Origin of the sequence: Pseudovibrio sp. Ad26 (assembly GCF_001623285.1) — a bacterium.
Classification (GTDB): domain Bacteria; phylum Pseudomonadota; class Alphaproteobacteria; order Rhizobiales; family Stappiaceae; genus Pseudovibrio; species Pseudovibrio ascidiaceicola.
Map to the genome: position 1 here is coordinate 1 of NZ_LMCE01000004.1, position 45,959 is coordinate 45,959.

The 45,959-nt window shown below is 51.5% G+C and carries 44 protein-coding genes; 19 read left to right on the forward strand and 25 right to left on the reverse strand.

Annotation, left to right across the window (positions count from 1 at the left end):
- Positions 1-668: 668 nt before the first annotated feature.
- The 8 genes from PsAD26_RS00810 to htpX all read right to left on the reverse strand — a co-directional run bounded on the left by PsAD26_RS00810 (position 669) and on the right by htpX (position 10,743).
- Positions 669-1,121, reverse strand: coding sequence for a GNAT family N-acetyltransferase (locus PsAD26_RS00810; RefSeq protein ID WP_063308897.1), 453 nt, complete (start codon positions 1,119-1,121; stop codon positions 669-671).
- 12 nt (positions 1,122-1,133) lie between these two features.
- A complete protein-coding gene (locus tag PsAD26_RS00815) occupies positions 1,134-1,877 on the reverse strand; it encodes a carbonic anhydrase (RefSeq protein WP_244278119.1) in 744 nt (247 codons plus the stop codon).
- 114 nt (positions 1,878-1,991) lie between these two features.
- Positions 1,992-2,459 (reverse strand): GNAT family N-acetyltransferase, encoded by a 468-nt coding sequence (locus PsAD26_RS00820; protein ID WP_208859974.1) that lies wholly within the window; start codon positions 2,457-2,459, stop codon positions 1,992-1,994.
- 96 nt (positions 2,460-2,555) lie between these two features.
- Entirely contained in the window at positions 2,556-4,085 is a 1,530-nt protein-coding gene (locus PsAD26_RS00825; RefSeq protein WP_063308926.1) for a glycosyltransferase family 39 protein, read from the reverse strand.
- 168 nt (positions 4,086-4,253) lie between these two features.
- Complete coding sequence (gene purH / locus PsAD26_RS00830) at positions 4,254-5,870, reverse strand: bifunctional phosphoribosylaminoimidazolecarboxamide formyltransferase/IMP cyclohydrolase (protein WP_063308899.1); 1,617 nt, start codon at positions 5,868-5,870, stop codon at positions 4,254-4,256.
- A gap of 163 nt (positions 5,871-6,033) precedes the next feature.
- Positions 6,034-7,692: a heparinase II/III family protein gene (locus PsAD26_RS00835; RefSeq protein WP_063308900.1), complete on the reverse strand. Its 1,659-nt coding sequence runs from the start codon at positions 7,690-7,692 to the stop codon at positions 6,034-6,036.
- Positions 7,693-7,965: 273 nt separating this feature from the next.
- Complete coding sequence (gene rsmB / locus PsAD26_RS00845; protein WP_084403522.1) at positions 7,966-9,414, reverse strand: 16S rRNA (cytosine(967)-C(5))-methyltransferase RsmB; 1,449 nt, start codon at positions 9,412-9,414, stop codon at positions 7,966-7,968.
- 303 nt (positions 9,415-9,717) lie between these two features.
- Positions 9,718-10,743: a zinc metalloprotease HtpX gene (gene htpX / locus PsAD26_RS00850; protein ID WP_063308902.1), complete on the reverse strand. Its 1,026-nt coding sequence runs from the start codon at positions 10,741-10,743 to the stop codon at positions 9,718-9,720.
- Between the two features lie 212 nt (positions 10,744-10,955).
- Between htpX and PsAD26_RS00855 the strand changes: the two genes are divergently transcribed.
- The gene (locus tag PsAD26_RS00855; protein ID WP_057464666.1) at positions 10,956-11,219 is read left to right on the forward strand and encodes a DUF1674 domain-containing protein; all 264 of its coding nucleotides are present in this window, start codon (positions 10,956-10,958) and stop codon (positions 11,217-11,219) included.
- A 59-nt stretch (positions 11,220-11,278) separates the two neighbouring features.
- Here the strand turns inward: PsAD26_RS00855 and PsAD26_RS00860 are convergent, their stop codons facing one another.
- Positions 11,279-12,283, reverse strand: a complete 1,005-nt coding sequence (locus PsAD26_RS00860; RefSeq protein WP_063308903.1) for a CorA family divalent cation transporter — start codon at positions 12,281-12,283, stop codon at positions 11,279-11,281.
- A gap of 201 nt (positions 12,284-12,484) precedes the next feature.
- Here PsAD26_RS00860 and PsAD26_RS00865 point away from each other — a divergent pair, with 201 nt between their 5' ends.
- The 5 genes from PsAD26_RS00865 to folE all read left to right on the forward strand — a co-directional run bounded on the left by PsAD26_RS00865 (position 12,485) and on the right by folE (position 19,336).
- Positions 12,485-13,681, forward strand: coding sequence for an aminotransferase class I/II-fold pyridoxal phosphate-dependent enzyme (locus PsAD26_RS00865; protein WP_063308904.1), 1,197 nt, complete (start codon positions 12,485-12,487; stop codon positions 13,679-13,681).
- Positions 13,682-13,685: 4 nt separating this feature from the next.
- Entirely contained in the window at positions 13,686-16,583 is a 2,898-nt protein-coding gene (locus PsAD26_RS00870) for a DNA translocase FtsK (protein ID WP_063308905.1), read from the forward strand.
- 254 nt (positions 16,584-16,837) lie between these two features.
- A complete protein-coding gene (locus PsAD26_RS00875) occupies positions 16,838-17,527 on the forward strand; it encodes an outer-membrane lipoprotein carrier protein LolA (RefSeq protein WP_057464662.1) in 690 nt (229 codons plus the stop codon).
- A 72-nt stretch (positions 17,528-17,599) separates the two neighbouring features.
- On the forward strand, positions 17,600-18,652 hold the full coding sequence (locus PsAD26_RS00880) for a cyanophycin synthetase (protein ID WP_063308906.1): 1,053 nt from the start codon (positions 17,600-17,602) through the stop codon (positions 18,650-18,652).
- A gap of 60 nt (positions 18,653-18,712) precedes the next feature.
- Complete coding sequence (gene folE, locus PsAD26_RS00885) at positions 18,713-19,336, forward strand: GTP cyclohydrolase I FolE (RefSeq protein ID WP_063308907.1); 624 nt, start codon at positions 18,713-18,715, stop codon at positions 19,334-19,336.
- Positions 19,337-19,394: 58 nt separating this feature from the next.
- Here the strand turns inward: folE and PsAD26_RS00890 are convergent, their stop codons facing one another.
- Both PsAD26_RS00890 and PsAD26_RS00895 read right to left on the reverse strand, forming a co-directional pair.
- Positions 19,395-19,601 carry a DUF1737 domain-containing protein gene (locus PsAD26_RS00890; RefSeq protein ID WP_057464660.1) on the reverse strand — a complete coding sequence of 69 codons (207 nt, stop codon included), beginning with the start codon at positions 19,599-19,601 and terminating at the stop codon, positions 19,395-19,397.
- A 91-nt stretch (positions 19,602-19,692) separates the two neighbouring features.
- Positions 19,693-20,595 carry a CoA ester lyase gene (locus PsAD26_RS00895; RefSeq protein ID WP_063308908.1) on the reverse strand — a complete coding sequence of 301 codons (903 nt, stop codon included), beginning with the start codon at positions 20,593-20,595 and terminating at the stop codon, positions 19,693-19,695.
- 268 nt (positions 20,596-20,863) lie between these two features.
- Between PsAD26_RS00895 and PsAD26_RS00900 the strand changes: the two genes are divergently transcribed.
- Positions 20,864-21,325 carry a GNAT family N-acetyltransferase gene (locus PsAD26_RS00900; RefSeq protein WP_063308909.1) on the forward strand — a complete coding sequence of 154 codons (462 nt, stop codon included), beginning with the start codon at positions 20,864-20,866 and terminating at the stop codon, positions 21,323-21,325.
- A 14-nt stretch (positions 21,326-21,339) separates the two neighbouring features.
- Here the strand turns inward: PsAD26_RS00900 and PsAD26_RS00905 are convergent, their stop codons facing one another.
- The gene (locus PsAD26_RS00905; RefSeq protein WP_057464657.1) at positions 21,340-22,383 is read right to left on the reverse strand and encodes a DUF2125 domain-containing protein; all 1,044 of its coding nucleotides are present in this window, start codon (positions 22,381-22,383) and stop codon (positions 21,340-21,342) included.
- A 94-nt stretch (positions 22,384-22,477) separates the two neighbouring features.
- Between PsAD26_RS00905 and PsAD26_RS28680 the strand changes: the two genes are divergently transcribed.
- Positions 22,478-23,002: a gamma-glutamylcyclotransferase gene (locus PsAD26_RS28680; RefSeq protein WP_084403524.1), complete on the forward strand. Its 525-nt coding sequence runs from the start codon at positions 22,478-22,480 to the stop codon at positions 23,000-23,002.
- A 13-nt stretch (positions 23,003-23,015) separates the two neighbouring features.
- Here PsAD26_RS28680 and PsAD26_RS00915 read toward each other — a convergent pair whose 3' ends face one another.
- From PsAD26_RS00915 to ftsE, 5 genes are all read right to left on the reverse strand, one after another.
- Positions 23,016-23,387 (reverse strand): hypothetical protein, encoded by a 372-nt coding sequence (locus PsAD26_RS00915; protein WP_208980588.1) that lies wholly within the window; start codon positions 23,385-23,387, stop codon positions 23,016-23,018.
- 158 nt (positions 23,388-23,545) lie between these two features.
- Positions 23,546-24,181 (reverse strand): lysophospholipid acyltransferase family protein, encoded by a 636-nt coding sequence (locus tag PsAD26_RS00920; RefSeq protein WP_208985440.1) that lies wholly within the window; start codon positions 24,179-24,181, stop codon positions 23,546-23,548.
- 209 nt (positions 24,182-24,390) lie between these two features.
- Complete coding sequence (locus tag PsAD26_RS00925) at positions 24,391-25,098, reverse strand: YdcF family protein (protein WP_208985441.1); 708 nt, start codon at positions 25,096-25,098, stop codon at positions 24,391-24,393.
- 102 nt (positions 25,099-25,200) lie between these two features.
- Positions 25,201-26,280, reverse strand: a complete 1,080-nt coding sequence (locus PsAD26_RS00930) for an ABC transporter permease (RefSeq protein ID WP_208985442.1) — start codon at positions 26,278-26,280, stop codon at positions 25,201-25,203.
- Complete coding sequence (gene ftsE / locus PsAD26_RS00935; protein WP_057464653.1) at positions 26,273-26,932, reverse strand: cell division ATP-binding protein FtsE; 660 nt, start codon at positions 26,930-26,932, stop codon at positions 26,273-26,275. The genes PsAD26_RS00930 and ftsE overlap by 8 nt, the downstream gene beginning before the upstream one ends.
- A gap of 423 nt (positions 26,933-27,355) precedes the next feature.
- On the opposite strand from ftsE, the gene PsAD26_RS00940 reads away from it, so the two are divergent.
- The 4 genes from PsAD26_RS00940 (at position 27,356) to PsAD26_RS00955 (ending at position 29,766) form a co-directional block, all read left to right on the forward strand.
- Positions 27,356-28,321, forward strand: a complete 966-nt coding sequence (locus PsAD26_RS00940; protein ID WP_063308913.1) for a zinc-ribbon domain-containing protein — start codon at positions 27,356-27,358, stop codon at positions 28,319-28,321.
- Complete coding sequence (gene hpt / locus PsAD26_RS00945; RefSeq protein ID WP_063291253.1) at positions 28,318-28,863, forward strand: hypoxanthine phosphoribosyltransferase; 546 nt, start codon at positions 28,318-28,320, stop codon at positions 28,861-28,863. Before PsAD26_RS00940 ends, hpt begins: the two co-directional genes overlap by 4 nt.
- A gap of 14 nt (positions 28,864-28,877) precedes the next feature.
- Positions 28,878-29,273 (forward strand): response regulator, encoded by a 396-nt coding sequence (locus tag PsAD26_RS00950; protein ID WP_063308914.1) that lies wholly within the window; start codon positions 28,878-28,880, stop codon positions 29,271-29,273.
- A 115-nt stretch (positions 29,274-29,388) separates the two neighbouring features.
- Complete coding sequence (locus PsAD26_RS00955; protein ID WP_063308915.1) at positions 29,389-29,766, forward strand: S41 family peptidase; 378 nt, start codon at positions 29,389-29,391, stop codon at positions 29,764-29,766.
- Here PsAD26_RS00955 and PsAD26_RS00960 read toward each other — a convergent pair.
- Positions 29,740-30,165: a helix-turn-helix domain-containing protein gene (locus tag PsAD26_RS00960; RefSeq protein WP_084403523.1), complete on the reverse strand. Its 426-nt coding sequence runs from the start codon at positions 30,163-30,165 to the stop codon at positions 29,740-29,742. The genes PsAD26_RS00955 and PsAD26_RS00960 overlap by 27 nt on opposite strands.
- Positions 30,166-30,268: 103 nt before the next feature.
- Between PsAD26_RS00960 and PsAD26_RS00965 the strand changes: the two genes are divergently transcribed.
- The gene (locus tag PsAD26_RS00965; RefSeq protein ID WP_063308916.1) at positions 30,269-30,568 is read left to right on the forward strand and encodes a DUF1330 domain-containing protein; all 300 of its coding nucleotides are present in this window, start codon (positions 30,269-30,271) and stop codon (positions 30,566-30,568) included.
- A 69-nt stretch (positions 30,569-30,637) separates the two neighbouring features.
- Here PsAD26_RS00965 and PsAD26_RS00970 read toward each other — a convergent pair whose 3' ends face one another.
- The 5 genes from PsAD26_RS00970 to argH form a co-directional block, all read right to left on the reverse strand.
- Positions 30,638-31,267, reverse strand: a complete 630-nt coding sequence (locus PsAD26_RS00970; protein WP_063308928.1) for a TetR/AcrR family transcriptional regulator — start codon at positions 31,265-31,267, stop codon at positions 30,638-30,640.
- Between the two features lie 131 nt (positions 31,268-31,398).
- Positions 31,399-34,044: a TIGR02302 family protein gene (locus PsAD26_RS00975; RefSeq protein WP_063308917.1), complete on the reverse strand. Its 2,646-nt coding sequence runs from the start codon at positions 34,042-34,044 to the stop codon at positions 31,399-31,401.
- A 96-nt stretch (positions 34,045-34,140) separates the two neighbouring features.
- Positions 34,141-35,412 carry a diaminopimelate decarboxylase gene (lysA, locus tag PsAD26_RS00980; protein ID WP_063308918.1) on the reverse strand — a complete coding sequence of 424 codons (1,272 nt, stop codon included), beginning with the start codon at positions 35,410-35,412 and terminating at the stop codon, positions 34,141-34,143.
- 48 nt (positions 35,413-35,460) lie between these two features.
- Positions 35,461-35,730 (reverse strand): lipoprotein, encoded by a 270-nt coding sequence (locus tag PsAD26_RS00985; RefSeq protein ID WP_063308919.1) that lies wholly within the window; start codon positions 35,728-35,730, stop codon positions 35,461-35,463.
- A 139-nt stretch (positions 35,731-35,869) separates the two neighbouring features.
- The gene (argH, locus tag PsAD26_RS00990) at positions 35,870-37,270 is read right to left on the reverse strand and encodes an argininosuccinate lyase (RefSeq protein WP_063308920.1); all 1,401 of its coding nucleotides are present in this window, start codon (positions 37,268-37,270) and stop codon (positions 35,870-35,872) included.
- Between the two features lie 29 nt (positions 37,271-37,299).
- Between argH and PsAD26_RS00995 the strand changes: the two genes are divergently transcribed.
- Positions 37,300-37,968, forward strand: a complete 669-nt coding sequence (locus PsAD26_RS00995) for a TlpA disulfide reductase family protein (RefSeq protein ID WP_063308921.1) — start codon at positions 37,300-37,302, stop codon at positions 37,966-37,968.
- Positions 37,969-38,035: 67 nt separating this feature from the next.
- Complete coding sequence (locus PsAD26_RS01000; protein ID WP_063308922.1) at positions 38,036-38,497, forward strand: YccF family protein; 462 nt, start codon at positions 38,036-38,038, stop codon at positions 38,495-38,497.
- 43 nt (positions 38,498-38,540) lie between these two features.
- Here the strand turns inward: PsAD26_RS01000 and tesB are convergent, their stop codons facing one another.
- A complete protein-coding gene (gene tesB / locus PsAD26_RS01005) occupies positions 38,541-39,422 on the reverse strand; it encodes an acyl-CoA thioesterase II (RefSeq protein WP_057464641.1) in 882 nt (293 codons plus the stop codon).
- A gap of 127 nt (positions 39,423-39,549) precedes the next feature.
- Here tesB and PsAD26_RS01010 point away from each other — a divergent pair, with 127 nt between their 5' ends.
- From PsAD26_RS01010 to cls, 4 genes are all read left to right on the forward strand, one after another.
- A complete protein-coding gene (locus PsAD26_RS01010; RefSeq protein WP_063286194.1) occupies positions 39,550-40,791 on the forward strand; it encodes a ubiquinone biosynthesis hydroxylase in 1,242 nt (413 codons plus the stop codon).
- 18 nt (positions 40,792-40,809) lie between these two features.
- Complete coding sequence (locus PsAD26_RS01015; RefSeq protein ID WP_082831022.1) at positions 40,810-41,661, forward strand: SDR family oxidoreductase; 852 nt, start codon at positions 40,810-40,812, stop codon at positions 41,659-41,661.
- Between the two features lie 94 nt (positions 41,662-41,755).
- The gene (locus PsAD26_RS01020; RefSeq protein WP_057464639.1) at positions 41,756-42,067 is read left to right on the forward strand and encodes a YrhK family protein; all 312 of its coding nucleotides are present in this window, start codon (positions 41,756-41,758) and stop codon (positions 42,065-42,067) included.
- 63 nt (positions 42,068-42,130) lie between these two features.
- Complete coding sequence (cls, locus tag PsAD26_RS01025) at positions 42,131-43,561, forward strand: cardiolipin synthase (RefSeq protein WP_063308923.1); 1,431 nt, start codon at positions 42,131-42,133, stop codon at positions 43,559-43,561.
- A gap of 173 nt (positions 43,562-43,734) precedes the next feature.
- Here the strand turns inward: cls and PsAD26_RS01030 are convergent.
- Positions 43,735-45,959 (reverse strand): helicase-related protein (locus PsAD26_RS01030; protein WP_084403526.1); only part of this gene is annotated, 2,225 nt, incomplete at its 5' end.

Here is a 45,959-nt window from a genome sequence, read left to right on the forward strand (position 1 = left end):
TCAGACAAACCTGAGATCTTCAACGTATGTTTTGCAGCAAACACAGTCGCAAAAATCGACTTAACATCATAACATGACCGTCACCCATGTCCCCGAACAAACGTCAACCATCTCTCCGGGACAAACACTCGGGGGCCGGGATGACACCGGCGGGGCTGCAAAAAACTTATCCCCCTTGGTAAAAGATGCCGCCATACTAACTCCCATGCCTACGTAACGGGCTACTGGCGGACCGTCCGTCAGTTTGTCGTAGGCTGGGTGGGGCTTTTGAGAGAGGTAACGCATCTTTCAAAGGTCCGGTGGAACCGATTTTCAGACGTGACTGCATGGTCTGAGAGGAAGGGCCCAAGCTTGAAGGGCATCACGCAGTGGCATTTGCTGGTCAGAGCAGCTGATGTCAGGGATAGAGGACCTGTTTAGGCCGGGAAACTTGCCTGAGCAAAGCCACTGTCCTTTCGGGAAACCGACTATCGTGTCTTTCAGGATAAGAGGCGATGTTGTCCATACCAAAATGCGCGGGCAAGGCGACAGCCAATGCCAAAGACTCGTAACCAATAAAATGCGCAGGCACTGCCTGCTCGCCTTGCCCTCCCCATTTTGGGAGTTTCACGTGAAAACACCGCCGGACATTTCCAGCGGTGCTAAAGCTGTTTGCATAACAGGAAGGCTCACGCCGCCGCCTTCTCCTTGAACATGTGAAGCCGGTCCGTATCTTCCCACTGCAATCTATAGCCAAGCTGCTCAATAAACACCTTCGCAGGGTGGGTCTTGATGGGGTTGAACGTCCACTGGCTAAAGCCCTTGCGCTGAATATCCTCCTCCGTACGCTCAAGCAGATACTTCGCCAAACCATAGCGGCGAAAATCCGGATGCACATACACGTTGAAAATATGAGCACTGTCGTTCTGAAGCCCCCAATAACAATAGCCTTTGATATCATCCGCCATCTCAGCGGCAAAAGTGCGCAGCAAAGCCTCTTCCATCCGCTTGCGGTGCACAGCCTCACACGTCTTCCACCGCTCAAAGTTCTGCGGTTCCAACTCCGCCATATAATGAGCTTCAAGCTCCAGCAAAGCCGGAAGATCCTTCGCTTCAGACACCCTGATTATGGGAACAACCATCTGCCGACCCTCTTATGTCACCATTGTAACTTTGCCCGTATCAAGGTCATACACCCCGCCAACCACCTTCAACGTCCCCGCCTTGAAGTGTTTGTCCAAAATGGGTGATGCCTGCTGCAAAGCCGTCACCCCCCACTGCACATTGGCCTTGATGGCATTGACGAGAACATCCCCCTTCTCACCCTGCGCCTGTTGCACAGGAGGCCGAAGAAGCTCAACAAGCGTCTGAATATGACCGGGAAACTGGTTGCCACTCTGCACCGAAGAAATCGCCGCCTTCACAGCACCGCACTGCTCATGACCCAGCACCATGATGAGCTGCGTGCCCAGCACATCAACACAAAACTCAAGGCTCGCCAGCCCTTCCGGCGTCACAACATTGCCAGCCACACGCACAACGAAGAGATCACCGCGCCCCGTATCAAACGCCAGCTCCGGCGCCACACGGGAATCCGCACAGCCAAGGATCGCAGCAAACGGGTTCTGCCCAGCAGCCAATGCAGCACGGGTGCTCTGGAAATCCGCAGGGGTGATATTCCCCTCAACGTAGCGTTTGTTACCATCAATCAAACGCTTAAGAGCATCACCACCGTCAATCTCATTTTTAGGAATAGGCGGCTCCTGAGCCCCAGCCGAGGAAACAGCACCAACCCCACCCGTCGCCAGGGCAGCACCAAACACACCAGCGGTTTTCAGAAACTTACGGCGTTCAGGTGATCCCACCAACTCCGCTTTGTCATTACACATCCAACACATAGGCTTCTCCTGGCCAAGCAAACAAAAGTTGCCGCCAGCCTAAAAGCCCATTCTGGACATTCTGTTGTTGAATTGGGTGAAACAGCCCTAAACGAAAAGAACTCGCAATCGCGCCTAAATTTCTCTTTCCAGCCGCGGGCCAATTTCTCTGAATTCGTTATTAAGATAAAAACTTAGCGTCGTTTTCCAGGCAGGTTGATGCGGCGCTCCAACTTCCAGATAAGGCCAGTCCATCTCCTGCCCTTTCAGGACCGCATGCTCCAGCAGTATCTTGCCCACCCCCGCACACCGGCCAGATGGCACAACATAGAACTCAACGATTTCACCAAACCGGCCACCAGCATAAATGGCCTTCTTTTCCGCCAGCGTAATAAGCCCGAGGAGCTCACCCTGAGACCGTGCCAGATAAGCCCAATAGCGAGAACCATCATCAGACAGAATATCTTCAGCCGTCATTTTGAACTGCCCGACATCAAGTTCATCTTCCGGCCAGAGTTCGCTTTCCATCGCAAAGACAAGTTCGCCCAAACGATGCGCATCCGCTTCTCTGGCAGGTTCCACTGTAATCTCATCGAATATCACGGACCCATCTCCCTGATCTCAAGTCGCGATCACCAGCCTACCAATTTTCAGAGCATCTACCCATTCTCAAAACTGGGAGAATTTAGCCACAAAACTCTAGTGCCGCGAGACTGCCTGATCACTCCCATCAACAATGATGAAGCTATACTCGAATGGATATTCTGACCAATGATAGTAAGGCGCAGCTTCCTTATGGATCTCACTGTTAGGGATCGGCTTGCCTTTAAGCTTCTGATAAAGGGCAGACATGTTTGCAGGAACCGCCTTGGAGTGGCCCTTCCAAAGGATAGCAACCGGATAGGCGTAGTTGATGTCGATGCCGGAATACTCCGGAATGGTCACCGCCCAACCCGGCTTCAGGTCACCAATGTTACCCGCAATGCTGTGTGATGTAGTCAAAACACTCCGCACGCCATACTGCGCCAGCGTATCAACAATGGCCTGAGAAGGAAGCGCATGCGCACTTGGCTTCTTAAAGCTGCCAAAGGCAAAATTGAAGGGAATGAGCACAACGATCAGCACTGACAGCACACTAGCTGTGCCAAGAATGATCTTGGCCTGTCGCATTGAAACCTCAGCAAACAGCCAAAGGGAAGCAACCAGCGGAGCAAGAAACAGAATAGGCTGAAGCCATCGGTCTTTTACATTGGTCGCCCCACTAACAACAACGGAGACTGCGGTAATAATCAGCCCAAAGATCACCACAAGAGTAAGAAGTTTGCGAATGGTCACCTTCACATATTGGTCGCGCTGTTCAGCATTCTTCCAGTAAAAACTCGTCGCCCAAGCGCAAAAAAACAGGACCACAGCCACAATAACGAACTGTAAAGCTGCGTTTATGAGAGAAAAGAACCCTGTCAGGAAATGCCGTTCAACCTTATCAATCCCAAATTTATGGACACGCGCGTAGATAAGGTCCTGGTTTTCAAACATCCAGAAAGCCGGCGAAACCAAAAGCACGACGGCAACAACAGTCGAACCAAGAATGTATTTTGAACATAGGAACTTACGCCCCTCCTCAATGCAAAAGCCAGCTGCAATCAAAGCGACAAGCAAAAACATGTAGTTGTATTTAGAAAGCGCTCCTGCTGCGATCACAACCCCAAACACAACCGCTCGCCACCAACTTGGTTTTTCGATGCAGGTCAGGAAGAGATAAACCGTCCACGCAGAACACGCGAACATCAAAACTGAATGGCTCAACGCCCGCTGCGACTCCCAAGAGATCTGCGGCAGAAAGATGAGTGAGGCTGTCCCAATAGCAGCTAGCGTCGGATCAGAGGCCTTCCGCGCGGTGAGCCAAACACCCAAATAACCCAGAAAAAGCAGGAAGTTCTTGAGAAGAGCCGTTGCAAACAATCCGTCTCCAAACACCGAGAAGAAAACAATCGTCAGCCACGTATACAGCGGTGGTTGCGGACCATACCCAAACTGAAAACTCTGAGCCGCAATAATTTGCTCCGCTTCATCCAAGCCCAAAACAGGAGACGCAAAATAACGAGTAATGGTCTGAATCATAAAGTATCCAGCAAGAAGCCAGACAAAGCGGTTCGCAATAAACGCAGCCCAGTTATCCGAAGCTATGGCGCGTTGAAGTTTGGGAGGGAAACCTTGATCTTGCAGCATCTGCACCATGCGCAGTTAGCGACGCTTTTGCGCCTTGTTTTCGTTTCCTCCACCATAACAATTACAACTAAGCATTGGCTTTCAGCTTTAATTAAAACCAGCGGCCAATAAAAAAGCCTTCGCAAGCATAACCTGCGAAGGCTCTGAATTTATAAGAGATGCAGTCACCTAGTGGCGGAAGTGGCGCATTCCAGTAACGACCATTGCCAAGCCGGCTTCATCAGCGGCTTTGATCACTTCATCATCACGCATGGAACCACCTGGCTGAATAACGGCAGTAGCACCAGCCTCTGCAGCGGAAAGCAGCCCATCAGCGAACGGGAAGAACGCATCAGAGGCAACCACACAGCCCTTGGTCAGAGGCTCAGCAAGGCCAGCAGCTTCTGCAGCATCCTCAGCTTTGCATGCAGCGATGCGAGCACTATCAACACGGCTCATCTGTCCTGCCCCAATGCCAACAGTTGCGCCGTCTTTAACGTAAACAATTGCATTGGATTTCACATGCTTGCCAACGCGGAAGGCCATTTTCAGATCTGCCAGTTCCTGATCAGACGGTGCACGCTTTGTCACCACCTTCAGATCCAGATCATCAACAACACCGCTGTCACGATCCTGAACCAGAAGACCACCAGAAACAGTCTTCACAAACAGGCCCTTGGCGCGTGGGTCAGAAAGACCATTCGTCAAAAGCAAACGCAGGTTCTTTTTCTTCGCAACCAGCTCAATCGCTTCTTCTGTCGCATCAGGAGCGATAATCACCTCAGTGAAGATCTTGGTAATCTCAGAAGCAGCATCCGCATCCAGAGTACCGTTGAGCGCAACAATGCCACCAAACGCAGAAACCGGATCACACGCCAGCGCTTTCTCGTAGGCTTCCTTCAGCGTAGGCGCCTCAGCAACACCGCATGGGTTCGCATGTTTGATGATAGCTACAGCTGCCGTACGAGCTGGATCAAACTCGGAAACCAGCTCAAACGCTGCATCCGTATCATTGATGTTGTTGTAAGAGAGCTGCTTGCCCTGCACCTGACGCGCCGTCGCAACACCTGGACGCTTCTCACCGGTCACATAAAAGCCAGCTGCCTGATGCGGGTTTTCACCATAGCGCATCACTTCGTTCAGCGTGCCACCAATCGCACGGTAGTCCGGTGCAGCTTCATCAATCTGCTCTGCCATCCAGTTGGAAACAGCAGCATCATAAGCAGCAGTGCGGGCAAAAGCCTTCTGCGCCAGCTTCTTACGAAGAGCAATTGGAGACTGACCTTTATGCGTATCCAGCGCCACAACCACAGCAGCATAGTCAGCAGGGTCAACAACAGTGGTTACGTAGGCATGGTTCTTGGCAGCAGCGCGTGTCATTGCTGGACCGCCAATGTCGATGTTCTCCACACCGTTTGCGTAATCAGCACCAGAAGCTACGGTGTCTTCAAATGGATAAAGGTTCACGCAAAGAAGGTCGATACCAGTGATACCATGCTCATCCATCGCAGCAACATGCTCAGCATCATCACGAATGCTCAGCAATCCACCATGCACCATTGGATGGAGCGTCTTAACACGGCCATCCATGATTTCAGGAAAACCAGTAACCTCAGAAATGTCTTTAACTGGGAGGCCAGCCTCAGCAATCGTTTTACGAGTTCCGCCTGTTGAGATCAGCTCAACTCCACGTTCGGAAAGAGCTTTTGCAAACTCAACAAGACCGGTTTTATCGGAGACAGAAAGAAGCGCACGCTTAACCGATACGAGTTCAGGTATCGGAACGCCTTTGGAGACAACGGCCATGGGTAAAAGCCTACTCTCTTAGAGAAAATGGAAGGGTTTTGACGCCCGCCAAATAACACTTATTCACAGCCGTGGGAACCCATTTAATGGGGATACAGAGCGGTTTGACGGGTAACCTTTAGGAGCAGTTTACATCACCTAAAGGACAAGAGCACAAATGACGTTAGGTCTTCCGCCGTGCCTTGGCAGAGGCAGTCTTTCTCAACATCCAGGTCACGCTCAACGCTTCTTTCACACCAACGGTAAGAACGATCTGCTGTGTCTGTCGATGGCCAAATACGTCTGACAGATAAATTGATTCCTCAACGGAGAACTCAATCCCATCCGCAGAAAACTCCCAAGCCTCACCATCCGCACACTGCAAAACAGCAGCATCACCCAATGGCAACATGGTGCAACTCACTTGCGGATGCAGATGAAACCGGATCGTGACGGTCTCTTCCTCTGCCTTGTCAGATGTTGGCTTGAACCGGTCGATCCCATCCAGAACGGTTCCATCACGCGACAACGTCAGATCACGTTCATGAACAATACCATAGCGCTCTACATAACCGTCATGACTTGCAATCACACGGTCAGAAAGATCGGTATCCTGTCGCTCCGCTTCAACGTCTTTGGGACCAGACAGGACCGGGTTACCCAGCATCTTATCAAAACGGGAAGACGTCAGAAAACGACAAGAAGATGTATCGCCAATTCCGGCTGTCGAATGCGCAGCAGTTGAACGAGCCACCATCTTCCACGCAACCTGCTCTCGCGTAGAGACCCCACAGTTCACCACTATGCGATTGCGCTTTGAGGAGAACTCAAAGGAGAGACAGCCAGCATGCGTACTATTGGAGAAACGCGTTGGCGGCGGCGCTCCCACATCCATCATCACAAGGCTATCACCACCCGTCAGACGTTGATAACCAGAGTGCGGTGCACTGACAGGTGGCGTTCCACGTGCATCATCATAAGCAAGGATAGTCGCGACAACATCACCCGAAGTAGAAGCCATGCCGTTGAAATGAGCAAAGGACCCATCACCGTGACGGAAGAAGCGGATCATCGGCATCATACGGTCAATGGATTCCATCATGACCGGTGACACTGTTTGCCCTTGCATCACAAGCGCTTGGCGAATTGGCAACAGGTCGACGAGGATCTCAATAATCGCACCGGGATGCCGGGAGATATGACCACCATCCGGCAGGATTTGGCGTTTCAGTTCCTGATCAAGGCGTTTCAGAGCTTGTTTGACGTGACGCCCCTGCCCATCCATAGAAACCGTCGCACAGGCATTCGCCATCGCAACTGTCAAGCGTGGCAAGCCATCTGGTGCTTTGTTCATAGTCCGGCGCAGATAACGCACCTGCCGGTACAGAGACCGCATGAAGGCGCGGTAAAAGTCCGCCTCACACCCGGTCAGCAACAACGGAGACTGAGCCATCCAGCTCAATACACGGCGCGCAACAACTTCCTGTTTCCAGCCGATATCATGCCAGCGACCACAGGTTCTGATCCAGTCTTCAACCAGCGCACGAGCATTCTGCTGCGCCATGTTGGTTTCAGCAGCACGCAAATGGCGAAGCCAGGAAAATCCATGCAGCGCTTTCGACCATTGAAGATTCGGAGGCTCAACATCAAACGGGGACTGTCCGCCGACCTCAACCAAATGCCCGGCAAACAAGAACCGGCCAGCATAAATGTCAGCAGCGTTTGTTGCATCTGCAGTGCGCAGATCCTGAGGAGCGATAAGCAGACGCGATGGCGCACTTCCAAACGAGAACAAGCGGAACATAGATCCCCCTCGCGCCCAGTTCAGACTGTTTTGAGCCATGTTTTGTGTCAAAAGACTAAGGATTCTAAGTCTTTCGGACACCGTTGCGCCCGTCATACCCCTTCAGCACTCCATTAGAGCGTATCCCCGAAAAGCAAGTTCGGTTTCAGATAAGGATACGCACAAAAACAAAGATTTAGAGCGTGAGCAAGAAAGCGATTTGCAACGACACGCTCTAAACAAACTTAACAAATGGTTTGCGCCCAAGCTCTTTAAATCTCGTTAACCATGCCCACTTTGCGCAAATCCTTAGTGACATTCCACCAGCTCTTTTTAAGAGAGACGCAAACGAGCCGCGAAAAAGCCATCCAGACCACCAGATGTTTTCCCTGAGGATGGGTTCTGACCTGGCATCGCGCGGAAGTCGCCTTGAGAATTGATCGCCTCAGCAACACCGCCCAGCTCTTCAGCTGTCACAGGCACACGCTGCACCTCAGGATGCTCCAACAACAAACGTTGAATTTGCAGCTCGCCCTCTTCCTGTTCCAGTGAACAGGTGCAGTAAACAAGAGTTCCGCCCGGCTTCAGCCAACCAAGTGCTTTTTCAAGCAATTCGTATTGCAGGTCAGCGAGTTTGAGCACATCATCTTCGCGCTTCAGCCATGCCACATCTGGGTGACGGCGAATGGTACCGGTCGCAGAACAAGGTGCATCCAGAAGAATCGCATCAAACAGATCAACCGGCACAAACTCACGAAGATCAGAAACTTCAGTCTCAGCTTCTAGCCCAACGCGCTTCAGATTCTGTGTCAGGCGCTGCAAACGACGGGCTGAAATATCGACAGCGGTCACATCGGCACCAGTGGCGGCAAGCTGCATGGTCTTACCACCCGGAGCAGCACACAAATCTGCAACCACTTTGCCCTTGATATCACCCAGCAAACGCGCAGGAACGGCAGCAGCTGCATCCTGAACCCACCATTTGCCATCTTCAAAGCCTTCCAGCTTTTCAATCGGCCCATCTGGCTGCAGGCGTACGGAATAACCCAGCTGAACTTCACCACCCAGCTTTTCCGCCCAATCATCACGGTCGGATGGCACGCTCAGGTCCAGATACGGCTCCTGCATATGCGCAGCAGACATCGCACGCGCAGCTTCTTCGCCATAAACCTCACACCAACGGGCGAACATCCAATCAGGAGCATTCAGCTTCGCAGTATCCTGCTCTGCGATGATTGCCGCACCTTCCCGCGTTGCACGGCGCAAAACAGCGTTGACGAGGTTTTTGTACGGCTTGGCACGTGCATCACGACCTGCAAGCGTCACTGCAAGGGAAACTGCTGCATGATCCGGCACGGACATAAAGAACAACTGCGCCATGGCAACATGAAGAATATCCAGAACGCGACCAGTCTTCTCAGGAATAGGACGGTCAAGGAAGCGATCAATCACGTCCTGAATCTGACCACGGCGGCGCAGCGCAGTGCCAATAATTGCCCGCACAAGCGCCCGATCGTTCGGCTCAAGGCGCTTATAACCTGGATGACCATTGTTCAGATCAAGCTCGCCATCCAGTGGCATACGCTTGCTCAAAACTTTACCAATCAGATCAGTGGCAGCCTTACGAGCCGCATAGCCGGGATCTTTAAAGGTACCCTCTACGCTTTCCGTTTCAGAAGCTCTGTCATTGTCTCTTGGAGTCTTCGGTGCTCCAGAACGCTTTCTCCCCTTGAACTTGGAGTTTCTGTCCTGAGAGGATGTATTCTTACGCTCTGCGCTCATCGTTGATCCATGTATTCCAGAATGTGTCGCCAGACCTTCGGCGCCATCTATTCTTTTAAAGATGCATTCTTGTGTGAAGAGCCTCACTCAGAGGCCAACCGGTTTCATCAGGTTCCACTAGAGTTTCGGCGGATTACTGCCAGTTGTAACCAAAGGAGAACTGTCAAATCCTGCTCGGCTAACCACAGAACCTTTAATATTGCAAAGACAATTTGGGAAGCGCGAATAGTTATTCAGGTAAACACGGTACAATCAACAAAGCAAATGCGAGAGTCGTCTCGCATTCGCAGATTTCCCTTGCTTTTAGCCCCATGGCCCTTTGGGCTTCCGCGGCTCATCACGGCTGGGTTGGTCGTTCCCACCACGCTGACCTGATTGGCGGGATGCTCCCCAAGGGCCGCTTGGGCGACGTGTTTCACGCTGCGGCTTAGCTTGCGACGTCTCACGCACACTAAAATGACCACCACCAGAACTACGCGTTTCAGTAAAGCCAGCTTCAGAAGCCATCTGACGAAGCGCTGCGATCCGGTTATCTGTGTTCGGATGTGTCGAGAACAGGTTGTCCATATTCTGACCGGAAAGCGGATTGATGATGAACATATGCGCAGTTGCAGGGTTATGTTCTGCGTCTTCGTTCACAACCCGGGCTGCACCGCCTGCAATCTTATGCAAAGCGGAAGCAAGCCACAGCGGGTTACCACAAATCTGCGCACCCATACGGTCAGCTGCATATTCACGTGTTCTGGAAATCGCCATCTGAACCAAAGCTGCCGCCATTGGTGCAAGGATCATCATCAGGATAGACCCAATCAGACCAAGCGGATTATTGCGGTTTCCGCCAAAGAAAAGCGCAAAGTTCGCCAGCATGGAGATCGCACCAGCGATCGTCGCAGTGATTGTCATGATCAGCGTGTCACGGTTTTTCACGTGCGCCAACTCGTGCGCCATCACACCCGCAACTTCTTCTTTGGAAAGAGAGTTCAGAAGACCAGTCGTCGCTGCAACCGCTGCATTTTCAGGGTTTCGGCCAGTCGCAAACGCATTGGGCTGCGGGTTGTTGATCACATAAACCTTCGGCATCGGCAACTCAGCACGCGCTGCCATGGTACGAACCATGCCATAAAGCTCCGGGGCCTGACGTTCATCCACTTCCTGCGCATGGTGCATGGACAGAACCATGCGATCCGAATTCCAGTAGGAGAAGATGTTCATGCCGCCAGCGATCAGCAGAGCAATCAGCATGCCGGTTTGGCCGCCAAGCATGAAGCCAATACCCATAAACAAAGCGGTCATCGCCGCAAGCAGCATACCGGTCCGTACATAGTTCATGGTTTCAATGCTCCAATCTGTTCTCTTAGTTCACCAATTCCGCTGGTCATCCATCAATGAACACAGTGCCCATTGCAAAACACAGGCTCTCGCGCCTATATCTAAGGCTACGCGATCATTGTGAAACTACCACTACCAGCTTAAGTGGTAGCTCCAAATGGCAAACGCAAGCTTACAACAGTGATAAGCAGCATCAGCCAACGGGGATTGAAATGGAAAAAGACAACAAATCAGCCGTCGAAAACTTTAAAACACAAGAAGTCGATACGACGGAGCAGATTGAAGAAGCGCCGAAAAAACGCCGGTTTGAAGACCTGCCCCCAGCTGCCCAACGTGCTTTAAAAGAAGCTGAAGAGCGCCGCACAGAGATCGACGCAGCCCAGAAAGAAATGCCGAAAGAGCTCAATGGCCGCGGTGGATTGGATCCTGCCCGCTACAGCGATTGGGAAGTCAAAGGCATTACCAGCGATTTCTAAAACACGTTCCCAAATGGTGGTTCCGGCTTTCTGATAGGACTAAGCACGGAGCCAGCCTTCTAAAAAATCCTAAACCATCGGACGATTGCAAACAGTCCCACGCCGAAAATGATCAGAAGTCCGCTGACAATACTAAACGCAACCGGGTCATGACTTCCCGGGATGCCGCCGACATTAATGCCCAGCAGCCCAGTCACAAAACTAAGCGGCAGAAATACCACGGCAATGGCCGCCATCATCAGCATATAGCGGTTGGTGTTCTCTGATCGTTTAAACATGATCTGGTCGTGAACTATTTCTGCGCGTTCACGGATAGCATCCATCTCCTCGGCAATTCGAAGGGCTCGGTCACCCGCTTCACGAACGCGGCGTTTGTTGATCCGATTGACCCATTCAAACTTCTCAATTTCAAAATTCCTCAAGATATCCAGATGCGCCAACATGCTGCGCCTGACAATGGTTGCCAACCGACGAACCTGCGCGAGTTCGCTTTCCCAAGGATGATCTCCTGTCTCCAGCACCACATCTTCAAGATGATCGATCCTGTCCTGAAGCACCTCAACCATTTCTTCAGCACGTTCCGCAATCGCCAGCACCAATCGAGCCCAGAATTCTGCCGTACTTTCCGGTGGCACACGGGCCTTGAACCCCTCAACCAAACTTTGAAAAACATCCAGTGGATCGTGCCAGATGCAGATCATCCGCTTAGCATCCACCCAGATCTGGGCACATTCCATGTCGCCGCTTTCCTGTTTCGGCAACTCATTGAAAACGTTGATGGCAATAAACGCCCCTTTTGTACGCACATGACAATGCGGACGCACCTCTCGGGCCAGAAGACCATCAATATCGTTGTGTTCCAGCCCAATTTCTTCAAGAAACTCGCGGTTCTGAGCGGCAACCCGCTGCAAATAAGCCCAATAAAATTCGTCGGGCTCCAGCTCATAGTCACGTAACTGTTCTAACGTGAGTCTGCGCATGCCTTTTGACTTGGAAAAAACAATGACAAATGAGGAATCCAAATGAATATGGCTCGCCTCAATGTTTTCTGTGGTTTGTGCCATTTCGACAAATCCCGGCCCAAGTTCGATCCTAACTCAGCACACACATCAAAACCCACATTTCTAAAAATCAGATGACAAACCCCAGAAGAAACACCTATTCAGCTTAGCGCACAGTAAATTGGTTAACAGCCAATTTACCAAAAAACACTAGAGTTTTGGTGCTCCGAGCATTTGTTGTAAATCAATCCTGCGAGAATTCTTGTGTCCACGAAAGAAATTGAGAAAAAATCTAGCGGAGGAAACCCGTTTCAGCGGCTGAATCAGCAGCTCGCTGGAATCGAACCGGGTCTTGATCCAATTGTCATGACAATCGGTGAACCGCGTCATGAACCTCCAAGCTACGTCATTGAAGTGCTTGAAGAAAATCAGAACGGTTTCCGCAAGTATCCTGCAATTCGTGGTACAGATGAATTCCGTGCAGCTGTTGGCAAATGGGTTAAAAACCGTTTTCAACTCTCTGATGCCTTCGATCCGGACAAAAGCGTTATTCCGCTCAACGGCTCTCGCGAAGGACTTGTCTTTGGCTGTGTTTGCGCTCGCGACTATCTGAAGAAAAACGGCAAACCGGCTGTTATTCTGCCGAACCCGTTTTACCAATCCTACGGTGCTGGCGCTCATATTGCGGGCGCTGACGAAATTCTTTTGCCAGAACCAGCCGACGGAATTTTGCCTGATCTGGATGCTATCGATCCAGCTTTGCTCGACCGCACCGTCGCATTCTATTTCGCGTCCCCCGCCAACCCACAAGGCACCGTTGCGCCTATGGAATATTGGCAAAAGCTCATCAAACTGGCACGCAAACACAACTTTCTGCTCTTCGCTGATGAGTGCTATTCTGAGATCTATCGCGACACGCCTCCAACAGGCATTTTGGAGGCTGCAGAAGCTCTTGATGGCACGCTGAAAAATGTTGTGACGTTCAATTCACTGTCCAAGCGCTCCAACCTCCCAGGCGCACGCTGTGGCTTTGCTGCCGGAGATCCAGAGTTCATCCAATTCTTCGCCGATTTCCGCAATGTTGCAGCGCCTCAGGTTCCAATGCCTGTGCAGGCGCTCGCTGTTCGCGCGTTCGGTGACGAAGGGCACGTGCTCGAAAACCGCCGCCTCTATAACGAAAAGTACGATGCCGCAGAGGAAATGCTATCTCCTCTATTTGGCTCAGTACGTAAAGATGGCGGCTTTTTCCTCTGGCTGGATGTTTCCCGCTGGGGTTCTGGAACACAGATCGCTGAAAAGCTATGGCGCGAAGTGGGCGTGAAGTCCCTCCCAGGAGCTTACATCGCCTCGGATATGCCGGACGGTTCCAACCCCGGTGATAAATACATCCGCCTCGCCCTCGTTGAATCTTTGGAAGTCAGCAAGGAAGCTTTCCGAAGAATTTTGGACTCTCTGGAGTAATTGAATGCGTCAGGCTGCTGCAATGCAACGACCAAAAGCAAACTCTGTTTCACTGGCTGATACAGAGAGCCCGATCAAGCGCTTTATCAAAAGCAACATAATCGTCATTGGTGGCGCGGTGATCCTCGTCATCGGTCTCTGTGTGGCGGCAGCCCTCGCAACATGGTCAACGGATGACCCAAGCTTGAATCACGCAACCAATGCGGAGATTCATAACGCTCTGGGTCAAACAGGAGCCATTGTTGCAGACGTTCTGATGCAGACAATCGGGCTGGCAACAGCCGTATTTCTGGTGCCCATCTTCCTCTGGGGATGGCGCCTGTCTCTCAAATACACATCCGGCGTCACCCGCAAACGCTTCCTGACATGGCTTGTCGGAACCGTGCTATTCGCAGGTGGTCTGGCGGCCATTCCAATTCCCTCAAGCTGGCCACTGCCAACAGGACTTGGTGGCTTCCTCGGCGACTGGATTTTCTCCGTTCCAACCGCAATCCTGCCAGAGCTCTCAACCGGCATGAGAACCCTGACCGGTGCTGTCGGCCTTGGTCTGCCTTCAATTGTGCTATTAGCTTACGCTGCTGGTCTCATCGGCAAAGACCCAACCCCGGCAGAGTTCAACGAAGACGAAGCCGTTGAAGATGAATACACTCCTCACGAAGCGTTGCCGTTTACGGAAGATTCTGAGGAAGACTATGACGGCGAAAATAACCGCTACTACGCAATTATTGGCGCACTAAGCCACTGGAAGCTCATGGCAACCAGCGCGATCCAGCGCACGGTCTTCAAGCGTAAGCTGGTCACTGAGCAAAATTGGCAGGAAGAAGATTATGCAACAGCTCCGCATGATCCAAACCAACCTCAGCAGCCTGAATACTACGAAGAAGAACAGCAAGACCAACAGGCAGATCAGCAGTGGGAAGAGCACGGAGCTGATGAAGACGAGCCCGCTGAAAAAGACAACCTAGTCTCTCGTTTAAGACGCAAAGTAGCATCCAAACTCATGTCTGTCGAAGACGATGGCCTCAGCGATTATTATCAGCAGGAAGATCAGGCTGAGCGGTCAGATGTGCAGTTTGACCCGCAACACGACAACACCCAACATTATGCCGCACCAAACGAGCACTATCCTGAAGAACAGTGGGAGCCCGTTCCCGCAGGCGAACCCGTTTATGATGAACAGGGATATGAGCTCGCACCAGAAGAATACCATGAGGGCGAAGACCTCCATCTGGGTCCTCAGCCAGATGCACCGATCGGCATTGCAAGTCCTGATGAGCAAGAACCACCAATGCAGGCGGCTCCTCAACAACAACCGCCACGCCCTGCTCCGGGGCGCTCTGTACCGCGCCCGTTTGCTCAGGAAAAGAGATCTACTGCAATTATCAAACAGCCACCGTTTGAATTGCCAAGCATTGAACTGCTCGCTGAGCCTCAAGCCGACGGCAAACAGCGCCTGAGTAAAGACGCACTTGAGCAAAACGCCCGTATTCTGGAAGGTGTACTGGGTGACTTTGGCGTCCGAGGTGAAATCATCGCAGTTCGTCCGGGACCTGTTGTAACCCTTTACGAACTGGAGCCAGCTCCAGGCATCAAATCTTCCCGCGTCATCGGTCTGGCAGACGACATCGCCCGCTCCATGAGCGCGATCTCTGCACGTGTGGCCGTTATTCCGGGTAAAAACGCCATCGGTATCGAACTGCCGAACGCGAAGCGCGAGACCGTATACCTTCGCGAGCTTCTGGACTCTGAGGACTTTGACGCGTCCAAAGCCAAGCTGGCTATGGCACTCGGCAAAACCATTAATGGTGAAGCCGTCATCGCCGACCTTGCCCGCATGCCTCACTTGCTCGTCGCAGGTACCACTGGCTCCGGTAAGTCCGTTTCTGTAAACACCATGATCCTCTCCTTGCTCTACAGGCTCACCCCTGAGCAGTGCAAGATGATCATGATCGATCCAAAGATGCTGGAACTGTCCATTTATGACGGCATTCCGCACCTTCTCACCCCTGTTGTGACCGATCCGAACAAGGCCGTCGTGGCTTTGAAATGGACCGTTCGAGAGATGGAAGATCGCTACAAGAAAATGTCCAAGATGGGCGTGCGCAATATCGACGGGTACAACACCCGTATTGAGCAGGCCATGAAGAAGGGCGAAAGCTTCACCCGCACGGTTCAGACCGGCTTTGACAAAAACACTGGCGAGCCAATCTTCGAAGAAGAAGAACTGCCAATGGAGAAAATGCCGTATATCGTCGTAGTTGTCGATGAAATGGCTGATCTCATGATGGTAGCAGGTAAGGACATCGAAGGCGCAATCCAGCGTCTGGCACAGATGGCCCGTGCTGCCGGTATCCACTTGATCATGGCAACCCAGCGCCCATCCGTGGACGTCATCACCGGTACTATTAAAGCCAACTTCCCAACCCGTATCTCGTTCCAGGTGACGTCCAAAATCGACAGTCGCACAATCCTTGGCGAAATGGGTGCAGAACAACTGCTTGGTATGGGTGACATGCTTTACATGGCTGCTGGCGGTAGAACCCAACGTGTTCACGGTCCATTCGTCGCTGATGATGAAGTGGAAGACATCGTTTCACACCTCAAAGAGCAAGGAACACCAACCTACCTTTCAGACGTGACTGAAGATAGCGAGGGTGAAGGTGGCTACGATGCACTGACGCAAGGCTCTGGCAACGCAACCAACGACCTGTTCGATCAGGCCGTTGCAATCGTCGCCAGAGACCGCAAAGCATCAACCTCCTACATTCAGCGCCGCCTCTCAATTGGCTACAACCGCGCTGCCTCTCTCATCGAGCGCATGGAACAAGAGGGCATGATCAGCCCAGCGAACCATGCCGGTAAGCGAGAAATCCTGCTCCCAGAAAACGGCGAGCAGTTCTGATACTTATCTTGCAGCAGTCTGCCTGTAGCCAATCACGGGTAGACTGCTGTAAAACACTCCCGAAAAGTTGATCAGTCTTTTCGGAGATCTCTAGGCGATTTTATGGAATTTGAGGCATATGCCCCATCTTCGCCTTATGGTAACGATAGCCTTTCAGAATGAGGGTTCACAAATAACCGCAAGCTGGATTTAGAGAAGAGTTAATCAACTCGCCTTACGGTTGTTCTACGAGTTTTGACAGCGGAGTTATATTTATGATTGCATCTCAGGCGATCTCTTTTGGTAGGATTGGCAAAAGCCTCGCAATTGCAGCAGCGCTTTTTATTGGTTCTGTCCCACTAACTGCGGAACACTCCGCCGCTCAAACAGCCCAGCAGGCACAGCCGGTCGCGCTGACTAACGTGCAAGCCATTGACGCCGTTAGCAAGTATTTCAATTCCGTCCGCAACATGCACGGCAAGTTCGTGCAATTTGGCCCAACTGGTGGACGTGTTGAAGGGCAGTTCTTCATCAGCCGTCCGGGCAAAGTCCGCTTCTACTACAACAAGCCTTCTACACTCGACATCATTGCTGACGGCAGCATGGTTTCAGTGAAGGACCGTAAGTTGCAGACACAGGACATCTGGCCGCTTTCCCAGACACCTCTGCGCTTCCTGCTGGCTGATAAAATCGACCTTAAGACAGACGCCAATGTAACCAACGTGGTTGTTGAGCCAGATCTCATCACAATTGCGATCGACGACAAAACCCGTTTCACATCTGGCCGCCTGACGCTGATTTTCGACGCAAGAAACTACAAGCTCAAGCAATGGACCGTACGCGACGCACAGGGTTACGACACTTCTGTTGCAATCTATGACGTGACTGAAAACGGCGCGACTAATCCGGATTTGTTCAAGATCGATTACATTGCGAACTCCCGTCAAAGACGCGGTAACAACTAAAGCGTTGCTACAAAAACTGATGTATGAAGAGGAGTGCTTCGGCGCTCCTTTTTTATTAGCTTGAGAATTTGAATGCAGTTTATCCCTGTTTCGCCTGACCTCCCGAACCTTCCTCTTGCCCCACGCTTGCTCGCCGAGTTGTGTCAGGAGAAAGGCATCAAACTCGCCCTCGACAGCGAGTTCTTCTATTTCGGTTACATAGAAACAGGCAGCGGCATGCGTTTCCCCATCAAGGGCGGAGCCTTCGCACTTAACAGTTATGCCGCTGGAGAAGCCGCACGGGACAAAGACTTTTGCGGTCGCCTCTTGCAAGATGCCGGTCTACCAACCCCAGACTTCAAGCTCATTCATTCAGACAAAGCCATCAGGCAACTCAGCACCGCCAACCCGCATGTCGCCAAAAGCCTGAACACGCTTACAGAAGCAGGCGATATCGCCCAGTCACTCGGCTATCCGGTTTTCATCAAACCCAATGAAGGTACCCAAGGCGTCGGTGTTCAAAAGATCTCCGAGGAGGCGGAACTCAACGCCCACCTGACAAACGCTTTACGATCCAACGATCGCATGCTGGTTCAGGAAGCTGTCTCAGGCCGCGACTATCGCGTGATTGTGCTTGATGGAACCATTCTGGCAATCATAGAACGGCGCCCTCTCTCCCTTATCGGAAACGGCTCTCACCCTATCGCAGAACTCTTGGCTAACAAGATCAAAACCCTCACCACCAGAAGCGGTGGCTACAAGATTGAAAGTAACGATCCCCGCATCCTTAAAGCCATTCAGGCAGCAGGCTACGATCTGACGTCCGTGCTACCCGATGGAGAATTCCTTCAGCTTCTTTCCAACGCCAACCTTTCAACGGGCGGAGAAGCCGTCGACGTAACCGACCTCGCCTCTCACCGCTTCAAAAACCTGGCCGTGGAAGCTGCGCGTGTGTGTGGCCTACGCTATGCAGGCGTAGACATCCTTTGTGATGATCTCAGCAAAAACGATGCATCCGCTAATGTTCTGGAGCTGAATGCGGGTCCTGGCCTCACCAACTTCTGGCAAGCTTCCCCAAACCATCATCATCGCGTTAGAGCTATTTATCGGGGTGTTTTAGAAGCCATTCTACAACAATCCACTTGATTGTAATGTTATACTATTACAATAATATCAGCATACCTCCACCCATCAGGAACCAGAAGTATGCTGTTGAGCGAAACGCCGACCAAAGATCAGGCACGCAAACGCCCCTCAAGGGAAGATGCTGAAGCCGCTGTAAAAACCTTGATCGAATGGTCAGGAGATGATCCGGAGCGCGAAGGGTTGATTGACACGCCAGCCCGAGTTGCCCGCGCCTACGAGGATTTCTTTGCAGGTTATGAGACAGACCCCAAGCAACTGCTCACCCAAACCTTTGAAGAAACCGACGGCTACAATGACTTGATCATCCTGCGCAACATGCGTCTGGAATCTCATTGCGAACACCACATCGTCCCTATCATCGGCAAAGCCCATGTTGCCTATTTGCCTGCTGGCCGCGTTGTCGGCATCAGCAAGCTTGCTCGCGTTGTGGAGACGTATTCTAAACGGTTGCAGATACAGGAAACCCTCACCGCTCAGATTGGTGATGCAATTTGGCAAGCGCTTGAGCCACGCGGGGTCGCAGTCATCATTGAAGCAGCCCACATGTGTATGACCACAAGAGGCATTCGTAAGCCGGGCGTTTCAATGGTTACACGGTATTTCGAAGGGGACTTTAAAACCGACACCACGTTGCGGCAGGAATTTACCTCACTGCTCCACGCTCCTTCAAACAACTTCGGTTAAGCAACCGAAGCTTATAACGAAAAAGGCCTGCATTGCTGCAGGCCTTGAACAGATTAACTTACCAAGCGCCGAGCTTGGTCTCTGGCGTGTACTTCTCACCATCAACATGCTTGACCACAGCCTGACCACAAATGGTAAGGCCCTGAGTTGCGTCATAAGTCATGGTTGGCGAGCCCTGAAGCTCCCAACCTTTGTTGAGCGCTTCAGTAACACGGTGACAAAACTTTGCAGAATCCGGTTCGGTGATGAGGCGGTAAAGGCGCATGTTTATTCCTTTAAATTCTTCGAGTGTGGGCGGGAACCTACCAGCCACACCTATCAGATACCAGAGGTTAAAACGTGCGCAGAGTTCAAATTTACGCGTTCACGTGCCGTTTGATAGCCTCAGCAATCGCAACCGTTTTGCGGCCAATATCTGCATGCAAACGCTCAACCATCTTGCCGTCAACCTGCACAGCACCTTTGCTCTGGTTTTCTGGCAATTCAAACTCGGCAATCATCTTCTTCGCCCACTCAACATCCGCTTTGCTTGGCGCAAAGGCAGTGTTGCAAGGTCCAAGCTGCTTGGGGTGGATCAAGGTCTTACCATCCAACCCCATCTCGGCACCCTGCTTACATTCTTCCGCAAAGCCTTCAAGGTCAGAGAAGTTGTTGTAAACACCGTCCAGAATATCCGCACCACCAACACGCGCGATTGCCAGGAAGGTCATCAGCCATGGCATCAAGACAGCACGACCCGGCAAGATCTTGGCACCACTCTCCTTGCTCAGATCATTGGTGCCGATAATAAACACGTCCAGACGGTTATGCGGATCCTTGGCAGCCTCTGCAATCTCGGAAGCATTGAGGATAGCACCCGGCGTCTCAAGCATCGCCCAGATACGAACACTATCAGCCCCCTGCTCAGTCAGATAATCCGCAACAGGCTTGATATCGGCAAGGCTTTCCACCTTCGGCAGAAGCACAGCATCCGGCTTGGCAGCAACAGCTGCTCTCAGGTCTTCCTGACCCCACGGGGTCTTCATACCATTGATGCGAATAACAAGCTCACGATACCCATAACCGCCGCCAGCGACAGCCTCACACACTTGAGTACGCGCCATCTCTTTGGCATCAGGCGCAACGGCGTCTTCAAGGTCCAGCAGCAGCACATCCACATTCAGCCCTTTGGCCTTTTCCAATGCCCGTGCGTTTGAGCCCGGCATGTAAAGCGCACTTCGACGCGGTCTGATACTGTGAACTTGCTCTGAGCTAGACATGGCACTTCCTGTTGCGTTGCAAAATCAGGCTGAGTTTAGAGGCCTCAACCCGCCTTCACTACTCACCATTCGTGCTATTTGCCAGTTTTGAACCGTCAAACACTAGGTCTTTGGCCGCAATAATGGCATCGATAAAAATCAAACCAGTCTCAGGAATTAGGCATCCCACAAAAATCCAAGCCCTATGAGACTTTCACACCTTGATTTTAACGGATTTTTGGGGTCACTCTATAACGCAAAATCAAACGAAGGAACGGGAAGAGGTATAATGGCTGATCTTTCTTTTAGAGCCTTAAAACCCGGTGACGCGCCAGACTTGGCCCCTCTCATTGCAGAGAATGCTCAAGCTCTCAAGCGCGGTGCTCCACGTCGCCCGGACGAAGTCTTCTCCGAGCGCCTGCTCGAAGACAAGTCCATCGAAATCATTGGTGCATTCCAAGGCGAAACACTTGTTGGGTTTGCCGCTTTCTTTGACATTCCAGACCTGATTTCTGGCCTGCGCATTGGCCAGTTGGATGATATCTACGTCGTGCAGAACCACCGCCATACCGGCATTGGTCGCACTCTCGTGGAAGAAATCTCCAGGATCGGTAAAGAACGTGACTGGCTTCACGTCCGCTGGCTGGTGCCAAACAAAAACAAGGTCGACAACAGCCTCTTTGAAAATCTGGCAGAACCAGACGACAAAGACAGCTTCATCGTCCCGATTGACCGTCTGGCTCTCGCATAAACCAAAAGCGGCTCTTACGAGCCGCTTTCTTTTATGATCAGCTGAGGCACAGGCCCCAGATCAAAGAACGCGATACGAGCACGCCCATTCTCTATGGTCACTGGGATCTTGAGCGTCGGCACGCCATTTACCGCACTTCCCTGCCCAATACTCATCGCAGTCTTTTGCAGCGATTCAAGCATCTTGGAGCCTTGTGGGAACAATGGTCGCAACACATCCTCCAGCTGATGAATACCAGTGATCACCAGTGGCAGCGTTCCATTCAAACGCCCCTGACGGTCAATCACCAGATCACCACCCGTGTTGACGGAAAACTCGCCGCTTTTCAGCTGCAAGCTGGAGAGGTTGACCTTTAATTCTTCATCAACCATCAAATCAGCAATATTGCGAACTTTGCCGTCCAGAAGCTTTGAACCCTCCGGCAACTGAATAACAAGGCTGATATCTAGCGGCACATCATCAGACACTTTACCTGCTGTCAGGCCATTGACCTGCACAGCCAGATCAAGCGCGTCCTCATTGCCTTCAACGCGGCGCATATGCGCTTCTGTCCGCTCAGCATTCAGCTCAACAGACTGCTCGCCAATGGTGTAGGTCAGCTTCGGCTCTTTAAAGACAGCGTCAATTTTAGCAGGCTTACTGTTTTCAGCCACCACGCTCGCCTGAGCCGTTTTCCAATGCGCAGAGTATGCAGGCCCCTGCTGGCCAAAGTTTGCCTCAGCAGGGCCAGTCGCCTCAAAGATCACATGGGTCGGGTTATAAGCCAGCGCTACACCACGTAACTCATTGATAAAATACCACTCTCCGTTCTTGTCCATGCGGAACGGGGTACAGGTCAGTTCAAATCGGAACGGATAACCGCCAAGTTGCTGGTCACCACATTCAAGACTTCCGCCGTCTGCTTCAGCAACCTTCACGCCATTGCGAATAACGTCAGAAACAATACCGCGCCCAACTGCCCAATAGGCGGACCACCCGCCAATAATCAAGGCGACAAGGATCGCCAAAACGAAATACGCCGACTTTCTTGGAGGCCGGGATACTTTTGGTTCAGTCATCTACTCTCCGTTACCCTCACACAGTGCTGTGAGTTGCATGCTGATTACGAGCCTGATAGGCGTGTCACTCAAAGAATTCTACGAGAAAATAGTTATGCGAGATTTATGGATATTTGGCTACGGCTCACTAATTTGGCGCCCTGGCTTTACTTTCGAGCAAGCAGTCCCCGCAATCTTGCATGGCGTTCATAGATCTCTCTGTGTGTATTCATGGGTTCATCGCGGGACTCAAGACAACCCTGGACTGGTATTTGGGCTGGATAAAGGCGGTGCTTGCATCGGCATAGCATTCAGGGTCTCACCAGAAAACTGGCAGCACACACTTGGGTATCTCCGCGAGCGTGAACAGCAAACCATGGTGTATCTGGAAACACACCGCCGTGTCCGTTTGCTGGACGAGGAAGGCACCAAAGTTCGTGCAGTCACATTCGTTGCAGACCAGAAACACGAGCAATATGCAGGTGCGTTACCGCTAAAAGACCAATTGCAGATTGTAAAGGGGGCTGTGGGTCAGTCTGGCGCAAATCCGGAGTATGTACTCAACACTCACGCGCATATGAAGGAAATGGGTATTAAAGACCAGAACGTAGAATGGCTGGCACGACAACTCTCGATATAACCTCAGGTTTCGACTACTCGTCTTCCTGCTTGATATAAGAAAAGATCCCCGTACGCAGATCATTGTGAGCGCGATCCCTCTCCGCGCTGTCTTCTGCCAGAAGATGTACGTATGCACCCTGCGAAGGTTTCAGCGCAGGCATTGGGGTCTTTTCATTCGACATACCCAAAAACCCGAGCCAGACAACGGCTTCGCTCTTCTTGTCTGTGATCAGAACAAGGTTCTCCGCATAGTCAGAAACCTCTTCCGGAGAGATCCGGGTAAAGAGGTAACGATGCCCGGATGCCCCAGACCAGTATTTAAACTGGCTGCCAGCACCTAGCTCCTCTGACACGCGTGGAGACCTGCCACTTGGCAAGCGATCATCAAACAATGAGTACTGCAACGCACTCTCCTGATTTCTCCTGCTATTTCCCATAGTACTTTATAGAACAAACTGCGAACATGTTACAAGTTAAGCCAGAGCATTGTCAAAAAAAGAAGCCGCCTTTAAGGCAAAGGCGGCTTTCTTCCTTTGAAACATCTGATTTCCACGCAAAATCTTTATTTTTTCTTATATTCTGCCTGCAGTACACGAGCTTCTTTGATGATAATGTTATCCGGCGTATCTTTTTCCGCTTCATCCAGCAAACGGTCAGAGGCAGTCTCGATCCGTTCCTGCAAAAGCTTGAAGAATTCCTCCGGTGGCAAGCCTGGCTGAATAGGCTCAAGGATCTCTGCTTTGATCGTGCCAGGGAAACGGAAGAAGCGGCGACGCGGCCAATAAACACCTGAGTTAAGAGCAATCGGAACAATCGGACAATTCAGCGTCTTATAAAGGTGCACTATACCATATTTGTATTGTGGCTCAGCACCAGCAGGACGGCGTGTTCCTTCAGGGTAGATGATGATATTGCGATTTTCCGCAATCGCCTCAGCAGCTCTCTTACCCATGGCAGCAAGGGCCTTACCCTTTTTACCGCGATCAACAGGGATCTGGCGGAACTTCATCAGATACCAACCAAAGAATGGCACCCAGCGCAGCTCTCGCTTCAAGATAAACGTAGGCTGACGATAATACTCAGCAAGCGCAAACGTTTCCCAGGCAGACTGGTGCTTGGAAACGATGACACAGCCCGTATCTGGCAGATTTTCGAGGCCTGTGATCTCAGATTTTACACCACCAACCCAACGCAACAAAAACTTCTCTACACGGCACCAAAATGGCAGCAGCCACCAGCAATACCGGACAGGAAGAATAAACAAAAACATACATGCGATCATAATGATCAGGGTGCTGATGTAAAAAAGCACGTTAAAAAGAACGGAACGCAGGACGAGCATAGGACCTTCACAACCATTTCCACCCAGCACTATGCCAAGGTGAATTCAGATTCCATCTTACGAAATTAAGAGGAGTGTCTTACAGGGAATACAGCGTCCAGCTCAACTCGCAGCCGAACGAGGATATACTTCACATATTCGCGGAGGAGAAGCTTTGTTATCGAAGAACTTTCATACCAACGCTCTAAATCCAGCTCTTTATGGTAGACAGGGCTTGGGTAAAGCTCAGCATCCGGCAGGCGAACTTGCAATTCGGCCAACGCTCTAGGCATGTGATAGGCACTGGTAACGACCAACAGTGAGCTGAACTGATTTTTTCGCACCCAGTTCGCCGTTTCCTCGGCATTCCCGATGGTATTGAGCGCTTTTCGGTCCAGATCAACGCAGCAATCAAACAACCACATCCGTTTGGAATTAAGCCGCGCAATCTGCTTCGCACTGGTTGATGGGTGAACGCCAGAGATCAAAAGACGCTTCGCGCTTCCCACTTCCAGAAGATCCAGACTTTGCGAAATCCGGTCTCGACCACCAGTCAAAACAACAATGCCATCAGCATGTTTGGGTACAACGGCCTGCACAGCGGGCTGCAAAACTTCCACAAACCACAGGAAGCCAGCTGCAAAAGCGACAGAGCAAATCAGAAACAACAAAAACAAGAAACGGACACTGCGCCGGACAAACGACTTCCGGCCAGAGCGTTTATCAACGCTGGCTGGTACCGGCTCTTGCTCACCGGGTGCTTTAAATTTAGCCGCTGTGTCGCGCGTATTCAAAGAATGCTCCATGATGTCGCTACAATGCTTATAGCCACAAACCTGAACGAATATTTTCCTGACTACATATCAGAACTGGCGAAAATGGGAAGAAAACGACACTTAATCCATATTTGCCAAATGTCTGTGGACAGCCAGACGAGACGTCAGGGCGGTCAAGACCGCAACAAGCACCACAACGGCAACAATTCCAACGTACCCGATCGCACTCACCTGCACCGCCCCAAACAGGGCCTGAACCTGATTACCGCTGACGGAAGTGATGTCTGAACTGCCAAAGAAACCGATGACCAGAAAGCTCAGTGCAGCAATCGTACCGCCAATGACCCCGCCTTTAAGCCCTAACACCAGGAAGTGACGCTGAAACTCGGAGGCAATAAAGCTAACTTCCGCACCAACAAAGTGCAGCACCTCAACCACATCCTTGTTACCGGACATTGCAGCCTGCGTCGCAAAAATGACGGAGAGCACCATGGAAAACAGCACGAGCACCAGAATACCAAAACCCACAAGCACCGCTGTGTTCGCCATAGCTGAAAGCTGACGGTTCCAGACACGGTGATCATCTACTGAGGCTGCACGAATATCCTGCTCAATCTTTGCCTTCATATCTGCCAGATTAAGCAACTCAGGATCATCTATTTCCACCAGAACCAGACGCGGAACCGGAAGCTCTTCCAGTTCAAGCCCGGCCCCAAGCCAGGGCTGAAGCAATCCCTTGGTTTCCTCATCAGAGAGCGCACGCGCATCCCCAACACCGGGAAACTCGCGAACAAGAGCCAACGTGCGATCAATCTCCTGCAGCATGTTCACGCCATCCGCAGGACGGATCTGCACAGTGACCTCGCGCACCAGATCATTCGTCCAGTCATTCGCCGCATCATTGACGATGGCCACAAACCCAACGGTCAGGCAGGCCAGAAAACTCATGATCGCCACAACAAGCATCAAGGCCTGACCGGAGATCGCCTGCGGCGGTACAATCGGAGCAGGCCTCGCTTTGAGCTTGAATCGCAAACCAGAAGGTTTTGCACCCGCCGCTTTTTTGACCGGGCGACCACCCTTGCCTTTTGGCGGCCCTTTCCGCGGTCTGCTAGGCCTTTTTTGTCCAGCAGGCGCGCGTTTTGGCCCCGACTTCGGGCCAGACATTGGCGGTTCTCGTCTTTGCTGAGTATCAGTCATGAACAGCCAACCGCCCGTCGTTGAGGATAAGATGCCGAGCTTCCACTTGCTCCAGCAAATGGAAATCATGGGTTGCGATCACCACGGAAGTGCCAAGCCGGTTCAGCTCAATGAACAAACGCAACAAACGGCGGGCAAGCGGAGGATCCACGTTACCTGTCGGCTCATCCGCGAGCAAAACTTCAGGCCGCGTGATCAACGCCCGCGCAATAGCAGCACGCTGCTTTTCACCACCAGAAAGAACAGGCGGCAGCACATGCATACGGTCACCAAGTCCCACCCACTTCAGCAAATCAATCACATCAGGACGGTACTCTGCCTCGGATTTCCCCGCAACACGGTGAGGCAGCGCCACGTTCTCGTAGGTGGTCAGGTGATCCAGCAAACGGAAATCCTGAAACACCACGCCAATCCGGCGGCGCATGGACGGCAGCTCAGCCTTTGCGATTTTGGTAGTGTCTTTGCCAAAAACTGAAATCAGCCCGCGAGTGGGGCGCATAGAAAGGAATAACAGGCGCAGCAAACTTGTTTTGCCCGCACCTGAAGGACCAGTGAGAAACTGAAAAGATTGCGGCTCAATGGAAAAGGTCAAATCCCGAAGTACTTCAGTGCCCATGCCATACCGAAGTCCCACATTCTCAAAGCGTATCACCGAAAGTTCCCCTAGCAGACGTGAGGTTTCGCCTTATCAGAAAAATGAGGCCAAACTCGTGCAAATCACTCTAAAAAATAATTTTCTCGCGTTCAATTTTTGACTGAACTTACCCCTGCAAATTTATGCGAGCCTGTTCCTTTGGATATCCCTCGAATAAATTAACACTTCATTAAGGATATAGAGGTCCTCATACTTCAGATAGAATAAATTCTAGTCACTCAACCTGACGTGAAGTACCTGTATTTAGGCTGGTCAAAACCTGCGCATTTGAGTACTTGTGAGTACATTGCATATTTGGTGGCTCTGAGACGTATTCCTGACAGCTTCCTTCCGCTTTCGGAAAGGAATACGCTAGAAAATGAAGGATTTAAGCGGCTTGACCATTCCTTTTAAAGGTAATCCGCTTTTGGACCGCACTCGATGAAAATTATCTGCCCTCAATGTAATACTGCCTATGAGATCCCCACGGACAAAATTGGAGAGACTGGCCGCAAAGTAAAATGCGCCAGCTGCAATCATATCTGGCAGGTTACACCTGAGGTAGAGGACGATTGGGGCACTGCACTTGATGCAGAGCCGGAAGTACACAACAATTCAACACCCGATGATGATCGCAAGGAACCCTCTTTCTCCGAAGACTTTGATGAAAAAGATTGGGCTGGCATCGGCGACAAAGCGGACCGTCACGAAGCGTTTTCAGAAGAAGACCTTGTAGGAAAACCCAAAGAAGAACCTTCAGTTTCAAGCGGTTCTATGGGTGAGGACACCAGCACTCAGTCAGGTGACAAAGCCAGCAAATCCTATGAGGCATCAGAGGAATCAGCGGGTTCTGAGGATGACATATCCGACGAGAAGAAGAAATCTGAAGGCGCCTCTCAGAAGTCCAACCGAAGATCTAGAAAAAAAACTAAGTCATCCCGCAAATCAGGTGTTATAAGCGCGAAAGGCCTGCTGGGCGCAAGTCTTCTTGCTGCTTCACTAGCACTCTGTTTTTCAGCTGTGCACTACCGTGAATCAATTGTAAGAACCTTCCCCGATTTGGCTGGTCTTTACCAGTTGGCTGGTATGACCGTAAATCTGCGTGGTCTTGTATTTAAGGATCTGAGAACCTTCCGTGAGGTGGACGACGGTTCCGTCGTGCTTGTTGTGGAAGGTTCTGTAGAAAATATTACAAGAAGCGAGACGTATATTCCGGCGATTAAGCTGGCGTTGCGCTCACTGGACACGCAAGAGATACACTCCTGGATTGTTGAGCCAAGAGAAGACTGGCTTGCACCAGGTGATAAAACCCGGTTCAGAGCTCGGCTAAACAATCCGCCAGAGCGAGCCGCCGACATTCAATTGCGCTTTGTTGAGCGCCAAAAGAAAAGAGCGAGCATTAGATGACCGGTAACCCGGAAATCCGCGTGCTGTTTGATGAAGAAGCAATCGCGGCACGCGTAAAAGCCGTCGCAGAAGCTATCTCACAGGACAAGCCTCACAATCTCCTCGTAGTAGCGGTCTTGAAAGGAAGCTTCATTTTTGCAGCTGACCTTGCCCGTGCTTTGCACAGAGCAGGTTCCGTTCCGGAAATGGAATTTTTACACCTTTCAAGTTATGGAAGTGGAACGGTGTCGTCAGGAGAGGTAAAAGTCCTCCGCGATATCGAAAGCGACGTGACCGGAAGAGACGTCATCTTGGTCGATGATATTCTCGAATCTGGCCGCACTCTGAAGTTTGCACGCGACATGATCGCCGCACGTGGAGCCAAGTCTGTCCGGATTGCTGCACTCCTGGACAAACCGAACCACAGAAAAGCCGATGTTAAATCGGATTACACGGGCTTCGATTGTCCGGATAAATTCGTTGTCGGCTACGGTATGGACATGGGGCATGCATGGAGACAGTTGCCATTCATCGGCTACGTGCCGCAGGAAGGTGACGACTAACTAGGGGGGCTATAATGGCTCACATACTTCTGACGGAAGACGATGATGCGGTCCGCGCCTTTGTAAAACGTGCATTGGAGCTGGACGGGCACAAAGTGACCGCCGTAGAAGATGGCGCCGAAGCCGCTCTTGTACTGCTGCAACAGCAGGGCAAGTTTGACCTTCTGCTCTCCGACATCAGAATGCCGGAGATGGACGGTATCGAACTTGCTATGCAAAGTAGCGCTCGCTATCCGGGCCTGCCAATCCTTCTGATGACCGGTTACGCAGACCAGCGTGAACGCTCTGAAGAAGTCGGCAAATGCGTGAAGGACGTTCTGACAAAACCATTTTCACTGGTGGAAGTCAGAAAAGCCGTCACCACTGCCTTGGCAGAAGAAGAAGGCTCTCAGCAAACCGCGTTTGCTTAAAGCCTTCCCCAATAAAGTTTCAAGAAACGCGATCCCTCCTCCGAGCGGTCGCGTTTTGTTTTTCAGGCCAAAGCTTTGCCTGGAGCCGATCCCGGCCTGCCGTGAAACAACACCTATGCGTCTCCTCACAAAGGACGAAGCCTTCCCGGCTAGCGCAACACCGTTTCGGGGAGAGCTTATCATTCTGATTGATGTAGGTAGCGGCTCAGCAACCGAGGACCTCTTAATCCCGCTAAAACATTCCGGTCGCGCAACAATCGTTGGAGAAGCGTCCGCGGGCTCAACCGGACAGCCCTACTTCGAAGCCCCGCTGCCAAAAACACAACTCACCATTTCTGCAAAGCGCGCTGATTTCCCGGATGGAACAAGGTTCGAAGGCGTGGGTATCCAACCAGATTATCCGGTTATGCCAACGTCAGAAGATATCCGGCATGGCAACGACCCAGCACTCACACTTGCGCAGCAGCTACTGCGGCAAATGGTGAGCAGTTAAGCCACCATCAACATCTTCAGGCAGTTCCAGTTTACCAGCTGCTGCGAGTTTCTTGCTGTAGATCGAAAACACATCATCTCCATTCTGTGCTGCCCAATGACATAACAGGGCCAAAGGCTCCATGAACTTGAGCCCCAGATCCGTCAGCGCATACTCGACGCGAGGCGGCACAGTCTCGTAATCCTGCCGGTCTACAAGGCCCCATATCTCAAGATTTTTGAGGGTTTGCCGCAACATCTTCTTGGAAATGCCCTCCAGTGAACGCTGTAGATCACCCGGACGGCGCGGACCTTCGGATAGAATGATGATCAGCGCAGGCACCCATTTGTCAGAAAGCATCTCCAGCAACTGACGGCTTGGGCAATCCAGGGTGTATTTCTCATGGCTGATCTGTTTCATATCCAAATTTCTTTCATGGTTACCTGAAAGTGCCTGATTGAGTTCATCCGAGCCAGACTTAGATTGAGCTCAACAGGCAAATCAAGCAGGAAAGGAAAAGACCATGCCAGCCTATATGATTTCATGGGTTCGTGTTGAGGACACTGAAGTTCATTCAAAAGACTATCTACCAAACGCCCACGCCATTCTCACACGCCACGGCGGTAAAGCACTCTCTATCATCGATAATCTGGAAGCTACTGAAGGCAATCTCCCCGATGGTCGCTTCATCCTCATGGAGTTTCCAACAAAAGCACACGCTGAAGGCTTTTATAATGACGAAGAGTATCAGCCGCTGAAAGCTCTTCGCCACACAATCTCAAACAGCGATATGGCGATTTTTGATGAAGGTTTGGTAGCCTAAAGCCCGCCGCTCATACCAAACATCCACGCAGGCAGCTGCTCCATTCCCCAATATGCTGCCTGCAGCCTTTTAATCAGTAGCCTTGTCAGAGGAGCATTTCTCGTAAAATTCCAGCGTATGCAGGCTCATATCCGCGTACTCGAAAAGCATATTGCGAGAGAACCCGCGCCGGATCAGGACATAAAGCCCCTCAAGGATCATCACATAGAAGATCAAAAGCTTTTCTATGTCATCAGGGTCTCGCAACTCACTCTTCAGATCCATGAACTTCAAGCGAAAGTGCTTCACACCCTCCTGATAGTACATCGCAAACTTTGCCAGCAGCTCCTCATCAAACAACGCCATATTGTCGAGCACACAGAACTTATCGCCGTGCTTGCTTTCACGATGACCAACACAGATATCGATGAACTCATAAAGCACCGCTTCAATGGCAGAATGCAGGTTGGAGTGTAGTGAAATCGTGCTTTTCAGCTCAGCAAATATGCTGTTGAGCCACCACAGCATAACCGCCGCACAAAACTCATGCTTGGTCGTATAGTGTTGTTCCACATAGGCTCGGTGTGGCCCACATGCCTCATAAAAATCTTCCATGGAGCAGGCATCCAGCCCCTTCAGCACAAACACCCTTATGCAGTCATCCATCACTTCTTCAATGATGTGCGCCAGAGCTTCGGGTTTGTTTTGATCTGTGCTCATAGAGGAAAGTATAAGAGCTAAAGCAGGCGTCACAATGAAGGAGCCACCAAATGGCAAAGAAAACCGGAAGGACCAGCGTCGCGGTCAATCTAGTTCTCTAACCCTTCATTAAAGCATCCAGAAACCGCTGATTAGTACCGCTTCATCAGTCGCTCCAGATACTCCAACTCAAGCTGTGGGCGGTCTGGATCGGAAAGTCGGCGACGCAGCTCTTCAAGAATACGCCGCGCACGCTGAACCTCAATCTCATCCGGCACTTTCACCTGACTACCAAACTCCGGCCCCTCAACGCGGCGCATACGACCAAGCGGATCCTCGTTAAGCGGAGAATTGGTTGCCTGCCCTCGCCCACCAGCCTGTCCAGCAAGCTGTTCTGCGAGCTGTTGAGCACCTTTGCGCAGGGATTCCAGAGCCTGGCTCTGCTCAGAAACGGCCTCATCAGCCTGTTGTGCACCAAGCGCATCACCAGCATCCTCCATGGAGTTACCAGCACTATCCAGATCCTTGCTCGGTTTGGCGCCGTTGTTTGCCATGCTGTCGAGCAGCTTCTGCAGGTCATCAGAGAGGTTGCGCTGCTGCTGCTGCAACTCGCGGAAGGCCTGCTGAGCCTCCTCGCTGGTCATCTCACCGCCCTGACCACGCTTATCCTGCTGATCGTTGCGCTGACCGGGTCGACGCTGCTGGCTGTCCGGATCAAACTTATGCGTTTCATCCATCAAATTGCGCTGCTTCTGGATCATCTCGCCTAAGTCTTCCAAAGCCTGCAACATCTCTTGTTGCTGCTGGCTCGGCGCCTGCTGCTGTTGCTGCGCATTTTGCATGTTCTCCAGCATCTGCTGCATTTGCGCCAGCAACTCGCGTGCTGCTTCTAACGAACCGGTTTTCGCCAGTTCTTCCATGCGGCGCAACATGTCATCCAGATCCCGTGGCGTGATCTGTTGAGAGTTCTCATCCATCGGCATCTGACCAAGCTGCTGAGGGTTCTCGCGCATTTGCTGGGCCATGGATTTCAGGTAATCATCCAGCGCCTTGCGCAGATCACTCATCAGCTCAGCAATCTCCTGCTCTGATGCGCCCTGCTCCAACGCTCGCCGCAAAGCCTCCTGTGCCTCACGTAAAGCTCGCTCAGCAGCAGATAAGCCACCATCCTCAATCGTCAGCGCCACATTCCAAAGCACATCCAGCATGTCTGTCAGCTGCTCATCTGTTTCGGCGGCAACCAGCTCGGCATAAGCAAACCGCAGAGGCAGATAAGACCCTGCATCATCAATGAACCGCTCCGGCGCAATCATCAGCATATCCAGCGCATCCACCATCTGCGGGTAGCTCTCAACGTTCATTGCCAGATTACGGCGCTGCTCAACAACAGCACGCGCCAACGGTTTATTAAAGCGGCGCTCCGGCAGCTTGATATAGACGGGCTGCGAGCGTCCTTCTTGCTCAGCTTCATCACGAGCAACAAGTACAAGAGCCACCTCAGAACCTGCCCATGGATGGGCCGTCAGATCTTGAAAGGTCTGCCCAACCGCCATTTTGGCATCCTTGGGCGGCAAGCTCAGATTAAACCGCGGCGCCTCCACCAAAGATCGGCCCGCCTTATCCGCATCCCCGCGCTGAACCTGCTCCATAATGGCTTCGGCAGAAACCACGCGGTAATCATCCTGCACCAGATAAGTCAGCTTGAGACTGCCGGAAAGCTGCTCTTCCGGATCATCAAACAAACGAATGCGCGGCGGCAAGTCAGGTCGTATCGCAATCTTCCAGGAATATTTCGGAGAGTCATTTTGAAGGATCTGCAAGCGCCCGCTTGAGTTCAACGGAAACCGCCATTCGGTGGTTTTCAGCTCATCAGAGCTTTCACCAGCACCCGGTTGAACACGTTCCGGTTCCAAAACCTCTTGTCCGCGGCGCGAAAAATAAACAACGGAGAACTCACCTGTGCCCTGCGCACGCACCAACACCTCACTGCCACTGGCAATGGAAAGCGCATCTCGGGAATCCCGCAGTTGATTGGCATCTCCGCTCAGGAAGACAGGCGCCTCACCCGTATAAGCAGGCGGCGTCACCCACGCATCAATGCGAGCAGGTAAAACACTTCCCACACCCTGAGACTGGAACGGTGCCAAAAGGCTAGACCATCGGTTCGCATCCGAAACGGAATATCCAACCATCAGCAACATAACCGCGAAAACACGCAGAGCATAAGGATCTTTGGCAAAGCCGCGCGGATTAACACCCCCAACGCGCAGATTCTTGAGCCGTTCTCGCAACCGCTTTTGGTGCGCAGACCATAAGGCAAGCGCCTCTTCGTCATCCATCCCGGTCGCCTGCTCATCCTTGTAGGAGAGCAAAGGTCGGTGCGGCAAATCACTGGCAAGCTCAACTTTGCGCAGCCCCTCCGCTTCGCCGGGAAGCTTCAGACGTAAAAGCGGGTAACAACTCCAAATGAAAACAGCGAGAAACAGGATAGAACCAGCGGCAGAGCCATAAAACCCAAGCAGCTGCCACAACCCTAAAAAGCTAACGGCAACATACAGGCACGCCACAATAAGCGGCACCTGTATGGCGGGCCAAAATCGCTCCCAAAACAAATAAAGCTGCGCTTTAAAAGCCAGCCTTTTCAATCGGTAGGATAATCTTTGAGAAAACAGGGACTGCCACAGGCCGAATAGCCCGGACCCTTCGCCATAACGCTTCTTATGCTCTCGCAATTCACTTGCGGAAGCTATGGCATTCTTTAGGTTTTTATTGCCGCCATTCTCATTCTGATGGGTCACAAAGGCCTCGCTAATCGCCGCCTGCTTTTTCTTTTGAGCATACGGCGATTAACGTAGATCAGCAATCTGGCAAACCTAAGGGGCTTTCAAACAGAGTTAAGCCTTTTCAACCCAGTTCGGCACAACGTCTTGATTTAGTAACTCATCGTAACTCGGGCGCTGACGAATGATCGCAAACTTGTCGCCATCAACCAAAACTTCAGGCACCAGAAGACGCGTGTTGTAAGTGCCGGATTGGGTCGCACCATAAGCACCAGCAGAATAAACGGCCAGCAGGTCGCCTTCCTCAAACTTCGGCATTTCACGGTCGCGAGCCAGATAATCGCCAGTCTCACAAACAGGGCCAACAATGTCCGCCATCATCTGCTCACCGTTCTGGCGTTCTTCACTTACTGCACCAATATCATGGTGCGCTTCGTAAAGGGTTGGGCGGATCAGATCGTTCATCGCGGCATCCACGATGACGAAGTTCTTCGCTTCACCTTCTTTACGGTAGATCGTTTCGGTAACGAGAATACCTGCATTACCAGCAATCAAGCGGCCCGGTTCGGTAATCAGCGTCACGCCAAGGCGCTCAATGTGTTTACGAACAACCTTCGCATATTCAGTAGGCAGAGGCGCTTCAATTCCGCTTCCGTAAGGAATGCCAAGACCACCACCTACATCAAGGTGGTCAATCTCAATGCCATCTTCCTTCAGCAGGCCAATCAGCACACCAAGGCGTTCCAAAGCATCATCGAATGGCCCAAGCTCAGTGATTTGAGAGCCGATATGCATGTCCATACCGGTCACTTTCAGGCCCGGCAGCTGCGCAGCTTCGTTGTAAACAGCGCGTGCACGGTCCCAGGCAATACCAAACTTGTTCGCAGCCAAACCGGTAGAGATCTTGGCGTGGGTCTTTGCATCCACATCCGGGTTGATGCGCAGAGAAATCGGCGCAGTCTTACCCATCTCGGAAGCAACAGCAGAAAGTCGCTTCAGCTCAGGCTCGGATTCCACATTGAAGCACAGGATGCCGGCATTCAGCGCAAAACGCATTTCCTGACGAGTTTTACCAACGCCGGAAAACACAATCTTGTTTGCAGGAATGCCCGCTTTCAGCGCACGACGCAGTTCCCCTTCAGAAACAACGTCCGCACCAGCGCCAAGTTTGGCCAACACCGTCAAGATAGCGATGTTGGAGTTCGCCTTCATTGCATAACAGGTCAGATGATCTATTCCATCAAACGCACCATCAAAAACCTTGAAGTGACGTTCAAATGTTGCGCGGGAATAGCAGTAAAATGGGGTTCCAACTTCCGCTGCAATTTCAGTCAGCGCAACGTCTTCAGCGTGAAGCACGCCATCCTTGAACTCAAAGTAATGCAATGTAGGTCCTCTGCACTGGCCCTGCCCCGAAGGGTTTAGCGAACCAGTCTAAAAATTGAAGTCGGGATCATCCTCATCTGCACCAATCAACGGATCCAGAAACAGACTTTCGTCCTTGTCTCCAGGAATCTCAGGTGCAGGAGCATCATTCAGGGGTGGCGGTGCACCATCTGCAGTCGCCCGAGCTTGGCTTGGCGTTTCCAAACTGCCTTTACGCCCACAAGCAGAAACACTCAGACCGAGTGCAACAATTGTGAGGCCAATCAAAAGCTTGGAACTACGGCTTTTTGTAATGTCTTTCATGCCTTGCGAGCTCATGTTTTCTCTGCTCCAATCTGGATGATCTTACCAAACCAGAAATTCGACCTAAGGACTGACTCGGGCGAACCCGAGCCTACTCTCAGTTTTATTTCTGCACCGTAACAACGATGACTGCAAGATCATCCGAAGAACAGACTTACTTTTCCGTCTTCTGCTCACGCTCAAGCTGCTTAAGCCAACGTCGGGATTGCTTACGCACATTCACCGGGCTTGTGCCACCATAAGAGACACGGCTGCGAACAGATTTATCAACGGAAAGAACGCTGTAGACATCATCCGTGATCTGCGGTTCAACGCTCTGCATCTCTTCCAATGTCAGGCGATGCAGGTCTACACCTTTATCGACAGCCATCTTAACAAGTGCACCAGTCACATGGTGAGCATCACGGAATGGCATGCCAACCACACGTACACACCAGTCAGCCAGATCAGTCGCGGTAGAATAGCCGGAACCGGCAGCTTTCTTCAGCGTTTTCACATTCGGCTCAAGGTCACGCATCATGCCGGTCATGGCTGCCAGAGCCAGTGACAGGTTCGGCAGAGCGTCAAACGCCTGCTCTTTGTCTTCCTGCATGTCCTTAGAGTAGGTCAGCGGCAAACCCTTCATCATCACGAGAAGAGAGTTCAGCGCGCCATAAATACGGCCAGTCTTCGCACGGATCAGCTCAGCTGCATCCGGGTTCTTCTTCTGCGGCATGATGGAAGAACCGGTCGAAAACTTGTCAGAAAGCTTGATGAAACCGAACTGGGCAGAACACCAGATCACAATCTCTTCTGCCAGACGAGACAGGTGCATCGCACATATGGAGGCATCCGCCAGCGCTTCAATGGCAAAGTCACGGTCAGAAACACCATCAAGAGAGTTTGCAGTCGGACGGTCAAACCCAAGTGAGGCCGCAGTCATCTCACGGTCAATCGGGAAAGACGTACCAGCAAGCGCAGCACAGCCAAGTGGGCTCTCATTCATACGCGCACGCGCATCTTGCAGACGGGAGCGGTCACGAGAGAACATCTCGACATAAGCCATCAGGTGGTGGCCGAAAGTCACCGGCTGCGCGGACTGCAAGTGTGTAAAGCCCGGCATCACAACTGCTGCATGCTCTTCTGCTTTTTCAGCAAGAGCCTGCATCAGGTCGGTCACCTGTGCCTCAAGATCATCCAAAGAGTCGCGTACCCAAAGACGGAAATCTGTGGCAACCTGGTCGTTACGTGAACGAGCTGTGTGAAGACGGCCAGCGGTCGGGCCAATCAATTCAGCCAGACGCGCTTCGATATTCATGTGAATGTCTTCAAGCGCACGAGAGAAGGTAAAGGTGCCCTCTTCGATCTCTGACAGAATTGTGTCTAGACCCTGAGCTATCTTTTCGGCATCTTCTGCGCTAACGATGCCCTGTGCAGCCAACATGCTAACATGAGCCTTGGACCCGGCTATGTCTTGTCGGTAGAGCTTGCGATCAAAATCAATGGAAGCATTGATCTCTTCCATGATTGCATCTGGCCCTTCCGCAAAACGGCCCCCCCACATGCGGTTGCTCATGTCTAGCCTCATTATGATTTGGGTTTAATATGAAGAAACTGACAGTTACCGGAAAGTTCGGCCTCGGAAAAGGGCTTATTGCAGCATTAGCTGGATTTGTCGTCGTAGGCGGAGCCGTATGGGCGCTTAATCAGCAAAAAAGTGAGGATCCACAAGCCCTCGCCTGCTCTTCTTCAATGAATACCGCAAAAAATCTCAAGGGTTTGACCACAGGCGAAGTGGCCGCTTTCCTGCCTGCCGAGAAGCCTTTGAATCTCTCACAGCTGAAATTTAATGATACTGACGGCAATCTGATCACAATGGCAGACCTGAAAGGCACCAAACTACTCAACCTTTGGGCCACATGGTGCGCCCCATGCCGCAAAGAGATGCCGCATCTGGACAAACTGCAGCGTGAGGCAGGCAGCGAAGAGTTCAACGTCATCGCCGTTAACATGGACCGTGGTGAAAACAATCCAAAGCCGCTGAAGTTCCTGAGCGATATCGGCGTGAAGGATCTGGCATACTTCTCAGACCACACCATGGACACCTTCAACAACCTGCGCACCAAAGGCAAAGCCCCAGGCCTGCCAAGCACAATCATGATTGGTGAAGACGGCTGCGAAATCGGCACCATGTTCGGACCCGCCGACTGGGCAGCTCCAGAAGCCTTCGCACTAGTCAACGCAGCACTGGCTGGGCAGAAAAAGGTTCAGTGAATTGAAATTCACGTAGCGGCTACTTAGATACCTCTCAAAATCCATTTATCAATTTGAGATATTTATTATGCGCTACGCTGGAAATGTAATCTGGTTTGTCCTTGGAGGCTGGTACCTGGCTCTGATGTGGCTTGTGTACGGCCTCCTGTTCGCACTCACAATCATCGGCCTCCCTTACACACGAGCAGCCTGGGAAATGGCCAAATTATCTGCATGGCCCTTTGGCAAGGACATTGTGCACATAAGAGATCTGGACAACAAAGGCGCAACGCCAACCACTGTCTTAACAGGAATCCTGGGTTTCATCTTCAACATCCTATGGCTGCCGTTCGGCCTCTCGCTGTTCCTCGGCTATATGATATCCGGCGTTCTCACCTGCCTGACAATCATAGGCATTCCCTTTGGCCTTCAGTCCTTCAAACTCGCAGCAATTTCCTTCTGGCCCGTCGGACGCCGTGTTGTAACGACCCAAACAGCAGACTTGGCACGTCAATACAAAGCCAGAGAAACCCTAAACAGCTACAGGTAACTAAGAAGATCAAAGGCGAAAGGGGCTATTGCCCCAAAACACCTTACCCCTTACCCGGCACAGGACGCTCCCTCATCCGCATCAGGCCTTCCTGAACAGCGGAAGCCACCAACACACCATCCCGCGTGTAAAGGCTGCCACGACTGAAACCACGGCCACCCGCTGAACGCGGGCTGTCCTGCGTGTAAAGCAACCACTCATCAAAGCGGAAATCGCTGTGGAACCACATGGCGTGGTCCAGACTTGCCACCTGCAGATTCGGCACAAACACGTTGATGCCATGCGGGAATAGCGCCGTATCCAAAAGCGTCATGTCAGAAGCATAAGCCAGCACGCACTGGTGAATGCGCGGATCATCCGGCAACCTGGATGCCGCCCGCACCCACACATGCTGCACCGGCTCTTGCTTCTTACGAGAAAAGTATTGCCCTAAATCCAATGGACGCAGCTCAATCGGACGTTCGCGCTTCCAGTACTTCTGCACGGGCTCCGGTGCCTTTGAGATCAGCTCATCGGAGATTTCAGAGATCGGCATCAGGTCTTCCGGCATCGGCACATCCGGCATCTCAATCTGATGTTCCATCCCGCTTTCAACGCGCTGATAAGAGGCGGACATAGAGAAGATTGCATGACCATGCTGGATCGCCACAACACGCCGTGTTGTAAAGCTGCCACCATCACGAATACGGTCAACCTCATAGATGATTGGCACCTTCGGATCGCCCGGACGCAGAAAATACCCATGCAGCGAATTGACCTGACGTTCTGCGCCAACCGTTCGGGAGGCAGCAACAAGAGCCTGACCAATCACCTGTCCACCAAAAACACGCTGCCACCCGCTTTGTGGGCTTGTGCCACGAAACAGATTTTCCTCTAATTTCTCCAGATCCAAAAGATCCAGCAGATTTTCAACAGCCTTCGTCATTACAGACAAACCTATTTTTGTAGTGATTTCGATTGCATGTGAGTAGTGTGGCGCTATATCGATAGTGTCAACGATCAATTGGGCTAACCTAATGGTTATAGGGCAAACGATTACAGGAAAGAGTTCTATGAGCAAGAAACAGACCGCCACCGAAGACCTATATGACGTCACCATTGGCGGCGGCGGGTATGTTGGACTATCGCTCGCCCTTGCTTTGAAGCAATCAGAACCGTCCATGAAAATCGCGCTGGTAGATCTGCGCCCGCGCTCCGCTATTGAGAACGATCCGCGTTCCTCGGCCATCGCGGCAGGTGCCGTGCGCATGCTCGATCAGCTCGGCATCTGGTATAAGCTTGAAGATGAATCCCAGCCGATCACCGAAATGATCGTCACAGACAGCAAGCTGCACGACAGCGTGCGCCCAATCTTCCTGACTTTTGCAGGCGATGTTGATGACGGCGAACCATTTGCCCACATGGTTCAGAACAATCATATGGTCGGCGCATTGCATGATGCAGCCACAGATGCAGGCGTTCACATCTTCGCGCCCGACAGTGTCAAAGACTTTGCAGTAGAGCCAGCCCACGTCAACATCACACTCGGCAGCGGCAAAACCATCCAGTCACGCTTGATCGTGGCAGCTGATGGCGTGCGCTCCAAACTCCGCGATCTCGCAGGCATCCAATGCAATCGCTGGAGCTACAATCAAAGCGGCATTGTCACCACAATCGCACATGAACGCCCACACAATGGCCGCGCAGAAGAGCATTTCTTGCCCTCCGGTCCGTTCGCGATCCTGCCACTGAAAGGCAACCGCTCCTCCATCGTCTGGACTGAAAAGACGGCAGAAGCCAACCGCTTGGTCAATGGCGATGAGTTCACCTTTGAAATCGAACTGGAACGCCGCTTCGGTCACCATCTGGGCGAGCTCAAACTGGACGGACCCCGCGCTGCGTTTCCTCTAAACCTCGTGCTGGCGCGCTCTTTCGTCTCCAACCGCTTTGCACTGGCAGGCGATGCTGCACACGGCATCCACCCAATTGCTGGCCAGGGCCTCAACTTCGGCTTCAAGGATGTTGCAGCCCTTTCAGAGGTGCTTGTAGACGCCCACCGTCTCGGCCTCGATATCGGTGCAGCACACATTCTGGAGCGCTACCAGAGCTGGCGCCGTTTCGACACATGGCAGATGGGCATGACCACCGATGTGCTGAACCGCCTGTTCTCCAACAACATCGACCCGGTCCGCGCCGTCCGCGATCTCGGCCTCGGTCTTGTTGAGCGCATGCCGTTCCTGAAAAAACACTTCATCGGCGAAGCAGCAGGCCTGGCCGGCCCTTCCCCAAAACTCCTTCTCGGCAATCCGCTGTAGGTCAATTCAGGTACACGTGTGAAAGACAAACGCTCCATCCTCATCACCGGATGTTCAACTGGCATTGGTTACTCTGCTGCACACATTTTGAGAGAGAGAGGATGGCAGGTCTTTCCCACTTGTCGCAAACCAGAGGATGCAGAACGCCTGCGCTCAGAAGGCTTTGACGCCTTCCATTTGGATTATTGCCAAACCGAATCTATTCAGGTCGCCGTTGAGTCAGTTCTGGCAATCACCGGCGGACGCCTTGATGCACTCTTCAACAACGGCGCCTATGGCCTTCCCGGCGCCATCGAAGATCTTCCCACGGATGCCTTGCGCCGTCAGTTCGAAACCAACTTCTTCGGCTGGCACGAACTCACCCGCCTTGTCATTCCGGTGATGCGCGAACAAGGTCATGGCCGCATCGTGCAATGCTCCTCAATCCTCGGCCTCGTCGCCATGGATTATCGCGGCGCCTACAACGCCACCAAGTTCGCACTGGAAGGCTACACAGACACCCTGCGGCTGGAACTGCATGGCTCAGGCATACAGGTGAGCTTAATCGAACCGGGTCCGATTCAATCTGAGTTCTCTAAAACAGCTGTCAAAATGTTCTATGAGGAAATCGGCGAGGACACCAAGAACGCCTCCCACTTCCGCGAAAGCTACAACCGCCGCCTCTCCATGCTCGCCAAAGGTGGCACCACAAAATTCAAACTCCCACCCGACGCAGTCGTCCAAAAACTCACCCACGCTATTGAAGCCCCCAAGGCTAAGGCACGTTATTACGTAACCGTTCCAACCCACATCATGGGCACCCTGCGGCGCATCCTGCCAACCTCAATGATCGATATGATCCTGAGAAGGTCTGCAAAGTCGGAAGAGTAAGAGAACGAGACCCCTCAGTTTTCTTCAAAGCAAACTCCCAGTGCCCCGTATTGCGCGCACTTTGGATTTATGCCCCCAGCAAAAGAGATTCCTCATGGCACTATTTCATCCTGACAATTGCACAATGAGTGAGCGACATAAGCAAATTTATGCGTATTGCGAGCTCGCTTATACTGCTGTTGATTTCTCTGCAGCAGCCTTGTTCGTCGTTGGCAGCATTCTCTTTTTTAAAGAGGCAACCACCTATTTAGGAACATGGCTGTTTCTGGTTGGATCAATTTTGTTCGGTCTCCGCCCAACAATTAAGCTCTTTCGGGAAATTGCATATATCCGCCTTGGGAAATATGAGGACCTGCCTGAAGGTACTGAGAATAATACGGGTTGGCTAAACCCCGATATGAAGTGAACCTAACCAACACGTTCGCCAACGATCAATCACAGGGCAAAATTTCAACGCAGCCGAGTTCAAATGACCTTCATACTAGTTTTCCATGTTCTATTAGTTTTGACGTTTACAATCCGAATTCTGCTGCGAGATGATTTATCACCACCGGTTCGCCTCGCCTGGTTCATCGTTTTGAACGTGCTTCCCTATGTCGGCATCGCCATTTACTTCCTCTTTGGAGAAACGGATCTTGGCCATCGCGCAGACAAACGTCACAAAGAGATTTTTGATGAGATCCATGAAAACGCAAAGCAATTCATGGGCACACCAGCTGATGTCGATCAGCTGATCAACCCGGAATACCGCAACAGCTTCCATTATGCTGGTTCAATAAACGGCTTTTATCCAGTTGCTGGAAACAACGCCACACTCATGGAAGATGCCACGGCTACCCGCGACAGCTTGATAGCAGATATCGATGCCGCGCAGGATTATGTTCATGTTCTCTATTACATCTGGCTAAATGACCACACTGGCACAGCACTCGCCGACGCTTTGATCAGAGCAACCCAGCGAGGGGTCGTATGCCGCGCGATGGCAGATGGTCTCGGCTCACACCAGCTCATAAAGTCACAGCTATGGGAAAAGATGAAGGAGGCAGGCGTTCAACTGGCTGTCGCCCTTCCGCTGGACAAACCAGTGCAAACGCTCCTGACCAGCAGACTGGACCTGCGCAACCACCGTAAAATCACGATTATCGACGGGAAAGTCACTTACTGCGGCAGTAGAAACTCAGCTGATCCGGAATTTCTGGTCAAAGCAAAATACGCTCCCTGGGTCGACATTATGCTACGCCTGACCGGGCCCATTGTGACGCAAAACCAGCTTCTGTTCATAAGCGATTGGATGCAAGCAACAGGCGAAAAGCTAAATGACTTTGAGTTGAAGTCAGAACCGGCACAAGAAGGGTTCCCGGCACAGGTGATGGGCGATGGCCCAACGGAACGCAAAGGAGCAACGCCTCAGCTCTTTGCCTGCCTTATTGCAACCGCCCGCTTCGAACTCACACTATCGACGCCCTACTTTGTCCCCGATGAAACTGTTCTGGAAGCCCTGCGCACAGCGGCTTATCGAGGCGTAAAAGTCACCTTGATTTTCCCGAAGGTCAACGACAGCTGGATCGTGGCCGCTGCAAGTCGCAGCCACTATTTCAAGCTTCTGGAGGCCGGTTGTGATCTCTTTGAATTCAAAGGCGGTCTATTACACGCCAAGACACTCACAATGGATAACAAGATCACTTTGATCGGCTCTTCCAATCTGGATCTGCGAAGCTTTGACCTAAACTACGAAAACAACATTTTGTTGCAGGACAAGGCAATAACGAACGCTGTTCTGGGCCGACAACAGCAATACCTCGACAGTTCAGATCAGGTCTTTTTTGAAACTGTTTCCAGTTGGTCATACCTCAAGCGAATAAAAAACAACATCATCGCAACAGTCAGCCCGATCTTGTAGTCCTGCTGCTAACCTGTACAAAGCTAAATGCAATCGCGATCTGGGCTCTCACCTTTTCAATAAGGTTGTTTGAGACGGGACTACGACTGTCCAATCCTAAAATTGCAATCTCTGTTATTGTTTGAAACCTTGCAGGTTCGGGAGAAATCTACAAAGTCGAAGGAATGACTAAGTCATTCCCACACACTCAAACGATCTGTTTTTTTCTGAAAGGCTGAAGCAAAGGACTGCGTTCGTGCTTGCAAGAGCGATAAGCGTCCTTCAGGGCTACGTGTGTAGATAAGTTGTGAGGGCCCGATATATCGCTCCCAGCGCTTAGCAAAGAACTCGGCATTCTTCTTTTTTTGACCAATAGAATTTGGAACTGGGTGATAATCCACGCGAGATATGCCCCCAAGCCTGGAAGAGCGCACAAGCAAATACCGCGGATTTTCAGTGGTGCCTAAGACTTCTCCCATTGCCTCCAGAAAGAGACGCCTCTCCGCAGGTGTTGCCCCATCCAACCGACAATAAACGACGCCCATTTTGTCTTGCGTGGACTGAATGCGGAGGTTTTGAGAGTTTGTTTTTATATGCTCCATGAATTGAAGGGTTTCTAAAACGCTCCACCCTACTTGCGTGATAGATTTCTCTAAAGAACTGTTTCGAAGATATAGTCGAAAAATCTTGAAAGCCTTTGGTGCGATCATCACCGCAGCCACACCTGCACCGACCAGAATCCAAACCGCCAATGTCTCAACATCACGAACACCAGACAATACCTGCGCAATGGCAAGAGCGGCGGTTATCAGACCTGTCACAATTAAGTATTGGATGGTTTCAAAAAATACGAAACCTTGGGGCGCGTAATTTGAACCAACGTTTTCACGCATTTCCGGTTTCGGGCTGGAGCCATGCAATCCCTTGCTCCATGTGTGAAGCAGAGCCTCCCTCATTTCAGCCCGCGCCAACATGCTTTGATTAAGGCTTTCTACGCCAGCACCCGTCCATTTAGTGCCAGCAAGAACAAGCCGCTTGGAGCCGTTTTCAATTGAGAAGGGCGCATCATAAGAAACGCCCTCAAATGCAAGAAACCGTCTTTGCAGCATCCTCACATCATCTCCAACATCCTGTTGAATGTCATCGAACGGATCAAAGATTTCTCGCCTTGATGTCTCTTTCGTAAAAACCAATTTCAGCTTTTCATCTAATCGCTCAATATCAACTGATGCGAGATGCCAGATATTGGCTGTTTTATTGGGTTTACTCGGATCAATACGAATAGCCCTGCCACGCATCTGATTGGAAAGCATGTAAGAGCCAACATAACTGGCTAGAATGAGGGTGTTTACTGAAGGCGCATCCCAACCCTCCCCAAGCAATGCCTGCGTTCCAACCAAGGCAGTAATTCCGCCAGCATTGAACACCTCAGTTATCAAGTGAACGATGCTTTGCTTTTGCTCTCCCTTGATATGAACACGGACAAAATTCTTATCATGAGCTAGGTCAGAAAGCCGAATATGGCTATTATCAATGTGATTATCTCTCACCACTTGGTCAAAGATGCCAAGAGCATCTTTGGGAAGAATAATCAGAGATCCGGTCAGCACACCAAGTTTGACACCAGCGATGCTTTCGCGGCGGAGATGCTCAAAAATTGGGGCCACACCGATTTTATTAAGCGGGCCTATTTCATCCGCACAAGAAGGCAATTCCGCCTCTCGAATATAGTCTGCAAGAACCACCATGCGCAGATCATCACCAAGTTGCTTGGCTTCCATTCGAGTGATCGTAGCAATGCTCTTCAACTTACCAGTGCTACTGGCTAGTATTTTTTTGATTTCCTTGGTGTCTTCAAGGTTTATTCTGCGCCGCTCAATAGCTCCTATTCGCTTAAGTTCGCGGCGAACAGCAACCAGAGTGTCATCAAATTCGGAGAAGTCATCAACATAGGAGTAAAGAACCCCACTCAGCAATACTTCAAGCCACTTGGGATCAACACCTGGAACTTCAGCCGACCTGACACCTAAAATGTTTAAAGCATAGTCAGGGGGAGCAAAGCCAAGCGAATTGAGAAAAATAATTATCGAGGAAAAGAACTGCGGATCATCAAGAATGTCTTTAACGTGTCTCTGCGTATCACGAACCCAAGGGTGCGCAGAAAGGGCATCTAGAAAGCGCTTATTCTCCGAGAGCTTCTTAAGAAATCCTGCGGTGTTCTTTTTGAATTCCCATAGTTTCTGGTGCTCATCCTTTGTCGGAAGAGAAAAATGAACATAATCTTGATGCGGACATAAATCACCGCGTTGCACCAACTCAGGCACCGAAATCTCAGCATCTATTGGGCCGCACAACTCCTCGTACTTCTGCCACTCTTTAAAGTCGACATCATACGGAGGAGAAGCGGTCAATGCGACGG

Bases quoted from the DNA above. Each gene is read 5' to 3' on its own strand.
- PsAD26_RS00835 (WP_063308900.1), bottom strand. From the start codon at position 7,692: ATGGCTCAAAACAGTCTGAACTGGGCGCGAGGGGGATCTATGTTCCGC.
- PsAD26_RS00815 (WP_244278119.1), bottom strand. From the start codon at position 1,877: ATGTGTTGGATGTGTAATGACAAAGCGGAGTTGGTGGGATCACCTGAA.
- PsAD26_RS00970 (WP_063308928.1), bottom strand. From the start codon at position 31,267: ATGAGCACAGATCAAAACAAACCCGAAGCTCTGGCGCACATCATTGAA.
- PsAD26_RS00950 (WP_063308914.1), top strand. From the start codon at position 28,878: ATGGCTCACATACTTCTGACGGAAGACGATGATGCGGTCCGCGCCTTT.
- PsAD26_RS00900 (WP_063308909.1), top strand. From the start codon at position 20,864: ATGGCTGATCTTTCTTTTAGAGCCTTAAAACCCGGTGACGCGCCAGAC.
- PsAD26_RS00930 (WP_208985442.1), bottom strand. From the start codon at position 26,280: ATGACTGATACTCAGCAAAGACGAGAACCGCCAATGTCTGGCCCGAAG.
- PsAD26_RS00890 (WP_057464660.1), bottom strand. From the start codon at position 19,601: ATGCGCCTTTACCGCCTCATCACCGAACCGGATTCTGCAAAGTTTTGT.
- PsAD26_RS00810 (WP_063308897.1), bottom strand. From the start codon at position 1,121: ATGGTTGTTCCCATAATCAGGGTGTCTGAAGCGAAGGATCTTCCGGCT.
- PsAD26_RS00895 (WP_063308908.1), bottom strand. From the start codon at position 20,595: ATGTCTAGCTCAGAGCAAGTTCACAGTATCAGACCGCGTCGAAGTGCG.
- cls (WP_063308923.1), top strand. From the start codon at position 42,131: ATGACCTTCATACTAGTTTTCCATGTTCTATTAGTTTTGACGTTTACA.
- hpt (WP_063291253.1), top strand. From the start codon at position 28,318: ATGACCGGTAACCCGGAAATCCGCGTGCTGTTTGATGAAGAAGCAATC.
- PsAD26_RS00825 (WP_063308926.1), bottom strand. From the start codon at position 4,085: ATGCTGCAAGATCAAGGTTTCCCTCCCAAACTTCAACGCGCCATAGCT.
- htpX (WP_063308902.1), bottom strand. From the start codon at position 10,743: ATGAACTATGTACGGACCGGTATGCTGCTTGCGGCGATGACCGCTTTG.
- folE (WP_063308907.1), top strand. From the start codon at position 18,713: ATGCTGTTGAGCGAAACGCCGACCAAAGATCAGGCACGCAAACGCCCC.
- PsAD26_RS00860 (WP_063308903.1), bottom strand. From the start codon at position 12,283: ATGGCACAAACCACAGAAAACATTGAGGCGAGCCATATTCATTTGGAT.
- PsAD26_RS00960 (WP_084403523.1), bottom strand. From the start codon at position 30,165: ATGAAACAGATCAGCCATGAGAAATACACCCTGGATTGCCCAAGCCGT.
- rsmB (WP_084403522.1), bottom strand. From the start codon at position 9,414: ATGAGCGCAGAGCGTAAGAATACATCCTCTCAGGACAGAAACTCCAAG.
- PsAD26_RS00870 (WP_063308905.1), top strand. From the start codon at position 13,686: ATGCGTCAGGCTGCTGCAATGCAACGACCAAAAGCAAACTCTGTTTCA.
- PsAD26_RS00875 (WP_057464662.1), top strand. From the start codon at position 16,838: ATGATTGCATCTCAGGCGATCTCTTTTGGTAGGATTGGCAAAAGCCTC.
- PsAD26_RS28680 (WP_084403524.1), top strand. From the start codon at position 22,478: ATGCGAGATTTATGGATATTTGGCTACGGCTCACTAATTTGGCGCCCT.
- PsAD26_RS01010 (WP_063286194.1), top strand. From the start codon at position 39,550: ATGAGCAAGAAACAGACCGCCACCGAAGACCTATATGACGTCACCATT.
- PsAD26_RS00880 (WP_063308906.1), top strand. From the start codon at position 17,600: ATGCAGTTTATCCCTGTTTCGCCTGACCTCCCGAACCTTCCTCTTGCC.
- argH (WP_063308920.1), bottom strand. From the start codon at position 37,270: ATGAGCAACCGCATGTGGGGGGGCCGTTTTGCGGAAGGGCCAGATGCA.
- PsAD26_RS00940 (WP_063308913.1), top strand. From the start codon at position 27,356: ATGAAAATTATCTGCCCTCAATGTAATACTGCCTATGAGATCCCCACG.
- tesB (WP_057464641.1), bottom strand. From the start codon at position 39,422: ATGACGAAGGCTGTTGAAAATCTGCTGGATCTTTTGGATCTGGAGAAA.
- PsAD26_RS00985 (WP_063308919.1), bottom strand. From the start codon at position 35,730: ATGAGCTCGCAAGGCATGAAAGACATTACAAAAAGCCGTAGTTCCAAG.
- PsAD26_RS01020 (WP_057464639.1), top strand. From the start codon at position 41,756: ATGGCACTATTTCATCCTGACAATTGCACAATGAGTGAGCGACATAAG.
- PsAD26_RS00965 (WP_063308916.1), top strand. From the start codon at position 30,269: ATGCCAGCCTATATGATTTCATGGGTTCGTGTTGAGGACACTGAAGTT.
- PsAD26_RS00955 (WP_063308915.1), top strand. From the start codon at position 29,389: ATGCGTCTCCTCACAAAGGACGAAGCCTTCCCGGCTAGCGCAACACCG.
- purH (WP_063308899.1), bottom strand. From the start codon at position 5,870: ATGGCCGTTGTCTCCAAAGGCGTTCCGATACCTGAACTCGTATCGGTT.
- PsAD26_RS01000 (WP_063308922.1), top strand. From the start codon at position 38,036: ATGCGCTACGCTGGAAATGTAATCTGGTTTGTCCTTGGAGGCTGGTAC.
- PsAD26_RS00855 (WP_057464666.1), top strand. From the start codon at position 10,956: ATGGAAAAAGACAACAAATCAGCCGTCGAAAACTTTAAAACACAAGAA.
- PsAD26_RS00905 (WP_057464657.1), bottom strand. From the start codon at position 22,383: ATGACTGAACCAAAAGTATCCCGGCCTCCAAGAAAGTCGGCGTATTTC.
- PsAD26_RS00995 (WP_063308921.1), top strand. From the start codon at position 37,300: ATGAAGAAACTGACAGTTACCGGAAAGTTCGGCCTCGGAAAAGGGCTT.